This is a genomic window from Caballeronia sp. LZ003 (assembly GCF_031451465.1).
Classification (GTDB): Bacteria; Pseudomonadota; Gammaproteobacteria; order Burkholderiales; family Burkholderiaceae; genus Caballeronia.
In genome coordinates this window covers 1-56,281 of sequence record NZ_JARUXJ010000003.1, presented here as the reverse complement: position 1 = coordinate 56,281, position 56,281 = coordinate 1, and the positions used below count along the sequence as shown (strand labels likewise).

54 protein-coding genes and 1 pseudogene (1 of these 55 cut by a window edge) are annotated in these 56,281 nt (G+C 62.7%); 29 read left to right on the top strand and 26 right to left on the bottom strand.

Features of this window, described 5'->3' with window-relative positions; genetic code table 11:
- Positions 1-320, top strand: the 3' portion of a protein-coding gene (locus QCE79_RS18325; RefSeq protein ID WP_250469065.1) for an SET domain-containing protein. 124 nt of this gene lie to the left of the window's left edge; only the last 320 of its 444 coding nucleotides appear in the window; the start codon falls outside the window, past its left edge; its stop codon occupies positions 318-320.
- A gap of 23 nt (positions 321-343) precedes the next feature.
- On the opposite strand, the gene QCE79_RS18320 is transcribed toward QCE79_RS18325, so the two are convergent.
- The gene (locus tag QCE79_RS18320) at positions 344-1,105 is read right to left on the bottom strand and encodes an SDR family NAD(P)-dependent oxidoreductase (RefSeq protein WP_244829828.1); all 762 of its coding nucleotides are present in this window, start codon (positions 1,103-1,105) and stop codon (positions 344-346) included.
- A gap of 125 nt (positions 1,106-1,230) precedes the next feature.
- Between QCE79_RS18320 and QCE79_RS18315 the strand changes: the two genes are divergently transcribed.
- The 10 genes from QCE79_RS18315 to QCE79_RS18270 all read left to right on the top strand — a co-directional run bounded on the left by QCE79_RS18315 (position 1,231) and on the right by QCE79_RS18270 (position 11,004).
- Positions 1,231-2,139: a LysR family transcriptional regulator gene (locus QCE79_RS18315; protein WP_244829829.1), complete on the top strand. Its 909-nt coding sequence runs from the start codon at positions 1,231-1,233 to the stop codon at positions 2,137-2,139.
- A 188-nt stretch (positions 2,140-2,327) separates the two neighbouring features.
- Complete coding sequence (locus QCE79_RS18310; RefSeq protein WP_244829830.1) at positions 2,328-2,942, top strand: sigma-70 family RNA polymerase sigma factor; 615 nt, start codon at positions 2,328-2,330, stop codon at positions 2,940-2,942.
- On the top strand, positions 2,939-3,667 hold the full coding sequence (locus QCE79_RS18305) for an anti-sigma factor domain-containing protein (RefSeq protein ID WP_244829831.1): 729 nt from the start codon (positions 2,939-2,941) through the stop codon (positions 3,665-3,667). Before QCE79_RS18310 ends, QCE79_RS18305 begins: the two co-directional genes overlap by 4 nt.
- Before the next feature lie 234 nt (positions 3,668-3,901).
- Positions 3,902-4,690, top strand: a complete 789-nt coding sequence (locus tag QCE79_RS18300) for a DUF1295 domain-containing protein (RefSeq protein WP_309846681.1) — start codon at positions 3,902-3,904, stop codon at positions 4,688-4,690.
- 16 nt (positions 4,691-4,706) lie between these two features.
- Positions 4,707-5,849: a cyclopropane-fatty-acyl-phospholipid synthase family protein gene (locus QCE79_RS18295; RefSeq protein ID WP_250528065.1), complete on the top strand. Its 1,143-nt coding sequence runs from the start codon at positions 4,707-4,709 to the stop codon at positions 5,847-5,849.
- Positions 5,846-6,445 (top strand): lipocalin family protein, encoded by a 600-nt coding sequence (locus QCE79_RS18290; RefSeq protein ID WP_244829834.1) that lies wholly within the window; start codon positions 5,846-5,848, stop codon positions 6,443-6,445. The genes QCE79_RS18295 and QCE79_RS18290 overlap by 4 nt, the downstream gene beginning before the upstream one ends.
- Positions 6,446-6,557: 112 nt before the next feature.
- A complete protein-coding gene (locus QCE79_RS18285) occupies positions 6,558-7,859 on the top strand; it encodes an NAD(P)/FAD-dependent oxidoreductase (protein WP_250494407.1) in 1,302 nt (433 codons plus the stop codon).
- Positions 7,844-8,653 (top strand): DUF1365 domain-containing protein, encoded by an 810-nt coding sequence (locus QCE79_RS18280; RefSeq protein WP_309846675.1) that lies wholly within the window; start codon positions 7,844-7,846, stop codon positions 8,651-8,653. The genes QCE79_RS18285 and QCE79_RS18280 overlap by 16 nt, the downstream gene beginning before the upstream one ends.
- Before the next feature lie 18 nt (positions 8,654-8,671).
- Positions 8,672-9,874, top strand: a complete 1,203-nt coding sequence (locus QCE79_RS18275) for a cyclopropane-fatty-acyl-phospholipid synthase family protein (protein WP_309846673.1) — start codon at positions 8,672-8,674, stop codon at positions 9,872-9,874.
- Positions 9,875-9,960: 86 nt separating this feature from the next.
- Positions 9,961-11,004, top strand: coding sequence for a sensor domain-containing diguanylate cyclase (locus tag QCE79_RS18270; RefSeq protein WP_309846670.1), 1,044 nt, complete (start codon positions 9,961-9,963; stop codon positions 11,002-11,004).
- 54 nt (positions 11,005-11,058) lie between these two features.
- Here the strand turns inward: QCE79_RS18270 and QCE79_RS18265 are convergent, their stop codons facing one another.
- The 7 genes from QCE79_RS18265 to QCE79_RS18235 form a co-directional block, all read right to left on the bottom strand.
- On the bottom strand, positions 11,059-11,757 hold the full coding sequence (locus tag QCE79_RS18265; RefSeq protein WP_309846667.1) for an SDR family oxidoreductase: 699 nt from the start codon (positions 11,755-11,757) through the stop codon (positions 11,059-11,061).
- 48 nt (positions 11,758-11,805) lie between these two features.
- Positions 11,806-12,600, bottom strand: coding sequence for an amidohydrolase family protein (locus QCE79_RS18260; protein ID WP_309846664.1), 795 nt, complete (start codon positions 12,598-12,600; stop codon positions 11,806-11,808).
- Complete coding sequence (locus QCE79_RS18255) at positions 12,597-13,622, bottom strand: hydroxyacid dehydrogenase (protein ID WP_309846661.1); 1,026 nt, start codon at positions 13,620-13,622, stop codon at positions 12,597-12,599. The genes QCE79_RS18260 and QCE79_RS18255 overlap by 4 nt, the downstream gene beginning before the upstream one ends.
- Positions 13,623-13,642: 20 nt before the next feature.
- Entirely contained in the window at positions 13,643-14,695 is a 1,053-nt protein-coding gene (locus tag QCE79_RS18250; RefSeq protein ID WP_244829842.1) for a LacI family DNA-binding transcriptional regulator, read from the bottom strand.
- A gap of 32 nt (positions 14,696-14,727) precedes the next feature.
- A complete protein-coding gene (locus tag QCE79_RS18245; protein WP_309846657.1) occupies positions 14,728-16,626 on the bottom strand; it encodes a TRAP transporter large permease subunit in 1,899 nt (632 codons plus the stop codon).
- 5 nt (positions 16,627-16,631) lie between these two features.
- Positions 16,632-17,663, bottom strand: a complete 1,032-nt coding sequence (locus tag QCE79_RS18240; RefSeq protein WP_250469012.1) for a TRAP transporter substrate-binding protein — start codon at positions 17,661-17,663, stop codon at positions 16,632-16,634.
- Positions 17,664-17,801: 138 nt separating this feature from the next.
- Positions 17,802-19,346 (bottom strand): MFS transporter, encoded by a 1,545-nt coding sequence (locus QCE79_RS18235; protein ID WP_309846655.1) that lies wholly within the window; start codon positions 19,344-19,346, stop codon positions 17,802-17,804.
- Between the two features lie 113 nt (positions 19,347-19,459).
- On the opposite strand from QCE79_RS18235, the gene QCE79_RS18230 reads away from it, so the two are divergent.
- The 7 genes from QCE79_RS18230 (at position 19,460) to QCE79_RS18200 (ending at position 24,279) form a co-directional block, all read left to right on the top strand.
- Positions 19,460-20,332 (top strand): LysR substrate-binding domain-containing protein, encoded by an 873-nt coding sequence (locus QCE79_RS18230; protein ID WP_309846653.1) that lies wholly within the window; start codon positions 19,460-19,462, stop codon positions 20,330-20,332.
- A 232-nt stretch (positions 20,333-20,564) separates the two neighbouring features.
- Entirely contained in the window at positions 20,565-20,801 is a 237-nt protein-coding gene (gene vapB, locus QCE79_RS18225; RefSeq protein ID WP_244829847.1) for a type II toxin-antitoxin system VapB family antitoxin, read from the top strand.
- Positions 20,801-21,208, top strand: a complete 408-nt coding sequence (locus tag QCE79_RS18220; RefSeq protein ID WP_244829848.1) for a type II toxin-antitoxin system VapC family toxin — start codon at positions 20,801-20,803, stop codon at positions 21,206-21,208. The genes vapB and QCE79_RS18220 overlap by 1 nt, the downstream gene beginning before the upstream one ends.
- A gap of 95 nt (positions 21,209-21,303) precedes the next feature.
- Positions 21,304-21,474 carry a hypothetical protein gene (locus QCE79_RS18215; RefSeq protein WP_244829849.1) on the top strand — a complete coding sequence of 57 codons (171 nt, stop codon included), beginning with the start codon at positions 21,304-21,306 and terminating at the stop codon, positions 21,472-21,474.
- 221 nt (positions 21,475-21,695) lie between these two features.
- Complete coding sequence (locus QCE79_RS18210; protein ID WP_250469004.1) at positions 21,696-22,490, top strand: hypothetical protein; 795 nt, start codon at positions 21,696-21,698, stop codon at positions 22,488-22,490.
- A gap of 209 nt (positions 22,491-22,699) precedes the next feature.
- A complete protein-coding gene (locus QCE79_RS18205) occupies positions 22,700-23,965 on the top strand; it encodes a PQQ-dependent sugar dehydrogenase (protein ID WP_309846648.1) in 1,266 nt (421 codons plus the stop codon).
- Complete coding sequence (locus tag QCE79_RS18200) at positions 23,965-24,279, top strand: cytochrome c (RefSeq protein ID WP_250469002.1); 315 nt, start codon at positions 23,965-23,967, stop codon at positions 24,277-24,279. The genes QCE79_RS18205 and QCE79_RS18200 overlap by 1 nt, the downstream gene beginning before the upstream one ends.
- A 510-nt stretch (positions 24,280-24,789) precedes the next feature.
- Here QCE79_RS18200 and QCE79_RS18195 read toward each other — a convergent pair.
- The 3 genes from QCE79_RS18195 to QCE79_RS18185 all read right to left on the bottom strand — a co-directional run bounded on the left by QCE79_RS18195 (position 24,790) and on the right by QCE79_RS18185 (position 26,599).
- The gene (locus QCE79_RS18195) at positions 24,790-24,975 is read right to left on the bottom strand and encodes a hypothetical protein (protein WP_250510881.1); all 186 of its coding nucleotides are present in this window, start codon (positions 24,973-24,975) and stop codon (positions 24,790-24,792) included.
- A 153-nt stretch (positions 24,976-25,128) separates the two neighbouring features.
- Positions 25,129-25,809: a glutathione S-transferase family protein gene (locus QCE79_RS18190; RefSeq protein WP_309846644.1), complete on the bottom strand. Its 681-nt coding sequence runs from the start codon at positions 25,807-25,809 to the stop codon at positions 25,129-25,131.
- 4 nt (positions 25,810-25,813) lie between these two features.
- Complete coding sequence (locus QCE79_RS18185; protein WP_404989403.1) at positions 25,814-26,599, bottom strand: enoyl-CoA hydratase/isomerase family protein; 786 nt, start codon at positions 26,597-26,599, stop codon at positions 25,814-25,816.
- Positions 26,600-26,903: 304 nt separating this feature from the next.
- On the opposite strand from QCE79_RS18185, the gene modA reads away from it, so the two are divergent.
- The 3 genes from modA to modC are packed head-to-tail and all read left to right on the top strand — an operon-like array spanning position 26,904 to position 29,454.
- A complete protein-coding gene (gene modA / locus QCE79_RS18180; protein ID WP_250510878.1) occupies positions 26,904-27,659 on the top strand; it encodes a molybdate ABC transporter substrate-binding protein in 756 nt (251 codons plus the stop codon).
- A 9-nt stretch (positions 27,660-27,668) separates the two neighbouring features.
- Positions 27,669-28,349: a molybdate ABC transporter permease subunit gene (modB, locus tag QCE79_RS18175; RefSeq protein ID WP_250510877.1), complete on the top strand. Its 681-nt coding sequence runs from the start codon at positions 27,669-27,671 to the stop codon at positions 28,347-28,349.
- Positions 28,342-29,454, top strand: coding sequence for a molybdenum ABC transporter ATP-binding protein (gene modC / locus QCE79_RS18170; RefSeq protein ID WP_309846638.1), 1,113 nt, complete (start codon positions 28,342-28,344; stop codon positions 29,452-29,454). Before modB ends, modC begins: the two co-directional genes overlap by 8 nt.
- Here the strand turns inward: modC and QCE79_RS18165 are convergent.
- Positions 29,376-30,038, bottom strand: a complete 663-nt coding sequence (locus QCE79_RS18165; RefSeq protein ID WP_309846635.1) for an NUDIX domain-containing protein — start codon at positions 30,036-30,038, stop codon at positions 29,376-29,378. The two genes, modC and QCE79_RS18165, sit on opposite strands and share 79 nt — an antisense overlap.
- A gap of 80 nt (positions 30,039-30,118) precedes the next feature.
- Here QCE79_RS18165 and QCE79_RS18160 point away from each other — a divergent pair, with 80 nt between their 5' ends.
- The 3 genes from QCE79_RS18160 to QCE79_RS18150 all read left to right on the top strand — a co-directional run bounded on the left by QCE79_RS18160 (position 30,119) and on the right by QCE79_RS18150 (position 31,937).
- Positions 30,119-30,874 (top strand): DeoR/GlpR family DNA-binding transcription regulator, encoded by a 756-nt coding sequence (locus tag QCE79_RS18160; protein ID WP_244829860.1) that lies wholly within the window; start codon positions 30,119-30,121, stop codon positions 30,872-30,874.
- Between the two features lie 171 nt (positions 30,875-31,045).
- The gene (locus QCE79_RS18155; protein ID WP_244829861.1) at positions 31,046-31,396 is read left to right on the top strand and encodes a hypothetical protein; all 351 of its coding nucleotides are present in this window, start codon (positions 31,046-31,048) and stop codon (positions 31,394-31,396) included.
- Between the two features lie 16 nt (positions 31,397-31,412).
- The gene (locus QCE79_RS18150) at positions 31,413-31,937 is read left to right on the top strand and encodes a YMGG-like glycine zipper-containing protein (RefSeq protein ID WP_244829862.1); all 525 of its coding nucleotides are present in this window, start codon (positions 31,413-31,415) and stop codon (positions 31,935-31,937) included.
- A 60-nt stretch (positions 31,938-31,997) separates the two neighbouring features.
- Here the strand turns inward: QCE79_RS18150 and QCE79_RS18145 are convergent, their stop codons facing one another.
- The 7 genes from QCE79_RS18145 to QCE79_RS18115 form a co-directional block, all read right to left on the bottom strand.
- Complete coding sequence (locus QCE79_RS18145) at positions 31,998-32,828, bottom strand: hypothetical protein (RefSeq protein ID WP_309846632.1); 831 nt, start codon at positions 32,826-32,828, stop codon at positions 31,998-32,000.
- Between the two features lie 29 nt (positions 32,829-32,857).
- Entirely contained in the window at positions 32,858-33,607 is a 750-nt protein-coding gene (locus QCE79_RS18140; protein ID WP_250528051.1) for a lipoyl protein ligase domain-containing protein, read from the bottom strand.
- A gap of 114 nt (positions 33,608-33,721) precedes the next feature.
- Positions 33,722-34,849, bottom strand: a complete 1,128-nt coding sequence (locus QCE79_RS18135; protein WP_309846628.1) for an acetoin dehydrogenase dihydrolipoyllysine-residue acetyltransferase subunit — start codon at positions 34,847-34,849, stop codon at positions 33,722-33,724.
- Entirely contained in the window at positions 34,849-35,865 is a 1,017-nt protein-coding gene (locus QCE79_RS18130; protein ID WP_309846626.1) for an alpha-ketoacid dehydrogenase subunit beta, read from the bottom strand. Before QCE79_RS18130 ends, QCE79_RS18135 begins: the two co-directional genes overlap by 1 nt.
- Before the next feature lie 35 nt (positions 35,866-35,900).
- Positions 35,901-36,905: a thiamine pyrophosphate-dependent dehydrogenase E1 component subunit alpha gene (locus QCE79_RS18125; protein ID WP_244829867.1), complete on the bottom strand. Its 1,005-nt coding sequence runs from the start codon at positions 36,903-36,905 to the stop codon at positions 35,901-35,903.
- Positions 36,906-36,925: 20 nt separating this feature from the next.
- A complete protein-coding gene (locus QCE79_RS18120) occupies positions 36,926-37,990 on the bottom strand; it encodes an NAD(+)/NADH kinase (protein ID WP_309846623.1) in 1,065 nt (354 codons plus the stop codon).
- A gap of 226 nt (positions 37,991-38,216) precedes the next feature.
- Entirely contained in the window at positions 38,217-40,220 is a 2,004-nt protein-coding gene (locus tag QCE79_RS18115; protein WP_309846621.1) for a sigma-54-dependent Fis family transcriptional regulator, read from the bottom strand.
- A 198-nt stretch (positions 40,221-40,418) separates the two neighbouring features.
- Here QCE79_RS18115 and QCE79_RS18110 point away from each other — a divergent pair, with 198 nt between their 5' ends.
- Positions 40,419-40,649, top strand: coding sequence for a hypothetical protein (locus tag QCE79_RS18110; RefSeq protein WP_244829870.1), 231 nt, complete (start codon positions 40,419-40,421; stop codon positions 40,647-40,649).
- An 18-nt stretch (positions 40,650-40,667) separates the two neighbouring features.
- On the opposite strand, the gene QCE79_RS18105 is transcribed toward QCE79_RS18110, so the two are convergent.
- Together QCE79_RS18105 and QCE79_RS18100 are read right to left on the bottom strand one after the other, a co-directional pair.
- Positions 40,668-41,435 (bottom strand): SDR family oxidoreductase, encoded by a 768-nt coding sequence (locus tag QCE79_RS18105; protein ID WP_244829871.1) that lies wholly within the window; start codon positions 41,433-41,435, stop codon positions 40,668-40,670.
- Between the two features lie 122 nt (positions 41,436-41,557).
- On the bottom strand, positions 41,558-42,055 hold the full coding sequence (locus tag QCE79_RS18100; protein ID WP_250494383.1) for a hypothetical protein: 498 nt from the start codon (positions 42,053-42,055) through the stop codon (positions 41,558-41,560).
- Between the two features lie 401 nt (positions 42,056-42,456).
- Here QCE79_RS18100 and QCE79_RS18095 point away from each other — a divergent pair, with 401 nt between their 5' ends.
- Both QCE79_RS18095 and QCE79_RS18090 read left to right on the top strand, forming a co-directional pair.
- A complete protein-coding gene (locus tag QCE79_RS18095; RefSeq protein ID WP_309846614.1) occupies positions 42,457-43,161 on the top strand; it encodes a glutathione S-transferase N-terminal domain-containing protein in 705 nt (234 codons plus the stop codon).
- Positions 43,162-43,453: 292 nt separating this feature from the next.
- Positions 43,454-43,807, top strand: a complete 354-nt coding sequence (locus QCE79_RS18090) for a hypothetical protein (RefSeq protein WP_309846612.1) — start codon at positions 43,454-43,456, stop codon at positions 43,805-43,807.
- Positions 43,808-43,882: 75 nt separating this feature from the next.
- On the opposite strand, the gene rpoD is transcribed toward QCE79_RS18090, so the two are convergent.
- The 5 genes from rpoD to QCE79_RS18065 form a co-directional block, all read right to left on the bottom strand.
- Complete coding sequence (rpoD, locus tag QCE79_RS18085; protein WP_250510867.1) at positions 43,883-45,886, bottom strand: RNA polymerase sigma factor RpoD; 2,004 nt, start codon at positions 45,884-45,886, stop codon at positions 43,883-43,885.
- 229 nt (positions 45,887-46,115) lie between these two features.
- A complete protein-coding gene (locus QCE79_RS18080) occupies positions 46,116-47,462 on the bottom strand; it encodes a replication protein O (protein ID WP_309846609.1) in 1,347 nt (448 codons plus the stop codon).
- 316 nt (positions 47,463-47,778) lie between these two features.
- On the bottom strand, positions 47,779-48,750 hold the full coding sequence (locus tag QCE79_RS18075) for a ParB/RepB/Spo0J family partition protein (protein WP_309846605.1): 972 nt from the start codon (positions 48,748-48,750) through the stop codon (positions 47,779-47,781).
- Complete coding sequence (locus QCE79_RS18070; protein WP_309848244.1) at positions 48,751-49,929, bottom strand: AAA family ATPase; 1,179 nt, start codon at positions 49,927-49,929, stop codon at positions 48,751-48,753.
- A 155-nt stretch (positions 49,930-50,084) separates the two neighbouring features.
- Entirely contained in the window at positions 50,085-51,578 is a 1,494-nt protein-coding gene (locus QCE79_RS18065; protein WP_309848243.1) for a phage integrase family protein, read from the bottom strand.
- A gap of 694 nt (positions 51,579-52,272) precedes the next feature.
- On the opposite strand from QCE79_RS18065, the gene QCE79_RS18060 reads away from it, so the two are divergent.
- A complete protein-coding gene (locus QCE79_RS18060) occupies positions 52,273-53,616 on the top strand; it encodes an Nramp family divalent metal transporter (protein ID WP_244829879.1) in 1,344 nt (447 codons plus the stop codon).
- Positions 53,617-53,889: 273 nt separating this feature from the next.
- Positions 53,890-56,281, top strand: a pseudogene (locus QCE79_RS18055) (hypothetical protein); the annotation flags it as partial.

Genomic DNA, 56,281 nt, shown 5'->3' with positions numbered 1-56,281 from the left:
AACGCAGCCATGAACGCTCGACCGCCGAGGACGGTCACACCTTCTTCTTCGGTCTCGACGATGGCAGCGTGATCGACGGCGCACGCGGCGGCAACTCCGCACGCTGGCTCAATCACAGTTGCGCGCCGAACTGCGAAGCCGAGCAGGACGGCGAGCGCGTCTTCATCTTCGCCATCCAGCCCATTCGAAAGGGCGATGAGCTCTTCATCGATTACCGCCTGACGGTGGAAGGACGGCGCACGGCGGCAATGAAGCGGCTTTATGCATGCCGATGTCAGGCATCGGGCTGTCGGGGAACGATGTTGTCGGCGGGAAGGTAGTGCCTCGCCGACAACGTCGACGCTTAGATTTGCGCCATCCCTCCATCGACGAACAACTCGGCCCCGTTCACGAAGCTTGCGTCAGCGGATGCAAGAAACACCACCGCGCGTCCGATCTCACGCGGCTCGCCCAGTCGCGCGAGCGGCACCGACGAAGCCAGATGCGCATACAACCCTTCCTGCTGACCTTCAGGCACGATGCCCGCAAGCCCCGGCGTGCGCACCGGGCCCGGGCTCACCACGTTCACGCGAATGCCGCGATCCTTCAAATCCAGAATCCATGAGCGCGCGAAGTTACGCACCGCCGCCTTGCTCGCGCTGTAGACGCTGAAATTTTCCGTGCCTTGAATTCCAGTGGTCGAGGCCATCAGGACGACCGAGCCGCCATCCACGAGCAAGGGCAAGCTCTTCTGCACCGTGAACACGAGCCCCTTCACGTTGGTTCCGAAAATGCGGTCGAAGTGCTCCTCGTCGATCTGCGAAAGCGGCACCATGTCGCCACCGCCTGCATTCGCCACGACGATATCGAGCCGCCCCGCACGCTCGCGAATCTCGCTGAAGACGCGGTCGAGATCGTCGAGCTTCGATACATCCGCGCGAATGCCCGTCGCGCCCGCGCCAATGGCCGCGACCGCCGCATCTAGTTCCGCCTGACGACGGCCTGTGATGAACACCGTCGCACCTTCCGCCGCCAGTTCCTGCGCCGACGCAAGACCAATGCCGCTCGATCCGCCCGTCACCAGTGCAATCTTGTTTGCCAGCTTGCCTTGCGTTTCTTGAGTCATGATGTTCTCCGATTCGATCAGTTAAGCCGGCGTCGTCGCCAGCGCATGAACGTCACTGTACAAACAATGGATTGTTGAATAAAGTCGTCGAACGCGATTACTTTATCCACGTGCGTAGATAATCAATGGACCAGATTCTTGCCATCCGGGTGTTCGCGCGCGTCGTCGAAACCGGATCGTTCACGCGCGCCGCCGGCTCGCTCGACATGCCGCTTGCAACCGTGAGCAAGCTCGTCGGTTCGCTCGAAAAGCATCTCGGCATGAAGCTGCTGCAGCGCACGACGCGTCAAGTCTCCGTTACGCCGGAAGGCAATGCGTACTATGAACGCACCACGCGCCTTCTGCACGAACTCGAAGATATCGACGCGAGCTTCAGCGCCGCGCAGAAGCGGCCACGCGGACGGTTGCGGATCGACATCGGTTCGTCCACGGCGAGTTGCGTGCTCATTCCGGCGCTGCCCGAATTCACCGCGCAATATCCGGAGATCAACATCGGGCTCGGCGTGAGCGACCGTCAGGTCGACCTGATCGGCGACAACGTCGACTGCGTGATTCGCGGCGGCCGGGCAGACGAACCATCGCTCGTTGCCCGGCCGCTCGGACGCGCGCGCTTCGTCACGTGCGCCACGCCCGGCTACATCGAACGATACGGCAAGCCGCGGCATCCGTCCGATCTGGAGAAAGGGCATCGCGTGGTGAACTACATGTCGGCACGATCGGGCCGCGTCGTGCCCATGCGCTTCGAAAAGGGTGCGACGAAGGTCGTCGTGGACGGCGTGCAGAACCGCTACATGGGCGTGAACGAAAGTACGGCGCACTTCGCGGCGGGGCTGGCGGGACTCGGCGTCATTCAGACGTTCGCCTATGCGGCCAATGCCGCGATCGCGCGCGGCGAACTCGTGCCGCTGCTGCAAGGCTGGCAGCCGGCGCCTTATCCGTTCTTTCTCGTCTATCCGCCCGACCGGCATATGAGCCAGCGGTTGCGCGTGTTTATCGACTGGGCGATGGCGCGCTTTTCCGAGGCGTTCGAATAGCCGCGGCTTGCATCCCGTGCGCGTTGTGATCCGTATCTTCCCTGAGAATACGAACGGGATGCCGGAAGGACACGGACATGACGAGGCTTCTTTATAGCGCCCTGGCGACAGATTGCTTGCAGCGCGCCGGCACGGTGATATATTTCGGCAGGACCTCACCCCCGAGCGCGGCTCGACCCATTCTGCCCATGACGGACACTACCTCCGGCAGCACCGGCAATTACTCCGACCGAAACGACGGCAGCGACACCGACGCCGGCCTGTTGCGGCGCGAGCGCCTGAACGACATGCTCGTGCGCGTCGCGAAGGGAGACCAGAAAGCGTTCGCGGAGTTGTACCGCGTGACCTCGTCGCGCGTCTTCGGCGTGATCTTGCGGATGATGCACGACCGAGGCGAAGCCGAGGACATCCTGCAAGAGGTTTACGCCGCCGCCTGGCGTCGCGCCGATTCCTTCGATCCCGAACGCGGCAGCGCCATCACCTGGCTCATTACGCTCGGGCGCAATCGCACCATCGACCGCATGCGTCAGCGCCGCGAGGAATTGCTCGGCGACGACGAAACCCCCGAAATCGCCGACGATGCCCCGACGCCCGCCGCCGCGGCCGAATCGAGCGAAGAGCGGCGGCGGCTCGAACAATGTCTCGACCGTCTGGAGCCGCAGCAAGGCCGCGCGGTGCGCGAAGCGTTCTTCACGGGCGCGACGTATAACGAGCTGGCGCAACGTCTGGCAGTGCCGCTCGGCACCATGAAGAGCTGGATTCGCCGAAGCCTCATGCAACTCAGGACGTGCCTCGAACAATGAACACGCCCGCCCAAAACGAAGACGATCTGCGCTGCGCCGAGTACGCGCTCGGCGTGCTCGACCTGCAGGAGCGCCGCGCGCTGGAAACGGACGTGACGCGCAATCCCGGCCTGCAACGCACGCTGGATGACTGGCACGAGCGGCTCGCTCCGCTCGCGCAGGACATCGCGCCGGTGACGCCGCCCGCACGCATCTGGACGCGAATCCAGCGCGATCTCGGTTTCCTGCCGGAAGGCTCGGTGGCCAAGAAGAGCGGCTGGTGGAACAGCCTCGATCTGTGGCGCTGGCTGGCCGTCGGCGCGAGCGCCGTCGCGCTGGTGCTGGTCGCGGTGAATCTCACGCGCGCGCCGCAAGCGCCGCCGCAGCCAACCGTCGCTCAGGCGCCGCAATACATGGTGGCGACCATCGCGCAGAAGGACGGCGTCGCGCACTGGACCGCAACCGTCGATGTCTCGCGTTCGCGCATGGTGGTCGTACCGGCGGTGCAATCGGTCATCGCGGCGGATCGCGCGACCGAGCTCTGGCTGATCCCGCCGGACGCGAAGCCGATCGCGCTAGGCGTATTCCCGTCGAACACGCCTGCGACCATGAACCTTCCGCCCGAGATCATGGCGCTGCTGAGCAACAAGGCGGTGCTGGCGGTGTCGGTGGAACCGCCGGGCGGATCGCCGACCGGTGCGCCGACGGGTCCCGTGATCGGCACGGGCGAGATTCGCGGCACGTAAGGCGCTACGTTACATAGGCGGTGCGCTTGCATTCTTTGCACCGCACCGTTTGCGCTTCGCGATCGAAAGTAGTCGTCGCGCCGCCTAACAAGCCTGCTTCACCGGTGATCCGACGAACCAACGCCCACGCCGACGTCGAGTTTTCGTTCGCCGTCGACAAGACGCGCTCTAACTGCATCCATCTCAAACCGGCATCCGTATTGCTCTATCGAACGCATGTTCGTGGAGCTTCGCATGCCCGTTGTCGTCTCCTTCCTGATTGCCTTCGCCGGCCTCGTGCTGCTCTTCAGCGCCGTATGGCTCTGGCAATTGCGCTCGAAAAACGCCGGCATGATCGATCCGATCTGGGCGGCATCGCTCGCACTCGTCGCGCTGTTTATCGCGGTGGCCGGGACTGGCGCGTCCATCAATCGTCTATGCGTCGCGGCTGGCGGATGCGTCTGGGGCGCGCGCCTTGCCTTGCATCTGTGGCGGCGCAATCACGGCAAACCCGAAGACCCGCGTTATCACGCGTTTCGTGAACGCTGGGGCGCGGCAGCGGCGCGCAACATGTTCTGGTTCTTCCAGTTGCAGGTGCTCATCTCCATCTTGCTCGCGCTCGCGTTCTTCGTGCCCGCATATTCGGTCGAGCCCGCGCATCCGGTGGCTATCGCGGCGTCGGTCGTGGTGTGGATCATCGCCGTGGCAGGCGAAGCGCTGGCCGACCGCCAGTTGAAGCGCTTTGCCGCCGACTCATCGCATCACGGCAAGGTGTGCCGCGACGGCCTCTGGCGTTACTCGCGTCATCCCAACTATTTCTTCGAGTGCGTGCACTGGGTTGCCTACGCGGTGCTCTCGATCGGCCTGCCGTGGAGCTGGCTCACCGTCGCGCCGCCGCTGTTGATGGCGTGGCTCCTTATCAAGGTGTCGGGCATTCCGCTGCTCGAAGCGCGGCTTGCCGAAACGCGCGACGGTTATCGCGACTACATGCGCACGACCAGCGTGCTGGTGCCGTGGCCGCCGAAGCCGCCAGTGCATTCATAACCCGAGGATTTCGCCGATGAACGCATCGACCCGACAAGCGAGCCCGCTCGACAATTCGAATCCCCCGTTGGACGAAAGCTGGATAATTCGCCTCTGCGAACGCGGCTGGCTTCCCGATACGCTGGTGCGCGCCGGCATGCGCGCTTTCATCCGCCAGCGTCTGCGCGACGAACACGCGGGCGACGGCGAGCGCCGCACGCAAGCGCTCGATACGCTGCTGGCCGATTTGCGCACGAGCCCCATTGCCATCGAAACGCAAGCTGCCAACACACAGCATTACGAGTTGCCGGGCGCGTTCTTCGAAGCTCATCTCGGGCCGCGCCTCAAATATTCGTGTGGCTATTTTCCGAGCGGCCAGGAAACGCTCGCACAAAGCGAGATCGCGATGCTCGAAAGCTATGCCGAACGCGCGCAACTCGCCGATGGCCAGCGCATTCTCGATCTCGGCTGCGGCTGGGGCTCGCTCGCGTTGTGGCTTGCCGAGCGTTACCCGAATGCGCGCATCGTCGCGTTGTCGAATTCGCATGGGCAGCGCGCGTTCATCGAGGCTCGCGCGGCCCAGCGCGGTCTCACGAACCTGCTGGTCACGACCGGCAATATCGTCGATTTCGACTTCCCCGCCGATGGCGACGCCGTCGCGTTCGACCGCATCCTGTCGGTCGAAATGTTCGAGCACATGAAGAATTACGGCCTGCTGCTCGAAAAGATTGCGCGCTGGCTCGCCGACGACGGCAAGCTCTTCGTGCATATCTTCGCGCATCGCACGCTCGCTTATCACTTCTCCTCGCGCGACAGTTCGGACTGGATGTCGCGCTATTTCTTCACCGGCGGAACCATGCCGTCCGCCGCGCTGCTGCTCAACTTCCAGGACGATTTGTGCGTGACGCGCCAATGGTGGGTCAACGGCTCGCACTACGCGCGCACGGCCGATCTCTGGCTCGCCGCGCTCGACGCGGCGCGCGCTCGCGTCATGCCGATGCTTCAGAACACTTATGGCGACGACGCCGCACTCTGGCTGCAACGCTGGCGCATGTTTTATATGGCAGTGTCCGAACTGTTCGGCTATGCGTCCGGTAGTGAGTGGGGCGTCGCGCACTACCTGTTCGAGAAGCGGCTGAACACTCGGCCGAACACTCTTCAGTCAAAGGTCATCTCATGAAACGCGCACTCATTGCCGCGCTCGCTGGCGCGGGCATCATCCTGCTGGTTGCAAGCTGCTCGAATGGTCCGCCGAATCCGAACCCGCGCGCCGAACAGCCTTTGCAAAGCGTGCCTGTCGATCTGCCGCGCTATATGGGACGCTGGTTCGTGATCGCGAATATCCCCTACTTCGCCGAACGCGATTTCGTCGCGAGCCATGTCATGTGGACCTTGCGCGACGACGGCAAGATCGTCGACGAGTTCTTCGGCCGCAAGAAGGGCTTCGACGCGCCCGAAACGCATCATCAGTTTCTCGATTCGGTGAAGCCCGGCAGCGGCGGCGGCGAATGGAGCGTGCGCATCTTCTGGCCGATCCACGTGACGCAGATGACGCTTTATGTCGATCCGGATTATCGCTACACCATTCTCGGCTATCCCAACAAGAAGCTCGGCTGGATCTTCTCGCGCGAGCCGACCATGAACGACGAGACGTATCGCTCGCTCCTCGCGCGTCTGGACGCAATGGGATACGACACGACGCAGTTCCGGCGCGTGCCGCAAAGCCCCGAGCAGATCGGACAGCCAGGCTTTCAGAGTCCCGGACAGGGCGACTGAAAACCTTTGCATGCCATTTGCATCCGGCGGGCGCGCCGCATCGTATTGATTTGCGACGACACGTTTGACCGCTGCCCGCAATGGCCCACTCGGCGCGAGGAGACCTCTCGACATGAACCGAAGAGCACCAGGACAAGGTCAGCGCATCGCCGTGGTCGGCGCGGGAATCGCCGGACTGGCGAGCGCGTGGCTGCTCGCGCGCAAGCATCGCGTGACGTTGTTCGAATCCGCGGATTATCTCGGCGGCCATACCAACACCGTGGACGTGGAACTGGATGGTAAACGGCATCCCGTGGATACCGGCTTTCTCGTCTTCAACGAGCGCACGTATCCGAACCTGATCGCGATGCTCGCCGAACTCGGCGTGGCGACGCATCAAAGCGACATGTCGTTTTCCGTGTCGCTCGATGGCGGGCGGCTCGAATGGGCGGGCACGAGTCTGAACACGGTCTTCGCGCAGCGGCGCAATCTGTTTTCGCCCGCGTTCATCGGCATGTTGCGCGACATTCTGCGCTTCAATGCATCGGCGCAGCAGCATTTGGAGCGTGCAACGCTCAACCGGTGTTCGGTCGGCGAGTTGCTGCTCGAAGGCGGTTATGGCGCGCCGTTTCAGCGTCACTATCTTTTGCCGATGGCCGCCGCGATCTGGTCGAGCGCCGCCAGCGACATCTTGCGTTTTCCCGCCGCGACCTTTCTGCGCTTCTGTCTCAATCACGCGCTCTTGCAGGTCAACAATCGGCCGCGGTGGCGCACCGTGACGGGCGGCGGACGCGAGTATGTGCGGCGTATCGCGGCAACGCTCGACGATGTGCGCATCGGCACGCCCGTGCGCGGTATTCGTCGCGATGACGAAGGCGTCGTCGTCATGACCGATGACGCCGGACCCGAGCGTTTCGATGCTCTCGTCCTCGCCACCCACGCGCCAACGAGCCTGCATCTGCTCGACGACGCTTCGGCCAGCGAGCGCACATTGCTTTCTGCCGTGCGCTATCAGCGCAATCTTGCCGTGCTGCATACGGATCGCGCGTTGCTGCCGCGCCGCCGCCGCGTGTGGTCGGCGTGGAACTATCTCGGCGCGCGCGCGTGGGCGGGCCACGGTGAGGCCGAACCGGTGTGCGTGAGCTATCTGCTCAATCAGCTTCAGCCGCTGCCGTTCGAAACACCGGTGATCGTGACGCTCAATCCCGTCGATGAACCCGCGCCCGGCAGCGAACTCGGCCGCTACGAATACGAGCATCCGCTGCTCGATCTCGCCGCCGTGGATGCACAGCAGCGCCTGCCCGAGATTCAGGGCGTGCACAACACCTGGTTCGCGGGCGCGTGGACGGGATACGGCTTTCACGAGGACGGCCTGAAGTCGGCGTTGAGGATAGCGCGAGACTTCGGCGTGGAACCGGAATGGGCGCGCTTGTGAAGGTCGCGCGCGGCCACGGCGAGGCAGCACGTTTGCTCACGGGCCGCGTGATGCACGAGCGCCTGCGGCCGGTGCATCATCGCTTCGAGTATCCGGTTTGTTATGTCTCTTGCGACCTCGCGCGCCTTGGCGAAGTGAAGCGTGCGTGGTTCGGCATCGACCAGGTTCGGCCGTTCGCGTTTTTCCAGCGCGACTTCGGTCCGCGCGATGGCAGCGATCTGCAAACCTGGATGCGCGCCCGCCTCGCCGATGCCGCGATTCCCGCCGATGGCGAAATCCGGTTGCTCTCCATTCCGCGCGTCTTCGGCCATGCTTTCAATCCCGTGAGCTTCTGGTTCTGCCATGACCGCGCGGGCAACTTGCGCGCGCTGTACGCGGACGTGCGCAACACCTTCGGCGGGCATCGCGGCTATCTCTTGAGCGCGCCGGACCACGCGCCTATCGTCGATGACACCGAGCTCGCCTGCCGCAAGACGCTGCACGTATCCCCTTTCTGCGACGTCGATGGCGACTATGCCTTTCGCGTGCGGCGGCATGGCGACCGGCTGTCGGTCGCGATCGACTATCGCGACCGCGACGGGCTATTGATTCGCACGGCAATCGGCCTGAAGGCGCGGCCGCTAACCGGCCCGCTTGCCTTGCGCACGCTATTGAGCCAGCCGCTGCTGGCTGTCGCCGTCGTCGCGCGCATTTACTGGCAGGCGCTTCGGCTCTGGATCAAGCGCGTGCCGTTCCACGGCAGACATCCGCCATCGGCCGAGGACCCGAACGCGATGAAAGAACGGACCGAATAACAAAACACAAGGCTAGACATGAATCTTTTGCGGACGATTTCCGCGCAGGCGGGCATGCCGCTTTCGGCGCGGCTTTTCATGGGCCTCCTCAAACGCATACGCGTGGGTCATCTCGTGCTCGTCACGCCCGACGGCGACCGCTGTGTATTCGGCGATGCCCTGCAGCAGCCCGCGGCCACGCTGCACCTACACGACTGGCGCGCGTGCCGGGCCATTCTCCGTTCGGGCGATATCGGCTTTGCGCAGGCGTATCGCGATCACTGGCTCGATACGCCCGATCCCGCCGCGGTATTGCGGCTCGCGATGCGCAATCAGAAGGTCGTCGAGCGTACCGTGAACGGTGGCTGGATCGCGCAGTGCGTGCATAACGTCAGGCATCGGCTGCGGCCCAACACGCGCGCCGGCAGCCGTCGTAATATCCACGCGCATTACGACATCGGCAACGACTTTTACGCGCTCTGGCTCGACCCCACGTGGACCTATTCGAGCGCGTGGTTCGACGGCGACGCGAGCCTCTCGCTCGAAGCGGCGCAGGAACGCAAGTACCGGCGCATCGTCGAGACGCTCGGCTTGCGCGCGGGCATGCGCGTGCTCGAGATTGGCTGCGGCTGGGGCGGTTTCGCGCGGCATGCGGCGCGCGAGGGCATTCGCGTACATGGCGTGACGATATCGGCGGCGCAGCATGCGTTCGCGCGCGAACGCATGGAACGCGAGGGTTTGAGCGAACTCGTCGATATCGAGCTACGCGATTATCGCGATCTGCGTGAGCAATACGACGCCATCGTGTCGATCGAAATGTTCGAGGCGGTTGGCGAGCGCTTCTGGCCCACGTACTTCCGCACGCTGCGCCGCTGTCTCGCGCCGGGCGCGCAGGCGCTGGTGCAGTCGATCACGATCGAGGATGCGCGTTTTCTGGCGTATCGCGCGTCGAGCGATTTCATCCGCGAGCAGATTTTCCCTGGCGGCATGTTGCCGAGTCCCGAGCGCTTCGTGCAGGCGGCGCAGAAAGCGGGGATGAGCGCGGCGCCGTCGCTTGCGTTCGGCGCGGACTACGCGCGCACGCTGCATCACTGGCGCGCCGCTTTCGAAGCGCGGCTCGACGCAGTGCGTGCGCTTGGATTCGACGATGCGTTCATTCGCACGTGGCGGCTGTATCTGGCTTTTTGCGAGGCGGGCTTTGGTGAAGGGCGGATCGATGTGATGCATTTGGTGGTGCGGTAAGGCTTCGGGACAGGGCGGAACGAATGCGTTAAAGCCGTGCGCTTAACGGCCGTAAACACGCGCAACGAACCATTCCGACCGACACGATGAGCCAAGACCCATTTGAAAGCCCGCTCAAGGCTGAATTCCTGCGCCACGAAGACACGCTCGCGCCAGCCGAACGCGCGCTCGGCGAAGACGATCACGCGGTCTATCGAACGCTGCTCGAATCGACCAAGGCGATTCCGTGGAAGATCGATTGGGCCACCATGCAGTTCGCGTATATCGGACCGCAGATCGAGGCGTTGCTGGGCTGGGCGCCATCGTCGTGGAAGGACGTCAACGACTGGGCCGCGCGCATGCATCCCGACGATCGCGAGGCGGTCGTGAACTTCTGCGTGGCGCAGTCGCAGGCGGGCACGGATCACGAAGCGGACTATCGCGCGTTGACCAAGGATGGCGGCTATGTCTGGCTGCGCGATGTCGTGCATGTGGTGCGCAACGAGGCAGGCGGCGTGGACTCGCTGATCGGCTTCATGTTCGACATCAGCGAACGCAAGCGCACCGAGGAAGAACTCGCGCGCCTGCATAAGGAACTGGAACATCTGTCGCTGAGCGACGGCCTCACGGGCGTCGGCAATCGCCGCATGTTCGACAACGTGATGCAGCGCGAATGGCAGGCCGCGAAGGAGTCGGGCAAACCGTTGTCGCTCGTGATGGTGGATATCGACTTCTTCAAGTCCTTCAACGATTACTACGGCCATCTGCAAGGCGACGAATGCCTGAAGCGCGTTGCCCGCGTGCTCGCCAAGGCCGCCGGGCCAAAGCATTTTCTCGGCCGTTTCGGCGGTGAGGAGTTCGTGCTCGTGCTCGCGGATACCGACGCCGAAGCGGTCATGCGTATTGCCGAGCGCTGCCGGGAATTGATCGCGGATGAAGACATCGCGCATCTGCGCTCGCCGCATAATCAGCGCGTGACGGCGAGTTTCGGCGTGGGCACCGTCGTGCCGACCGATGGCATCGATCCGACGACGTTCATCAATCTGACCGATGCGCAGCTTTATCAGGCGAAGGAACACGGGCGCAATCGCATCGCGTCCGTGGATCGGGCGGGGATTCGTGGGGAGGCGTTCAGGTTGCAGTCGCGATGAGGTGAATCAGCCGCGCGGGGTTTCCGGCCCCGATGAACCACGCCAAGCCAACACTCAAACCCGCCCCGCCACCGGAATCGCCGCGCCCGTGATCGAGCGTGCATCGTCCGACAAGAGAAACGCGATCACCGCGCCGAGTTCCTCCGGCTGCACCCAGCGCGAGAAATCCGCTGATGGCATATCGGCGCGATTCTGTGCGGTATCGATAATCGAAGGCAGGATCGCGTTCACGGTAATGGCTCGATCCTTGAGCTCTTCGGCAAGCGCTTCGGTCAGACGCAGAAGCGCCGCCTTCGAAGCCGCATAAGCGCCCATCCCCGCTCCCGCTTTCAACGCCGCCAGCGCGCCCACGTTGACGATTCGCCCGCCGCCCTCGCGCATGAGCCCGAGGGCCGCCTTCGATGCGTTGAGCGCCGTCTTCACGTTCACATCGAACATGAGGTTCCATGTGTCCACGCTGCCATCCGCGATGGTTTCGCAGCGAAACGCGCCCGCCACGTTCACCAGCGCCTGCACGCCGCCAAGCTTTTGCGCGATCGCGTCGAACGCGGCTTGCGCGGCTTTTGCATCCGACAAATCGGCGCCCGTGACGATGAACGCATCCGCAAGCGGCGCGGGCAACGGGTCGTGCCGCGCGTCCCTGCCGATGAGCGCGATGCGTGCCCCGCGCTCGGCCAGCACGCGCGCGGTCGCAAGCCCCAGACTGCCGAAGCCGCCAGTGATGACAACGGTCTTTCCTTCGAGTGTGTTCATCGCGTGCTCCTTGAGCCGTGGCTGTTCAAGCATAGGATGGAACAGGCTTCAGAATTCGTAAAGCTCGGCGGGGTTATCGACGAGGATTTTGCCGCGCGTGGCTTCATCGGGCATGCAATGAGAAAACCAGTCGAGCAGGCTCGCGTTATCCGGAACCGGCTGCACGTTCGGATGCGGCCAGTTCGACGCCCACACGCCGCGCTGCGGATAGCGCGCGGCCAGTGTGCGCACGATCGGTGCGATGTCGTCGTATTCCGGCGCACCGCTGCGTGAACTCTCGTAAGGCGCCGAGAGCTTGATCCAGCAGCGCGGTCCGTCGAGCAGGCGGCATAGGGACGCGAAGCCATCGCTTGCAGGCGTGACCGGCCCCTGAAACTTGCCGATATGATCGATCACGAGCTTCGACGGCAAACGCGCGAGCAGCGCCTCAAATTGCGGCAGCGTGTGTCCGTCGAGCTGAAGATCGATGTTCCAGCCAAGCGGCGCGATACGTGCCGACATCGCCTCGATGCTGTCCCACGCAAGCAGCCCGCCAGGAAACATCATGTAGCGCACGCCGCGTATGCCGGCTTCGTGCAGACGTTGCAATTCGGCATCGTCGACGTCGGGCGGAACGACCGCGATGCCGCGTGCGCCCTCGCCCAGTTGTTCGATGGCCGCGAGCGTGCAGCGATTGTCGAAGCCGTAGCCGGTCGGCTGCACGACGATCGCACGCGACAAGCCCAACGCGCGCTGTACTTCGCGATAAGCCGATGCAGGCGCCGATGGCGGCCGGAACGTCGCGCTCGGTGCAAGCGGGTAAGCGTCGTCGTAGACGTGGAGGTGGCAATCGCAGGCGTTCATCGCGCGTCGCTCGAAATGGCGTCGACTTTCGGCGCTTCACGCTGCGCGAGCCTGAACGCATGCCGTGGATTGACCGCGCCCATCGGCATGCGCCCTTGAAACAGCGCTTCGGTTTGCGCGACGGTTTCCATCGACTGATGCTCGATCGCAGCCGGCGTGAGGCCGCCGACATGCGGCGTCGCGATCACACGTTCGTGCGCGCACAGCGCCGGCGAAGGCATCTGGTCCGGCGCACGCCCCACGTCGAGCGCCGCGCCCGCAAGACGGCCGCTTTGCAGCGCGGCCAGCAAGGCATTGTCGTCGACGAGTTCGCCGCGCGCCGCATTGATGAAATACGCGTCCGGCTTCATCGTCGCGAAGGCTTGCGCGTTCATCAGATTGCGCGTCGCATCGTTCGCGGGCGCGAGGCACACCACGAAGTCGGCGGCGGCGAGCAAGGCCGGAAGATCGCTCTGACTCAGGCGATCATCGTCGATCTTCGCGTGCGGATCGGACACGTCCACGCGCATGCCGAACGCCAGCGCAAGTTCGCACAGATAGCGCGAGATCTGCCCGTAGCCGATCACGCCGAGCACGCTGCCGCGCAACTCGCGACCCATCTTCGGCGCCAGCATCTCTCCGCGACGGTATGCCGACGCATAAGCCGTGGTGGCGCGGCCCAGATCGATCATCGCGCCGATCACCCATTCCGATACCGCCGGCACGAAGCCCGCGCTCGCCTGCGTGACGAGCACGCCATGATCGCTGGCGGCATCGACATCGACGGTACGGATATCCACCGCGCAGCGCACGAACGCGGCAAGCCGCGGCAAGGCTGCGAACAGTTCGCGTGGCGCGGGGGTCTGCCGGTAGCCGATGATCACGTCGGCATCGCGCGCGGCCGCGATGAGTTCGGCGGTCGTGAGTTCGCGGTCTTCCGTGTTGTAGGTCGCATCGGCGATGGCGTCGAGCGCCGCGCTTGCGCGTGCGCCGAAATAGTGTTCCAGCATGTGCCGGGGATGACTCACGAAAACCTTGTTCATGTCTCGGTCCTGAAGGGCTTCTACGTTGCTTTTGCGGCAGGCGGCGCCACGGATTCGCGCTCGACGAGCGTGATGTCGGTGAATAGCGCCTGCGCGGAATCGATTACAGCGTCGTCTTGCTGACGCATCACGCGCTCGACCATGGCTGCGGCCATCGCAGGAACGGGCAGTTGCACGGTCGTGAGCGCGGGGTTCGAGATAGCGGCGAGAAAGTGCCCGTCCATGCCGACCACGGACATATCGTCCGGTACGCGCAAGCCCGATTCGCGCAGACCCGCCATCAGACCGAGCGCCATCAGGTCGTTGACCGCGACGATTCCGGTCGGCCGCGCGGCGTCTTCCGAGAGTTGGCGTGCGAGCGCGCGACCGTTCTCCGCGATCATCGAGTCGCCGTATTCGTTCACCGGGCCGCTGTCGAGCACGCGCGCGCCGTGGCCGAGGCCCGCTTCCTCGGCGGCGGCGAGAAAGCCGCGAATCTTGTCGCGCCGGCTCAGCGTCATGCCGGCGAGCGTCGCATAACCGAGCCGTGTGTGACCATGCGCGATGAGATGCCGCGTCGCGAGCCGCGCCGCCTCGAAATTATCCGGCGTGACGTGATCGATGCGCGTGGTCTCGCCTTCGGTCGCGCGCCGGTCGTAGCTCACGACGACCATGCCGCGCTCGGCCGCGGTTTCCAGATGGCGCTCATCCGCGAGCGATGAGATCACGATTACGCGCCGCACGCCGTGCGAGAGCAAATCTTCGAAGAACGACGCTTCCTTCGCCGGGTCGCGATACGTATTGCCGATCAGCACGCGATAACCGTAGCGCTCTTGCGCGTAAGTCTCGACCTCGCGAGCGATATAGCCGTACATCGGATTGGCGATGGACGGCACGAGCAAGCCGACGAGCGGCGTCTGACCGGTCTTCAGCTGGCGCGCGAGCGTGCTCGGACGGTATTGCAGCGCGGTCATCGCGGCCTGCACCCGCGCGAGCGTTTCCTGACGCATCTGGTCGGTGCGGCCGTTGAGCACGTTGGAAACCGTGCTTACGGATACACCAGCGTGGCGGGCCACGTCCTGAATGGTGCTCATGAAAGTTCTTGTTTCGGACTTCGGACAACAGGCTACAGGCCGAGCCGGGTCGGCAGCCACAGAGAAAACGATGGCACCAGAATGAGTACCACGAGCGCGGCGCACAGCACCACCAGATATTTGACCATCGGTTTCGCGACGGCCTTCATTTCCGTGCCGGTGATCGCGCAGGTCGCGAAAAGCCCCAAGCCGACGGGCGGCGCGAACAGACCGAGCCCCATCGCCACGACGATCACCGTGCCGAAGTGCAGCGGGTTGATGCCGAGCTGCGTGGCGATCGGCGTGAGAAGCGGTCCAAAGATGATAAGCGCGGGTGCGCCTTCCAGCACCGCGCCGAAGACGATCATGATGAGCACGGACAGCAGCAGGAACATCGTCGGCCCGTATTGATGCGCGAAGTTGATCATGGCATCGGAGACGAGCGCGGGAATCTGCTCGATGGTGAGCGCGAACGACACGCTCGACGCCGCCGCCACGATGAACAGGATGCTGCTCGCCATCGACGCCGAACGCACGAACACGCGCGCCACCTTGCGCGGCGTAAGTTCGCGAAACGCGAGCCAGCCGACCACGAGCGCATAGACCACGGCGAACGCCGACACTTCCGTCGATGTCGCGATACCCGAGGTCACGCCCTTGCCGATCATCGCGATCATCACGAGCGCGACGAACGCGCCGCCCATCAGCGGCAGAAACGCACGCCGGTTCTTGAGCGCATCGGCCACGTTGATACGACGCCCGAAGATCACCGCGACGACGGCAAGCGCGAGCGCCAGCACCGCCGCCGGGACCACGCCCGCGAGAAACAGCCCCGCGATGGAAATGTTCGCGACGAAGCCCATGATGATCATGTTCACGCACGGCGGAATGGTCTCGGCCATCACCGCGCTGCACGCGAGGAGCGCCGCCGCTTCGTTCGGGTCCTGCTTGCTCTGACGCACGGCCGGCATGACCACGCCGCCGACCGCCGCGATATCCGCAAGCTTCGAGCCGGACACGCCTGAGAAGAACGCCGTCGCCATGATGGTGATGAGTCCGAGCCCGCCGCGCACGCGACCGAAAATACGCAGCAGGAGTTCGATCAGCCGCGACGACATGCCGTTGGTTTCCATCAGCAAGCCCGCAAGCACGAAGAACGGAATGGCGAGCAGCACGAAGTGGTCGGCGCCGGCCATCACCTGTTGCGAGTAGACGAGGATCGGCAGGGTCGGCTCGGCGAGAAAATACAGCAACGCGGAAAACGCGAGCACGAAGCCGATGGGCACGCCGAGCACGAGTCCGCCGACGAAACCGGCCGCGAGCAGAATGCCCGGCTTGATCGCGTGATCGGGCATGAGCGCGTTCCAGCCGAACAGCGCCGCCGCGACCACGACGCAACCGATGAGCGCGCCGAACACCGTCTTGCGCGGCCCGTTCAATGCATTGGCGAGCGCGAACACCGCCATGAACACACTGCCCGCGACGAGCGGATACACGTTGATCCACGCGGGCAGGCCGCTTGGCGTCATCTGGCCGTAGGAATCGACGAGCAAGAGGCACGACGAGAAGCACAGATTGGCCGCCACGCCCGCGATGATCCAGTGCCCGGCCTGAATCAGCGCCGGTTGCCAGCGTGCGGGCAGCGCCGCGCGAAACAGATCGACGCCGACATGCTGACTGCGCGCAAGCACGGTCGCGGCGCCGAAGAAGACCAGCACGATCATCAACGCGCGCGCGATCTCCTCGGCCCAATCGACTGGATCGTGCAGAAAGTAGCGATAGATGACGGAGACGAACACCACGATCACATCGGCCGCGAGCACGGCGGCGCAAAGGTATTCGATCCAGCGCATGACGACGGCGAGCGCGCGCGTGAGCGCGGTCTTCTGGCCGAAGCCGGGCGCGGCCGCAAGCTGCGCTTCGGGGCCGGGCGTCGCGGAGAAAGAGGTCATGGCGTTTAGCCTCGTGCGGCGGCGATGGCCGGAAAAAGCGGCGCGGTCGCGGGATACTGTTTCGCGAAATTCGCGTACAACTGCGTCTGCATTTCGTGACGCGCGGTCTCGCGGTCCGCGGGCGACATCGGGAAGAAAGTCATGCCGCGCTGCTTCAGTTCCTGCTCGGCGCGCGCCGCCGTCTGTACGGCTACCGTGCGCTGCTTCGCCGTCGCATCCTGCGCGGCCTTCTGGAAGGCCGGCCGAAGATTCGCGGGAATCTTGTCGAGCGAGCGGCGGCCCATCACGACGACGAGCGGGCTGAACACGTGCTGCGTCTGCCAGCACGACTTCACCACTTCGTCGTATTTGCTCGCGAGCACGGTCGCGCAGTCGTGCTCGAAGCCGTCGACGACACCGGTTTGCGCCGCCATGTACAACTCGCCGATGGGAATGGGCGTCGGCACCGCGCCCATCAGCTTGAACGTGTCCATGAAAGCGGGCGTGGGCAGCACGCGCAGTTTCACGCCCTTGATTTCCGCGAGCGAGTGCGCGGGCTTCTTCGTGAACACGTTGCGGCCGCCGAACGAATAGCCCCACGTGATGACCGAGCAACCCGCGCGCTTTTGCAGCAGGCTGTCGAAGCTCTGGCCGACGCTGCCGTCCATCGCGCGGCCGACGTGATCGAAGTTATCGAAGACGTAACCCAGATCGAGCATGCCGAGTTCGGGCAGAACCGTTGCCCAGATGGACGAGCCCGTCACCATCATGTCGACCGCGCCGACCTTCACTTGCTGAACGACGTCGCTTTCCTTGCCGAGCTGATTGTTCGGAAAATAGTCGATGCGAATCTGCTCGCCCACGCTCGCCTTCAGGTTTTCAGCCAGGTACTGATACCAGACGTAGTGCGCGGCGTTTTGATTCGCGGGCATCGACGACGAAAGCCGCAGCGCGACCGGCGCCTGCGCGCGTGCGAGCGACGGCAACGCGCCGCCCGCCACCGCGAGCGAGGCCGCCGAGGCGGTTTGAAGGAAGCGTCGCCGGGATGTCGATTGCATGTCTTGTCTCCTGAGAGCCGCGGATCGCAGTGCGCCGGTTGCGGCTGTATCGATTTAGTGTATCGATACAGTAAACGGCGGGCGGATCTTCACCCATAGGGGTTATCCCGCTGATTCTGCCGCGCGCCGGATGGTTCTCTACGCGTCGACTCGCACAGCGCTAGCCCGCTCGCTGCGTCCGGCAAGCACCCACACCGCCGACGCCACGAGCAACGCACTCACGCCCGCCACACCTAACGCAGCCGCGAAGCCGCTCGCGAAACTCGCACGTGCGATCGCGACGACAGCCGCGTTGCCGCCCGCGCCCGCGTGTGCCAGATCGCCCGCAAGCACGCGCGAGAGGAAGGTTTCATCGAGCGCGTGCATGAGGGCAGGGAAACCGCTTGCATGCAGATCGAGCGCGCTTTTCGTGCGCGCCGCGAGCACCGCGCCGAGCACGCCCACCGACGTGACGATGGCCGTAAAGCGCGTCGTCGTGCTGATACCCGACGCCATGCCCGTGCGATGCGCCGGCACACACGCCATGATCGCCTTCTGCGTGTCGCCGTTGAGGATGCCCGCGCCGAGTCCGGTGACGATCATCGAGACCGCGATGAGCCCGTAATACGACATCGACGCGAACCACGCCGTCAGCAGATTGCCCACGCCGATGGTCGCAAGCCCGAACGTGAGCAGCGCCATTGCAGGCACGCGCTTGCCGAGCGCCGCGCCGAGATGCGGCCCGGCGATCATCGCGAGCGCGAACGGCAACATGCCGACGCCCGCGCGCACCGCGGTCAAGCCGAACGCGTTTTGCAGATAAAGCGGCAGGAACGTCATCATGACTTGCGCGCAGGCCGCGTAGCCGAACATGGCGAGCACGGCGGCGACGAAGCGCGGTTCGCGAAACAGCGAGAGATCGATCATCGGATGCGCGCGCGAGCGTTGCACGCGCACGAACACGACCAGGAGCGCCGCGCACGCGGCAAGGCGCGCTTCGGTACGCCAGCTCGTCCAGCCATCGGCCTGACCGCCGATCAGCGCCCAGATGCCGAGCGAAAGCGACGCGGCAAAGATCGCGCTGCCGAGCAGGTCGAGCGATCCCGCATGCGGATTACGCGACTCGCGCATGCCGCGCCACGCGCACCACGCGAGCAGCGCGCAGATCGGCAGGTTCATGAGGAAGATCCAACGCCAGCCGAACCATTGCGTGATCGCGCCGCCGACGAGTGGCGCGACGGTCGTCGAAATCCCCATGCAGGTGCCCCAGATCGCCCATGCACGAGCGCGCGCCGCGCCTTCGTGGAAGGTGTTGGCGATGATCGCGAGCGCGGACGTGAGCAGCATTGCCGCGCCGACGCCCTTCGCCGCGCGCGCCAGATTCAGCGCGAACGCGGAAGGCGCGAGGCCGCAGCCGAGCGAGGCCAGCGCGAACGCCGCGAGCCCGGCGATCAGCATCTTCTTTCTGCCGATGCGGTCGGCGAGCGCGCCCGCCGGCAGCAGACACGCGGCGAACGCGACCATGTAGGCGCTCACGACCCATTCGACATCGGCGAAACCGGCGTGGAAATCGCGCGCGATGGATGGCAGCGCCACGGCGACGACGTTGGTATCGAGCGTGATCAGCGCGCAAGTCGCCGATGCGGTGAGAAGCACGAAGCGCGCGGCGGACTGGTTCGGCGAGACATCGGCGGTGTCGGACATGGCGGGCGAATGTTGACGATGAAACTATCGATGCTAGTGAGATCACTCTTGTCTGTCATTGACATAGAATCTCCAAATAATTGATGCATTCGACAATATGAAGCGAGGCTCTCATGCCAGTGGAATTGCGCCATGTGCGCTGCTTTTTGAGCGTCGCGCGGCATCTGCATTTCACGCGTGCCGCCGATGAACTCGGCATTGCGCCGCCCGCGCTCACGCGACAAATTCAGGAAGCGGAGCGGCTCCTTGGCGTGCGGCTTTTTCAGCGTACGAAGCGCTCGGTGGCGCTGACCGCGGCGGGCGAGGCGTATCTCGTCGAGGCATCGAGCGCGCTCGATCATCTCGCGCGCGGGGCCGAGCGCGCGGCGCTGGCGGAGCGCGGCGAGCTGGGCAGGATCGTGATCGGCTACGTCGGTTCGGCGGTTTATTCGGGCGTGCTGCAGACACACGTGCGCGGCTTTCGTGCGCGCTATCCGCAGGTTGCCATCGGTATCCGCGAGATCGTCATGCGCGAGGCGGGCGCGCTGCTCATCGACGGTCATATCGATATCGCTTACGTGCGGCCGCCCGTGCCGTATCCGGATGGCGTCGAGGTGCGCACGGTGCGTCGCGATGCGTTCATCGTCGCGCTACCGGCCGATTCTCCGCTGACGCAATTGGAAACCATCACGCCCGCGCAGCTGCGTGGTCAGTCGTTCGTGTTGCCGGAGCAGGAGTCCGGCACGCTCGAGGTTGGAAGACGCGGGCGCTTCGAGCCGCACATCGCCGGACATCCGGGCACGCTGTCGGATGTGCTCGCGCATGTGTCGCTCGGCGGCGATGTGGCGGTCGTGCCACGATCGCTCGCGCAATGCGTGACGGTGCCGGGCGTTGAGTATCGCGAGATCGCGGGAAAGCCGGTGCCTTCGGAAGTCGCGGTGGTGTATCGGCGGTTCGAGAAAGGGGCGGCGGTGAAGGGGTTTTTGGAAATGGCTTCGAAGGCGTGAAGCGAATTTCCGGTTGCATTGTTGGCTTTGCTTGGATGATCGATACATAAATGGGATTGGCCGATCGGGGTAGTTTTCTGATTGCGTCGGTTGGTGCACGATAAGACGCATGAGCAAAAACCTTTCCGCGCTTTGTTCGATTTCCTTTGACTTCAAGAACGCCGCCATGCAATCAACCGTTCCTTCGATCCGTCTGGTACAGTACACACATATGTACACACACGGTGTCAACGTGGCTATTACCCGAATCTTTCGCAATGGCAACTCGCAGGCCATTCGCATTCCCGCCGATATCGCGTTTCCCGAAACGGAAACGGAAGTCGAGATTGAACGCGTGGGCGACGAATTGCGGATTCGCCGCCTGCGCCGCCCGCTTGCCGGCGCGCTCGACTGTTTCGGGCGTTTTGGCGCCGACTTCATGTCGGAGGGGCGTGGCGATCAGACGCAAGACAAACGGGACGCGCTCTGATGCCCAAGTACTTGTTCGATACGAATATGTGTATCTACCTAATGAAGAATCAGCCCGAACAGGTGGCGCGGCGTTTCGCGCAGCTCTTTGTCGGCGACGTCGTCATGTCATCGATTACGTTCGCGGAGCTGGCATACGGCGCAAGCACGAGTGCGCGGCCCAGGCGCGAGCGGAACAATCTCGCTGCGCTCGTGAAACTGATCGAAGTCGCGCCTTTCGACGAGGCAGCGGCAAGCGCTTATGGCCCGATCCGCGCGGCCACGCGAGAGCGCAAGCACGACGCACTCGACAAGCTGATCGCGGCCCATGCGGTTGCGCTCGGCGTACCGGTCGTGACCAACAACGTGAGGGATTTCACTCACTATCCAGGCGTCAAGATCGAAAACTGGCTCGACGGTCCCGCTTGAGACGCGCGTCCTGACGCAAGAGCCTTGCGGCCTCACACTGTCCTAACTCTTCGCGCCCAGACTTCCCCTCATACGCTGCATGACAGGAGGGGAAAATGAAGATCGAACCGACACCCATCGCAGGCGCATCGCTCGTCGACATCGACATCGGGCGCGACGCACCCGTGATCGATACCGCGCCCACCTTGCCCGACACGCAAGCGACGGCCATGTCTTACGAGGCGCTGCTGCCCTATCTGCTGTTGCCGATCGCAGGCGCTTACTAAGCGAACAAGCCATGTTCGAACGAGACGGCGTCACTTACGAGTTTCACCACGTCTGCATTCTGATCGCATCGCCATGAAGCCGTCGTAAAGACGCTGAACGAGGAAGACTCGGCGCGCCGCACGGTCGTGCATCGCGCTTGACCTGTGCTTTTTCAGCGCCTATACAGGACGTTCACCGCGCGCATCGCACGATGCCGCCTCGATCGAGACCGGAGTCCAGAGTGACGATAACCACAAGATTCAAGCCGCCAGTCCCGCTGACTTTCACATTGCCGCTCGCCCTGAGTCTCGCGCTCGCGGCCTGCGCAACCGACTCTTCCGCTCCGCCACCGCCCGGCACCGTCACGACGACGCTGCCATCGGGCGGCGTCTACAAAGGGACAATCGACAACGGTCAGGCCGATGCCACGCTGCTCGTGCTCTTCGATGGCTCGGCGTATCTCTTCTACGGCACTCCGAACGACACGCGCGGCACGAACCTGTCGGGCGTCGCCATCGCCACGGGCGGCACGCAGACGAGCGACGGCAAGTTCGCGAGCACCTCGGCGTTCGACTATCGCGTGGGCCGGGCGCCCGCCACCGCCGCCAACTTCAGCGCAAACTTCGCGCAAGCGCCGGCCGTAAGCGGCACGGTCGCAAGCAAAAACGGCGGCGCGGGCCTCGCCTTCAACGTGAACGCCGCGCCGATGCTCGACACCGGACCGAGCCTCGCCAACGCTGGCGGCCTCTACAGCGGCCGCGGAATGTCGCTCGGAGGCGCGACGACCACGCGCATCACCGTCGCCGCCGATGGCTACGCCGCCGGCACGACGAGCGCCGGTTGCATCTTCAAGGGAACGGTGGCGCCGCGTCCCGGCGCGAACGCCTACGACGTCTCGGTGACGTTCGGCCCCGCGCCCTGCCCGCTGCCCGACGCGACCGTCAAGGGCGCCGCCGTGCTCGACGGCCCGCGCCTGCTGGTCGCGCTGCCGAGCCCCGACCGTGCCAACGTCTTTCTCTTCGATGGCAGGAAATAGCTGCCGACGCTTTTTATCAGCGCGTGAAAAAAACCGGCTCGCTGCTTGCAGCGGGCGATTCGTATTCTAAGATTGTTGCTACCGTAGGCAGCGGCGTCGTGATGCGCGTGCTTGGTCGAGGTTCGCGTGACGCCGTCTCCTTCGGCGAGAGTCATCAGTCGTGTTGTTCAGTGAGGTTCAATAAGCCGTAACAACAAGGAGACAACCAGATGAACGCAACGCTCAAGCTTTTGCCGTTGGCGGTCGGCGCCATGCTCGCCTGCCTGCCGTATGCGAACGCCGCGCAAGACAATCTCAATTCGCTGTCCAACTTCAAGCAGACCGGCACGAGTCAGGCCGAAAAGGTGCCGCAAGGCGGTCAGACCGCCGACGCGCTGCGCGAAAATCTCAAGCAGATCAAACTGCCGCCAGGCTTCAAGATCGACCTGTATGCAATCGTGCCGGAAGCGCGGCACATGGCTATCGAGCCTTCGACGGGCGTGGTGTTCGTCGGCACGCGCAAGAATCGCGTATGGCAGGTGACGGATCGAACCAAAAGGCGCGTCGCGGATGACGTCGTTCAATTCGCCTCGTCGGTCACGTTCAAGGTGCCGAACGGCGTCTGCTTCTCGCCGGATGGCGTGCTTTACGTGGTCGAGCAGAATCGCGTGCTCGGGTTCCCGGCGGCACAGTTCTTCGGCGACGGCGGGCCGGACGTGGCCGCGGCGGTCGTCGTGCCGCAAGGCAAGCTGATCCCGGCGACGTTCGAGAGCTTCAATCACGGCGCGCGCGCGTGCCGTATCGGGCCTGACAAGAAGCTATACATCGCGCTCGGCCAGCCGTGGAACGTGCCGCCGAAAGACAAACTCGCCGATATCGATAAGAACGGGCTCGCGGGCATCATCCGTCTGGATCAAGACGGCAAGAACCGCGAAACCTACGCGCACGGCGTGCGTAATTCGGTCGGCCTCGACTTCAATCCGAAGGACAAGACGCTCTGGTTCACCGACAACCAGGTCGACGGCATGGGCGACGAAATTCCTCCGGGCGAACTGAACCGCGCGACCAAGGCGGGCGAGAACTTCGGCTTCCCGTGGTACGGCGGCGGCAAGGTGCGAACCGTCGACTACAAGGATCAGAATCCGCCGGCGAACCTGGTGTATCCGCAAGTCGAATTCGCGGCGCACGCGGCCGACCTCGGCATGTCGTTCTATAACGCGAAGACGTTCCCGGACAAGTACCAGGGCGGCATCTTCGTCGCGGAACACGGTTCGTGGAATCGCACGAAGCCCATCGGCGCACGCATCATGTACGTGCCCGTCAAGGACGACGGCACGGCAGGCGAACCGGAAGTCTTCGCGGATGGCTGGCTCACTTCGAGCGGCGAGTACATGGGACGCCCGGTCGATGTCCAGGTATTGCAGGACGGCTCGCTGCTGGTATCCGACGACTATGCTGGCGCCATCTATCGTATTTCGTATTCGGGGTCGAAGTGATGCGGCCGGCGCAGACAGCCGTGGTGGCGAGCCTGATGCTGGCGGTATCCAGCGTCGCGCTCGCAGCGGGCGATATCAAGGCGGGGCGCGCGAAGGCGGCGCAGTGTCAGGCGTGCCACGGGCTCGACGGCATGTCGAAGCTGCCGGAAGCGCCCAACCTCGCGGGGCAGACGGAGGAGTACCTCGTGAAGGCGCTGACCGACTTTCACACGGGCGCGCGCCAGAACGAAATGATGTCGATGGTCGCGAAACCCTTGTCCGAGGCGGATATCGCCAATCTCGCGGCGTACTACCACAGTCTCGGCAAGCAATGACCGAAGCAGACTTGCTTGACGATGCCCTTCCCCAGCGCAAATTTTTTGGTTTGATGCTTGACTTGGGTGGGTAAGGGTTTATACTAAGCCTTGTCTCCTCCATGTCTCAACCGATATGGATTCAAGCCCGCTCAATGCAGCGGGCTTTTTTTTCGCCCGCTTGCGGCGCTTACGCACGTCTCACCGCCGAAGCGCACCCCCGCGCGCCTCGTTCCCCGCATTGACTGTTGGTCTCCCCTGCGCTTTTCCGCGCGGTGAATTTTCGTTCGCATCGAACCTCGAACCTATTGGGCCCGCTCGCCTGGACGCCTTCACGTCTCATCGTATGTGGTCTCCCCAGCGCTCCCCGTGCGCCGGTTGGGGTTTTCGTTTCCAGGCGCCCCCGGCCCTGGTTGTCCACAGATCTTCTGCACAAGCCTGTGGATATCGTTATGGAAATCAGTGCAACGTGTTGATTCCAAACCGCTAACCGTGAGCGCCTTTGCATCGTGCGGCGCGCCTCGATTAGTGTCAGTCTGCGTCTGTCACGCACGACGCCAGCATCGTCGTCATGCGATTCAATTCGCTGCTGAAGAAAGTGTGCGGCGCGGTCGCTACGCTGAGTTCGTCGGCGGCCGAGCGCGGCATCGCGAATACGATCGTGCCCGTTGCCACGAGCGCGACGATCATCGATAAGAGCCAGGAGAAGACGTACATCGCCAGTTACCTCGTCTGTCTGATTTGCGCTCGCAAACGTGAGCGCCTGATGAGCAGATTAAGGTTCGATGGCGTTCTGCACAGCCCCGCGGATGGGGGGACGTGAAGGAGGGACGACGTGCGCCCGCCTTCACGCGTCGAGCCGGAAGGCTGTTAGCGCGAGCCGAACGGCCGCATATCCGGCGATGGATCGGGCGACACGCCCTGCGCGACAGCCGCGTCGCCTTGCGCGCGCATGGCTCGCTGGAAACCATCGCGTTCGCGCAATCGGGACCAATAGCGGGCGATCGGCTCCGCGAAGCGTTCGTGCAAACCGATATGCTCCGCGAGCATCAACGCATAACCAACCGAGATATCCGCGGCCGTGAACCGCCCCGCGCACAAAAAAGCCTCGCGCTCCAGCAGCGGCACGAGCGTGCGCAGACGCGCATGAAACCACTTCGCGTAATCCTCGGCGACTTGCGGCTGCCGGCGCTCGGGCGGCTCCAGATGCGTGTAACGCAAGACGAGCGTCTGTGGAAACGTGAGCGTCGCCTCGCCGAAGTGCAGGAAGTTGAGATAGCGGCCGAAGTCCGCTTCGTGCGAAGCGACATCCAGCGCGCCGGGCGAATAACACGCCGCAAGATACTGACAAATCGCGGCCGATTCGGTCATAAAGAGCGCGTCGTCATTGAACGCCGGAATCGTACCGAGCGGGTTCACTTGCATGAACTCGCGCGCCACCACACGTGGCGGAAACGGCAGCATCTTCAGTTGGTACGGCACGCCGATTTCCTCGAGCGCCCAAAGCGGCCGGAACGACCGCGCGCTCACGCAATGATGCAGTGTGATCATCGCGTCACCCGAGCCATGACGGCTTGCGCTTTTCGAGGAAGCTCTGCACGCCCTCGCGCCCTTCGTCCGATGCCCGAATGCGCGCGACGCGTTCGGCCGTATCGGAGATCAACGAATCGTCGATGACCTTGCCCGCGAGTTCCGACACCAGCCGCTTGCACTCGCCCACGGCGTTCGGGCTGTTGGACGCGATGTTGTTCGCCATTGCATCGACGGTTCGGTCGAGCTCGCCGCTCGTCGTCAGTTGATGCACGAAGCCGATACGCAGCGCTTCCGTCGCATCGAAACGCTCGGCCGTCACGAAGTAGCGATGCGCGGCGCGCGCGCCCATCGCGCGAATGACGTAAGGCGCGATGGTCGCGGGCATGAGCCCGAGCTTCGCCTCCGATAGGCAAAAGTTCGCGCTGTCCACGCTCACCGCAATATCGCACGCGGCGACGAGGCCCATGCCGCCCGCGTAGGCATCGCCCTGCACGCTGGCGATCACCGGCTTCGCGCTCGTGTAGATGGTGTTGAGCATGGTCGCAAGCCCGAGCGCGTCCGCGCGGTTTTCCGCCTCCGAATAACCGGCCATGCGCTTCATATAGTTGAGGTCGGCGCCCGCGCAAAAGGCCGGGCCGTTCGCCGCGAGCACGATGACGCGCACGCTCGTGTCGTCGTTGAGCGCGCGAAAGGCGGCAGTCAGTTCGACGATGGTCGCGTCGTCGAAGGCGTTGCGTACATCGGCGCGATCCAGCGTCACGCGGGCGACGTGTCCCGTCACCGAGAGCTTGATGCGTTGCAGATTCATGGCGTCGGACATGTCCTTGTCTCCTTATGCTTGCCACCGAAAGTTGAGCCGTGCTCAGTTCCAGGCGGATGATTTGCAAAGTTTCGGCGAACATCGCGGCGGCGGTCAATCGATTTTCATGAGTCTCACTCACACGAAATCATCCGAGGAGACCCATACTCGTCATGTGATGCAGCGAGCATGCCCGAACGCAATATAGTCGTATATATTACGGTGCTCGCCGGATTCCATGACCGCGCGAAGATCCAAGACCAGCAGCGCGCAATCCGGTGCAGCCAATAAAACAGAACCCAAGGAGCTTTACGTGAAGACTCGTTTGTTGCGCACTTTGCTTTCGTTGGCGGTGGGCTTCGCCGCTTCGTCGGCGTTTGCAGGCGAAGTGCAGATTGCCGTGGCGGCCAATTTCACGGCGCCCGTGCAGGCCATTGCAGCGGACTTCGAAAAGGATACCGGCAACAAGGTCGTCGCTTCGTTCGGCGCGACGGGTCAGTTCTATGCGCAGATCAAGAACGGCGCGCCCTTCGAAGTATTCCTCGCCGCCGACGACACCACGCCCGCCAAGCTCGAAAGCGAAGGCATGACGGTGCCGGGAAGCCGCTTCACTTACGCGACCGGGGCGCTCGCGTTGTGGTCGGCGAAGGAAGGTTACGTCGACGACAAAGGCGAAGTGCTGAAGAAGAACCAGTTCACGCATCTGGCGATCGCCAATCCGAAAGCCGCGCCGTACGGACTTGCCGCCACGCAGACGCTCGACAAGCTCGGGCTCACGCAGGCGGTGGCATCGAAGATCGTCGAAGGGCAGAGCATCTCGCAAGCGCAGCAGTTCATCGCGACGGGCAATGCCGAACTCGGCTTCGTCGCACTCTCGCAGATCTACAAGAACGGCAAGATCACGAGCGGTTCGGCGTGGATCGTGCCGGAATCGCTGCACGAGCCGATCAAGCAAGACGCGGTCATTCTCAACAAGGGCAAGGACAATCCGGTCGCGAAGCAGTTCGAGGATTACCTCAAGGGACCGAAGGCCGCCGAGGTGATCCGCTCGTTCGGCTATCAGCTCTGATTGTTCGCGATGCCGCTCGATAGCGCCGATCTCCAGGCCATCACGCTGACGCTCGAACTGGCGTCGCTGGCGACGGCGCTTCTGCTCGTCATCGGCACGCCTGTCGCGTGGTGGCTATCGCGCACGCGCTCGCGAGCAAAGGGTGTCGTCGGCGCGGTGGTGGCGTTGCCGCTCGTGCTGCCGCCTACCGTCATCGGCTTTTATCTGCTCGTGCTGATGGGGCCGAACGGTTACGTCGGCAAGCTCACTCAGGCGTCGGGCATCGGCCTCTTGCCCTTCACGTTCGCGGGGCTCGTAATCGGCTCGGTCATCTATTCGATGCCGTTCGTCGTGCAGCCACTGCAGAACGCGTTCGAAGCCATCGGCAGCCGTCCGCTCGAAGCCGCCGCGACCTTGCGCGCGGGACCGTGGGACACGTTTTTCACTGTCGTGTTGCCGCTTGCGCGGCCGGGCATCATCACCGCGACGATCCTCGGTTTTGCGCACACGGTCGGCGAATTCGGCGTCGTGCTGATGATAGGCGGCAATATTCCCGGGCGCACGCGCGTGGTCTCCGTGCAGATCTTCGATCACGTCGAAGCGCTCGAATACGCGCAGGCGCACTGGCTCGCGGGCGGCATGGTGCTGTTCTCGTTCATCGTGCTGTTGCTGCTCTATTCGAGCCGTCGATCGGCGGCGGTGCATGCCTGAAATCTCATCGACCGGTCAAGCCATCGAGGCGCGCTTTCTCGTCGAACAAGGCCGCTTCACGCTCGATGTCGATCTGCGCTTGCCGGGACGCGGCGTGACCGCGCTCTTCGGCCATTCGGGTTCCGGCAAGACCACGCTGCTGCGCTGTCTCGCGGGACTCGCACGGCCGCGCGCGGGAAGGCTCGTCGTCAATGGCGAAGTGTGGCTCGATACCGACCGCAACGTTTTTCTGCCGACGCACAAGCGTCCGCTCGGCTACGTTTTTCAGGAAGCCAGTCTCTTTGCGCATTTGAGCGTGCGCAAGAATCTTCGCTATGGGCTCGATCGCGTGGCGGCACGCGAGCGACGCGTCGACCTGGAACAGGCGGCGGAACTGCTTGGCATCGGGCATCTGCTGGAGCGCGATCCGGGCGGATTGTCGGGCGGCGAACGCCAGCGCGTGGGCATTGCTCGGGCGCTGTTGACGAGTCCGCGTCTCTTGCTTCTCGACGAACCGCTCGCCGCGCTCGATCAAAAGCGCAAGCTCGAAATCCTGCCGTATCTCGAACGTCTGCACGACGAACTCGATATCCCCGTGCTGTACGTGACCCACGCGCCCGAGGAAGTCGCGCGCCTCGCGGATCACCTCGTTCTGCTCGAAGCCGGTCGCGCGCTGGCAAGCGGCGCAATTGCCGATACGCTCGCGCGGCTCGATCTGCCGCTCGCGCTCGCCGACGATGCATCGGTGGTGCTGGAAGGCATCGTCGCCGATCACGATGCGCGTTATGGTTTGCTGTCGCTCGCGCTGCCGGGCGGCCGCGCCTCGCTCACCGTCGTGCATGCGCCAGTCGAACGAGGCCGCGCGATGCGTGTCGCCGTGAAAGCGCGCGACGTAAGCCTGATCGCCGGCAATGAACCGCACACGTCGAGCAGCGTTCTCAATCTGCTGCCCGCAGTCGTGTTCGACATCGCCGACGATGCGGACCCCGCGCAAGTCGTCGTGCGCCTCGACGTGGACGGCTCGCCGCTCCTCGCGCGCATCACGCGTTATTCGCTGGACCGGCTGGAGATTGTCGCGGGCGTGCGGGTCTGGGCGCAGGTAAAGGCCGTCTCGCTGCTCGCCTGATCGCGGCGCTCTTTCAGCGCGGCGTATTGCAGCAGCATGATGGTCTTGCCGTCCGCGATTTCTCCGCTGTCGATCATGGCCAGCGCTTTCTCCAACGGCACCTCGATCACTTCGATTTCCTCGCCTTCGTCCTCCACGCCGCCGCCGTCACTGACGCGCATGGAGCCGTCGTATTCGCCGAGATAAAAGTAGAGTTTCTCCGTCACCGATCCGGGGCTCATGAACGCCTCGAAGATCTTTTCGACGTGCTGCACGCGATACCCGGTTTCCTCCTCGACTTCGGCGCGAATGCGTTCTTCCGGCGTCGAGTTGTCGAGCAGGCCACCAGGCGCTTCGATCAACATGCCGTCGTGGCCGTTGACGAAAGCCGGCATGCGAAATTGGCGCGTCAGGAGCACGTGGCCGTTATGCCGGTTACGCAGCAAGATGGTCGCGCCGTTGCCGCGATCGTAGGTCTCACGGCTCTGGCGCTGCCACGTGCCGTCGCGGCGCAGAAAGTCGAAAGTCACCTTTCTCAGCACGTACCAGTCGTCGGATAAAACAGCGGTATCGAGCACGCGTACTCGTTCCTTGGTCTCAGTCATTGCAGTCTTCCATGGCGTGGTGGTGCCTTCCATGGTAACGTGCAGTTTCGTGCAATTACAAGCAAATTCGTGCAACGATCATGCTCACGAGTCAACGCAAGAAAACAATCCTCGACGCCCTCGCGCGCGACGGTCAGGTGCTCGCCAGCGAGTTGAGCGCGAGCTTCGGCGTGTCGGAAGACACGGTGCGCCGCGATCTACGCGAGTTGGCTGCGGAAGGTCTGCTGCAACGCGTGCACGGCGGCGCCCTGCCCGCTTCTCCGGCCGTGGCGCCGTTTGCGCGTCGGCAGGAAATGGAATCGGAGGCGAAGCGCCGTATCGCGCGGCGCGCCGTTGAGATGATCGAACCGGGGCAAATCGTGATCGTCGATGGCGGCACGACTTCGGCCTTGCTCGTGCAGCAACTTCCCGCAAGCCTCGCGGTTACGATAGTCACGCATAGTCCGAGCGTGGCCGTCGCGCTCGCCGAACACGCGACGGTGGAAGTCGTGCTGATCGGCGGCAAGCTTTTCAAGCATTCCATCGTCACGGTCGGCGCGGCGGCCGTCGAAGCGATGTCGCATATCCACGCCGATCTGTATTTCATGGGCGTCACGGGCGTTCATCCCACTGCCGGGCTGACCACGGGCGATTTCGAGGAAGCGCATATCAAGCGCGCGCTCGCGGCGCGCGCGGCGGAGACCGTCGTGCTCGCGTCTGCCGCCAAGCTCAACGCGGCATCGCCATACCGTATCGGCGATATCGAGCTTGCGCAGACGGTCATCGTCGAAAGTGCGACGGATGCACGTCTCACCGATCCCATCGAACAAGCAGGCGTGACCATCCTTCGCGCCTGATCGATGCCGCAACTTGTTACGGGGTAACGCGCCGAAAGATTCATCGGGAGAGCCGTAATTGAATTTCCTCCGCAACTGGAATAGCGTAGAAAAATACGCCAAACGCGGTCCGGGCAGGAATTCTCCATGCTGTACGGTAACGGGTCAGGCGAAATTTTTTGGAGAAATGTCGTGAATCGCGTGAAGGCTCTCATCGCGTTGTCGGCGCTTGCCGCGGCGGGTTTCGCCGCCACGGCGCACGCGGGCGGTCACGTCGGCGTGTTTATCGGCGGGCCGCTGTACTACCCGTATCCGGTGGCGCCCGTGCCGTACTACTATGCGCCGCCGCAGGTCATCGTTCCGGCGCCCGCCGCGCCGACCACTTATGTCGAGCAAGGCCAGCCCGACCAATCACAGGCTCAGGCTCAGTCGGGCGGCACCTGGTATTACTGCGAGGGATCGCGCACGTACTACCCGTATGTCAAGCAGTGTCCCGGTGGATGGCGCGAAGTTCCGGCGCAACCCCCGCCGCCATCGAATTGAATCGAAGCTGGCTTTTATGAATACTCGCAGGCTCGTTATTTTTCTCGCGCTCTCAGGCTTGGGTCTGTCCGCGTGCACGGTCATGCCGACCGGACCCAGCGTGATGGCGCTGCCCGGCACCGGCAAGACCTTCGACCAGTTCCGCGCGGACGACGCATCGTGCCGTCAGTTCGCGTTTCAGCAAACGGGCGGCGTCACCGCAGATCAGGCTGCGACGAACAGCGCGGTGGGGAGCGCCGTGGTTGGGACCGCCATCGGCGCGGCAGCGGGCGCGGCGTTCGGCGGCGGCACGGGTGCGGCTATCGGCGCGGGCGCGGGATTGTTGACCGGCAGCGCGGTCGGCATGGGCGCGGCGCAAACGTCGGGCTACGGCGTGCAGCGCCGCTACGACTACGCGTATCTGCAGTGCATGTACGCAGCGGGCGATCGTGTTCCGGTCGCAGGTCCGTTGCGCACGGCGCCACCGAACGGCGCGGCGTATTACGCGCCGCCACCGCCACCTCCGCCGGGCATGCCACCGCCTCCTCCGCCTTCGAGCTGACATCGACACGCGCCGCTTGAGCCTTCCTCAGCGGCGCTTTTTTTACGAAGGCATCGCAGCTCAGAGACGCGGTTTCCATTGATCATCGTCGGGGCGCGCCAGTGCCGGCGCCACGATTCCCGGCGCCACGAGCAGTCCGGTCACCCAGCCGATATAAAACCGCAGATCGCTGAGGAACTCGGCTGTGTCGTAAAGGCGAAACGACTGCACGTGCGCGAGCCATAGCACGCATTGCACCGCGCCCGAGAGCACGAGCCACGCAAGCGCGATCACCGCGAGTGCCCGTGCGCAGCGGCGAAACGTGTCCGCATCCCACTGTTCGCGCACGATGATGCATCCCGAGATCAGCACGAGAATCGCCGGAATCACGCTCGTGACCAGCACGTGCGTCTGCCATTCGAAGAGCACGCCGGTCAGGTAGCTGAAGATCACGGCGAGCCCGGCTGCGGTCCACATCATCCAGACTGCCCCGCGCGCCGACATCCACGCAATCGTGATGACGAACGGGATCGCCGCCCATTGCAGCGCCTGTCCCACCGCCTTCGCGAGGTTCTCGCTGGCCTGTTCGTTCGAATGGCTCGCCGCTACATACACGGTGATCGCTTCGTGCACGCACACCGCGACGACCGCGAAGCTCAACGCTTCGCACGCGGCGAAGGCGGGCGATTTCTCCGCGCGATGCACGTGTCCCTGCAACCCGCGCAAGCGCTCCAGCAGCGGCTCGACGAAGAACGCGAGAATCGCGCCGATGAGCAACGCGGCGGCGGCATCCCTGAAGGAGAAATGTCCGAAGAGCGAGAACAGCCCTTGCCAGAGAAACTCGGGCGCGGCGGCGCACACCGCCACCCACAGCGCAAAAAAGAAACCGTTCGAAGCGAGTCTGAACGGCATGATGACCTCGATGGTCGATGAGCGCTGCGTTAAAGAGGAGCTTGCGGCAAATCGGCGGCCACGACGCGCGCCGCGATGGCATTTCGCACGCGCTCGCGCAGCCCGGGCGGCATGCCGAAACCTTCGTAGGCGAGCGCTTGCGCCACGGTCACGACCTTCATCTCTTCATAGCGCCGCCCGCTGCCGATGAGCGCCTCGAACGCATTGGCGCGCTCGTTGATCTCGATGGGATCGGCATCCACGAGCAGAACGGCGTGAGCCAGCACGGCATGGCGCGGTTGCTCGTCGAGGGACGACGACACGCGCCGCCAGTATTGCGCCGTGCCGGCGATCTTGCGCGCATCGTGGCCGGGACCCCAGGCGAGATTGAAGCGGCCATCGCAGAACGAACCTTCTACCGCTTGCCAGTGCGTGAGCACGCCGAGGGTGTTGAGCGCATCCGCGATGATGCCGCACAGATGCAGATAGACCGGCTCGGCAAGCGCGCCCATCGGCGCGTGCACGGGATACGCGAGACTCAGATTGAGAATGCCGGGACCTTGTGGAACCAGCCCGCCGCCCGACAAACGCAGCCAGACGGGACAGCCGCGTCGCGCGAATTCATCGCGAGCATCGGCCAAAGGCGCATAACGCTGATAACTGCGCGGCACGATCAGCGAGCGCGGCGCTTCCCACAGATGCGCCACCGCATCGCCCGCTTTCGCGCGGTCGAGCAGCGCTTCCTCGGCTTGCAGCGGATTCCCGGGCAGCGTTTCGAAATCGAGCAATTCGAAGGGCATGGAGTGGATGTCAGGACGCGCGGTGACAGCGACATCGCACATAGTAGCGAAGAAGCGGGCGCGCGGCTGAGAACGCGCCGCCTCGACGGCGCGTTGCCTCGAACCTGCGCGCGATCAGACGCCCTTGCCCACATGCTCCTTCAACAACGCGTTGACCTCGTTGGCTTTCTCCATCTGGCTCATGTGCCCGGCATCGTCGAATATGCGCACGGTCGCATGCTTCGGCGCGTTTTCGGCATGCGCGGCCGGGATGATCTGGTCTTTCGCGCCCCAGATCACGAGCACCGGCTTGCCGCTTTCCTCGAGCTTTCTTCCGGGCTGACCGCTCTGGCGGCCACCGCCGAAGAGCGCGCCACCGAGCGCAGTCAGTGCTTCGCTCACGCCATCCAGACGCTTGTACTTGAGCAAGTCGTCGAGCATTTGGCGGCTGACGAGCTCCGGATTGGCGAACAGCAGCTCGACCACTGGCTTCAGCTCGCGACGCGATTGCGCGCTCACGAAACCCTCGGTGTACGCGTTGTTCACTTCATCGCCGAAACCGGAGGGCGACACGAGCGCGACCGATTGCACACGCGCGGGCGCATCGACGGCGAGTTGCGCGGCGATGCCGCCGCCCATGGAGTGCCCGACGAGATGCGCCTTTTCGATATTCACCGCGTCCATGAAGTTCGCGATGAAGCGCGCGAGATCGGCGAGCGTCGTGCCCGGCACCTTGGGCGTCGATTGCCCGTGGCCCGGCAAATCGAGCGCGAACACGCGATTGTGTTCGGCGAGCGCGTCGAGATTGAAGAGCCAGTTGTCGAGATCGCCGCCAAAACCGTGGATGAACAGCACCGCGGACTTGCCCGCATCGTCGCCGCCGCGCGCGGCATAGCGCACGCGAATGCCGTCGACATCGACGAAGTGATATGCCGACGCCGCTTCGTCGCCCTCGCCTTCCTCGTCCGGCGGCGTTTCGTAGGACGACACGTAGGCGTCGATATCGGCGTCGCTAACCTCGGCCGGCGCGAGCACGCCGAGGAGCGCTTTCACCGGCAGCGTGTCGCCCGCCGACGCAACCCTGCGGCGCAACGTACCCGCGTCGGGCGCTTCCACCGCGTTGGCGATCTTGTCGGTTTCGACATCGAGAATCGGCATGCCGACGGCGATCTGCGCGCCCTCTTCCACTAGCCACTCGTTTACCGTGCCTTCCTTCATCGACAAGCCCCATTTGGGCATGACGATCGGTGTGATTGCGGGCATCAGTGCTTTCCTCCTTTCATCGTTTTACGCGCGGCGTCGGCGATTTGCGCGGCGCTCGGAATGTACAGATCTTCGAGCGTCGGCGAGAACGGCACGGGGGTGTGCGGCGGCGCGACCATTTCGATGGCCGCTTTCAGCGCGCCGAACGCTCGCTGCGCGACTTGCGCCGAAATATCCGTGGCGATGTTGCAGCGCGGACTCGCTTCATCGACGACGACGAGTCTTCCCGTGTTCTCGACCGTTTCGAGCACGGTGTTCATATCGAGCGGCGACAGCGAGCGCAGATCGACGATCTCGGCTTCGATGCCTTCCTTCGCGAGCGTCGCGGCCGCCTCCAGCGCGCGGTGCACCATCAACCCGTAAGTGACGATGGACACATCCTTGCCGTCGCGCACGATGTTGGCCTCGCCGAACGGAATGGCATATGAGTTCTCGGGCACTTCGCCTTCGAAACCGTAAAGGTTCTTGTGCTCGCAGAAGATGACCGGGTCGTTGTCGCGAATCGCCTGAATCAAGAGACCCTTGGTGTCGTAAGGCGTGGACGGACAGACGACCTTGAGACCGGGAATATGCGTGAAAAGCGGCGTCAGCATCTGACTATGCTGCGCGGCCGCGCGAAAGCCCGCGCCGACCATCGCGCGAATCACGACGGGCGTTTCGGCCTTGCCGCCAAACATGTAGCGGAACTTGGCGGCCTGATTGAAGATCTGGTCGAAACACACGCCCATGAAGTCGATGAACATCAATTCCGCGATCGGCCGCATGCCGCACGCCGCCGCGCCGATTGCCGCGCCCACGTACGCCGATTCGGAGAGCGGCGTGTCGAGCAGCCGGTCGCCGTGCTTGGCGTACAGTCCTTTCGTGACGCCCAGCACGCCGCCCCACGCGTCTTTCTCGCCGTCCGCGCCGGCGCCGCCGACGATATCCTCGCCAAGCAGAATCACGCTCGGATCGCGGGTCATTTCCTGGTCGATGGCTTCGTTGATCGCCATCTTCATGCTCAGTTTTCGGGCCATGATGATTTGTCTCGCTAAGTGTTTTGAATGGGCGATCAATACTTCACGTACACGTCGGTGAGCAGGTCGGCCGCGGCCGGCAGTGGCGCGTCCTTCGCTTCCTGCACGGCGCGGTCGATCAGCGCGGCGACTTCGCGGTCGATGGCATCGAGTTCGCCGGGAGAGATCACGTCGGCTTGCGTCACGGCATGCGCGAACTTCTTCAGGCAATCCTTGTTCGAGCGGATATCGTCGAGTTCGCCGGGCGCGCGGTACGTCTGCGCATCGCCTTCGAAGTGGCCGTAGAAGCGGATCATCTTGCATTCGAGCAGCGCCGGGCCGCCGCCTTCACGCGCTCGGCGGATCACTTCGCCCGCTGCTTCGTGCACCGCGAAAAAGTCGGTGCCATCCACCGTCACGCCGGGAATGCCGAAGCCCGCCGCGCGATCCACGTAGCTATCCACCGCCGTGCCGTAATCGCGCGCGGTCGATTCCGCGTAGCCGTTGTTCTCGATCACGAAGATCACCGGCAGATTCCACACCGCCGCGAGATTCAGGCTTTCGAGAAAGGTGCCCTGGTTCGACGCGCCATCGCCCGCGAAGGTGATGCCCACTTCGCCCTTGCCGCGAAACTTCGCCGCGAGCGCCGCGCCGCAGATCAACGGCGCGCCCGCACCGAGAATGCCGTTCGCGCCCATCATCCCTTTGGACAGGTCGGCGATATGCATGGAGCCGCCCTTGCCGTTGCACGAGCCGCCCTTTCTGCCGTAGATCTCTTTCATCATGGCGACGGGATCGACGCCTTTCGCGATGCAGTGCCCATGTCCGCGATGCGTGCTCGCAATGCGGTCGCCGTCGTTCAGGTGATGCATGATGCCGACGCCCGCCGCCTCTTCGCCCGCATAGAGATGGACGAAACCGGGGATGTCGCCGCGACCGAAATCGACGTGCAGACGCTCTTCGAAATCGCGGATCGTGCGCATCTTGCGGTAGACACTCAGCAGTTCTTCCTTCGATAACGGCAAGCCTCCCGCATGCTGCGGGGTTTGCGACGATGTCATGTCTGTCTCCTTCGATCGGGTTAAACGACGGTGCTGGCAGTGTTGCCGGATAAGCGCATGAGTCCGGCGCGCGCGGCATAGCGCATGCACGCGGCGACATCGATGCTGCGAAACGCGTTCTCACGCAAGGTGATGGTCACTTCGTCGCCGGGGCCGAAAGCAAGCTCGCGCTCGCCGTCCAGCGCGACGATGCCCGCGCGCTGCTTGACGCGTTGCGGCACGCCATCGGCCAGGCGCTGCCAGCTTGCGATCGGCACGCGCTCCATCAAGCCCGGCGCAATGGGCGCGCAAAGTTCGAATTCGCCCTTGCCGGATGCGGCCAATTCGACGGCGAGGCCGCCCGGCTCGTGACGGCCGATTGGTTCGAGCAAGCCCGCGATGGCCGACATGCCGATGGCCTGCGGATCGGCATAAGACACGTAGACGGCCGCGAGCGTGTCGATCTTCCAGAGCGCGCGTGCGCCGACGAATTTTTCGTGCGAGATGACGGCATCGACGAGCGCGATGTCATGGCGCACGGCGCCGTTCTGATCGCGTATGTCGATGTCGAGGCGCTTGTTCGACATGAGCGCCTGCGCAGTCGGAATGCGGCCGGTGGCGTAAAGACCCGTGGCGAGCCCGGAGATGGTCGGCTCGCGCATTTCCGGGTAGGCGTTGTTCGTGCCCGTCGATAAACCCGCGAGCGGCACCGCGCCGCACTCGCGCACCACCGCGCGATGCGTGCCGTCGCCGCCCAGCACGATGAGCGCCGCCGCGCCCGCGTCCTGCATCATGCGCGCCGCGCGAAAGGTGTCGTCGACCCGCGCGGTCACGGGCATATCGAGGAATTCGACGCTCGCGAGATCCGCGTCGTGCCCGTGCTTGCGCGCGAGATGACGTGCGAGCATGACCTTGAGCCCTTCGCGATCCGGCATCATCAGGACGCGCTCGACGCCGCACGCCGCAAGCGACGACAAGAGCCGCAGCACGATATTCACGCGATCCGCGAGTTGCAGGCTGTTCGCGTTGGCGATCACGCGCCGGATGTCGCGCGCCGAAACCGGATTGGCGATGATGCCGACGAGCGGCTCGACGCTGTCACGCATACTGGTGTCTCCGTTGGCCCTGGCCGAAAGAAAGACGCTTCGTCGGGCGTTGGAATGGTTGTGAGGCGAGTAAAGGCAAGCGCTATGCCAATTGGAATAGCGAGGGATTACCCGGAAATAACGGGTGTTTTACGAGAGGAAGGGCACGTTGCACGCGTGCCGCCGTGACAGGTGTCACAGCGGCAGGTGTCTCATGGAGTACAGGTGTATCGCGAAATGCGGATGCTCAACGTCCGCCCGCGTCACGCTGATTCGGCGAACGAATGCCATAGCGCGCCATGCGCCGATACAGCGTCATGCGGCTCACGCCGATCTGCCGCGCCACGGCGCTCAGGTTCCAGCTCGCCGCGCGCAGATACTGCATCAGCAACATGCCCTCGGGCGGCAGGCGATGTGTATCGAACGCTTCGTCGGCCACATGTGCATGCGGCGGTTGCGGCGCGGCGTCGTGCGCGGTCGATTCGACGAATCCATCCGGAAGATCGTCGACCTCGATCACGCCATCCGCGCACACCGCTCGCGCGTAGCGCAGCACGTTGTTGAGCTCGCGCAAATTTCCCGGCCACTCATGCCGATGCAAACAAACCCGCGCCGCCGGCGACAACGCGACGGGACCATGCGCGGTATCGGCATCGAGGAACTTGCGGATCAGCCAGTCGAGATCGGATCGTTCGCGCAGCGGCGGCAACGCGAAGCGCGCGCCGTTCAGACGGTAGTACAGGTCTTCGCGAAAGCGGCCGTCCTGCATCAGCGCGTCGAGCGAATGATGCGTCGCGGAAATCACGCGCACATCCACGGAAACCGGACGCGACGCGCCTATCGCCAAAACTTCGCCTTCAGCCAGCACGCGCAAGAGACGGGATTGCAACTCACGCGGCATGTCGCCGATTTCATCGAGGAAAAGCGTGCCGCCATCGGCTTCCTGAATCAGGCCGCGCTTTGCTTTTGGACCCGCGCCGGAAAAACTGTTCGGCAGATGCCCGAACAATTCGCTTTCGATGAGCGTCTCCGGTATCGCCGCGCAGTTCACCGCGACGAATGGACCCGCGCGCCGCGCACTCGCGCGATGCAGCGCCTTCGCGAAGAATTCCTTGCCGCTGCCGGTTTCGCCGTTCACGAGCAGATTGATCGGCGAATCGACGAGTTTGGCGGCGCGTTCGAGTTGCCGCGCAAGCGCGGCATCGCCGCCGCCGAGGGCGGCCAGCGGCGCGGGAATGCCGGGCGCACTTGCGGATTTTTCTTGCGTCGATGGCGCGAAACATGGCGCGGGCGGCATCACGCTCAGATAAAGCAGTGCGCCGCTGCGCGCAAGCGGCAGCGCGCGCAGTTCGCTCGGCCGCGAATAGACAAAACGGCTCAAATCTTCCAGACGCGCTTCGAAGAGCGCATCGAAACGCATGCCGATAAGCGACGCCGCCGTTTCTCCCGGCGCGATAGGCTTCCCGATCTCGGCCGCCAGCATTTCGTGCGCGCGCCGGTTATGTCCGACGATGCGCCCGCCCTCATCGAGCGCGATCAGATATTCAGGATCGACATCGACGAATTCGGGCGATGTGTTGAGCTTGAGAATCCAGTCCTGCCGATGCGTGCGCAGAAAAATCGCGTTCTCAATATGCCGCACGTAGATGCGCACGAGTTGCAGCGCGAGGTTCTGGCTGTCGCGCGCTTGCGGTGAAGTCAGCGCGGAGATGTCGAGGATCGCGGTGAGCGCGCCGCGCGAATCGAAGAGCGGCGCGGCCGTGCAAGTCAGCGGAATATGCGTGGCGTCGAAGTGATCGATCTGATGCACGGTCAGCGCCTGCCCCGTCGCGAGCGCAGTGCCGACCGCACACGTGCCCGCGCCGTCCTCGCTCCATTCCGCGCCGAGATAAAGCCCGGCGCGACGCAAGGCCGTATCGGTGTTGGCGTCGCCAATGTAATCGACCGTCACGCCGAGCGCGTCCGTCAGCAGCACGACGTAACCCATCCCCGCGACCTGCTCGTAAAGTGTTTCCAGTCCATGTCGAGCGATGCGTGCGAAATCGTCGATCCGTTGCTGATGCTCGCGCAAGCGCGTCTGCGTCAGGATGCGCGCTTCCTGCATGCGCGACGGATCGAGCCCGTATTGATGAACGCAACGACGCCATGAAGTCTGAATGATGCTTTCTTGCGTGCGCGCAGGGGCCAGAATCTGCGCGCGCGTCGTCGCCGCGACGACTGCCTCGATGTGCTCGCGTTGCCGCATGTCCATGCGTGCTCTCCTGGGTGTCTCGTGCCCGGACGCTCGTTGGCTGGCGTCTTTTGTCGCTCGCGCACGGTCGTGCGACCGCGGGTAAACCGCTCCGCGCGCGGCGTCGTTCAGGCCATATGATGCTCGAATCGGCAGGACGCGTCATGCGGCGCACTGGTTGCGCCGCAGCAATCAACGTGGAAAAACAGGAGACGAGCGATGGCAAAAATCGCCTACGAAGACTTCGAGCGGCAAGTCGTGCAGCATCACCTGATCAAAGGCAACGTGTATGAGAACGGTGCGACGCTGGTCGAGCGCGCGAACCGGTGGATCGAGGAAAACGGTGTGGATGTACTGAACGTCGAGAGCCTCTCGACGTTCGGCGCGGGCGACGATACCAGCGTCAGCCATTGGTACTCGGGCATTCGCGTCTGGTATCGCACCACATGAAAGGCGCGTTCGACTGAATCAGCCGCGACCGACGAACGGCATCTTGGTCGCCATCACGGTATGGAACAGTACGTTGGCTTCGAGCGGCAGATTCGCCATGTAAAGCACCGACTGGCCGACGATCTTCACGTCCATCATCGGTTCGATGGCGGTCTCGCCGTTCGCCTGCGGCACGCCGCGCGACATGCGCTCGGACAGATCCGTCAGTGCGTTGCCGACGTCCACTTGACCGACCGCGATGTCGTACTTGCGGCCATCGAGCGATGCGGATTTCGTCAGTCCGCCGACCGCGTGCTTGGTCGCCGTATAGGCGGCCGAATTCGGACGCGGCGCGCTCGCCGAAATGGAACCGTTGTTGATGATGCGGCCGCCTCGCGGTGTTTGTGCGCGCATCGTCCGGAACGCCTGTTGCAGGCAATAGAACATGCCGTTCAGATTGACGTTCACCACGCCTTGCCATTGCTCGGGCGTCCATTCCTCGAACGGTCCCGGCGGATTGCTCACGCCCGCGTTGTTGAACAGCAAATCGACGCGTCCGAAGCGCTCGACTGCCGCCGCAAAGAGCTTTTCGACCGATTGCGGATCGGAGACGTCCGTCGGAACGGCAAGCGCGCGTTCGCTTGCGTCGGCTTCGCCGATGACCGCTTCGAGCGGCGCCGCGCGTCGGCCCGCGAGCACGACCGACCAGCCGTCGCCGAGTAGAGCAAGCGCCGCCGCACGGCCGATGCCGCTCCCTGCTCCGGTGACGATGGCAATGCGCTTCTGCTGATTCACTGCGTCGGACATGTCGGCGTTCTCCTGTTGTGGTGCGCGCGCACCCTTGTGAGTGCATCACGCGATTGGAAGAACATTATCGACGAATGCGGAGACAAGCGCGGCGCTTTTCAGCGAGCGCTTTCAAAGACGTTTCAACGATTACTCGATGCTTCCGTCGCCACCGTGCGCGCGGTGTTGCGCATGTTGCTGCCATCGCAGAAGACGACGGTCATCATCATCGGCACGACTTCATGGACGATTGCGTTGCTACCGGACTCGCGCACGCGATCCTCGACCGTATCTTTCGCGCCGAGCACGACGACGCCGTAAGCCGAGTCGTTGATCGGACGGCCGTTGCCCTGCTTGAACATGGCATCGCCCTGTTCGTAGCCGAGCACGGCATATACGCGAAACCCGTAGGCCGTGAGTTCGCTGCCTTGAGTCGGCTTGAACGCGTTGACCGAGTTGGCTTCGACGCGCATCGGCGCGGCGTCGATCGAGCGGTCGTCGCGCAGTGGTGCGATGAAGCGATGCGCGCTGGATTGGCAGTCGAGCTGGCTTTCGAGCGGACGGGCAGTCGAGAGGCCGGGTATCAGCGCGCCGGCGAGAGCGGCAAGGACGGTAAGCGTCGCGAAAGGGACGGTTTTCATGGCAGCAGCAATTCAACGGTTGAGTTGATCGACACGACATGGACTACGTTTTGTGTAACGCAATAAGCAAGCCAATTTTTTAGTTCGTCTTTGTTTGCGGTTGCCTGGGCGGTGAGTCGTGACGGTGGTGTGCGCTAACTGCTTGTCTTCGCTGTGGTTTTTACAATTGCGCGTGTAGTTGATTCGTGCGGTTTTGTAAGCGCGATTGAATTGCTTCGATACCCGATGTGTTTGGGTTTGGACGACAAAGTTGCATGTGCAACGACAGTCGGCCCGAGTGCGCGTCGGCGAAACAACGGGACCTTTGGATAGAAGTAATTGCAAGCGCCCAGGCCCGCTAATGATGCGAGCTGTTGATTACCATCGGCTATATTGAGCAATTCTTTTCTTCTGGAACCAGCATGACTTCTTTAGTTGATTTTCCGATCACCCAGAAGTGGCCAGCACAACACCCCGAACGCATTCAGCTTTACTCGCTACCGACGCCCAATGGCGTGAAGGTGTCGATCATGCTGGAAGAGACAGGGCTGCCTTACGAGCCGCATCTCGTGCGATTCGATACCAACGATCAAATGTCGCCCGAATTCCTGTCGTTGAATCCGAACAATAAGATTCCCGCGATCATCGATCCGAACGGTCCGAACGGTCAACCGCTGCCGCTTTTCGAATCCGGGGCGATTCTGATTTATCTCGCCGATAAAAGCGGCCAATTCGTTCCGGCAGACCCGGCGCAACGCTACGAAGCCATTCAATGGCTGATGTTCCAGATGGGCGGTGTCGGCCCGATGTTCGGCCAGGTCGGATTCTTCAATAAATTTGCCGGCAAGGAATACGAGGACAAGCGTCCGCGCGATCGCTACGTCGCCGAAGCGAAACGCCTGCTCGCAGTCCTCGACAAACACCTCGCCGGCCGCGACTGGATTTCGGGGAATGATTACAGCATCGCCGATATCGCGACGTTCCCGTGGATTCGCAATCTAGTCGGATTTTATGAAGCGCGCGATCTCGTCGGTTTCGACGATTTCGCGAACGTAAAGCGCGTGCTCGATGTGTTCCTCGCGCGCCCGGCGGTTCAACGTGGACTAGAGATTCCGAAGCGCGTGTGATCGTTGGATTTTTGCTTGATCAACCGTCGCTGACGATATTGCCGAAATCGTGCGGAAACGGTTAAGGGCGAACGCGCGTGCCAGTCGCAGCTTTTTGACACGTTAGACGCGTTCGCTGGGACAGGTCCACAATGTGGGGCATCGCGCGAAAATCAGACGTCGGGTTAAAAGCGTTTTGCATCAACAGTTTGCACCGACGTTGCTCAGGTTATCCACAAGCTTGTCCAGTGCGGATGTGGATAAAAAGCGAAGCGCGCCTTTTCAATGCGACCGTTTCGGGAGCCGGCAACCCATGAATGTTATTTTCTGTTCCCAAACCGCGACGCGGCCCGGCCGCCGATTCGCCGTTGCCGTGCTTGCGTTGATTTGCGTGGTCGCTCATGCGGAAACGCAGTGTCCGGGTTACGTCGAAACCGGCGCCGGCAGCGCGTTCGATCTGGCTGGCATCATCAAGGACACCGGGTCGCCGCAACTTGCGCTGGATCGGGTGCGCAAAGCGGTATCAAAAATCGATGCGGGCGGCGGCTGCTCGATATTCGCCAACACTCATGCGTGTGAGGAAACGCTCAACCTTGCGCATAAGGCAATCGACGCGTTGCAGACGTGTTCATCGACGTCGGCGCCGAAAGGCACATCGCACGGTTGAGAAAATCGCGGACGAAAAAAAACGCGCCGCCAAAACTGGCGGCGCGTTTCGATGCCTCAACAGCCCTTAAAACGATCAGCGATCCAAGAAAGGACGCAGCTTGTCCGCGCGGCTCGGATGCATGAGCTTGCGCATTGCCTTGCTTTCAATCTGGCGAATACGCTCGCGCGTCACATCGAACTGCTTGCCCAATTCTTCGAGCGTGTAGTCGGACGCCGTATCGATACCAAAGCGCATGCGCAGAACTTTCGCTTCACGCGGCGAAAGCGCATTGAGCGCATCGTCGATTGCGGCGCGCATATTCGCGTGCACGGCCGCATCCGCCGGCGATGCCGCGCCTTGGTCCTCGATCATGTCACCGAGCGTCGCGTCGGCATCTTCACCGACCGGCGTTTCGAGCGACACAGGTTGCTTCGCAATCTTCAGGATGCCGCGAATCTTCTCTTCCGGCATTTCCATGCGTTCCGCGAGCACCGACGGATGCGCTTCCTGTCCCGTCTGCTGCAGGATTTCACGCGAAATGCGGTTCAGCTTGTTGATCGTTTCGATCATGTGAACCGGCACGCGAATCGTGCGCGCCTGATCGGCAAGCGAACGCGTCACAGCCTGACGAACCCACCAGGTTGCGTACGTCGAAAACTTCCAGCCACGACGATATTCGAACTTGTCCACTGCCTTCATCAAGCCGATATTGCCTTCCTGAATCAAGTCGAGAAACTGCATGCCGCGGTTGACGTACTTCTTCGCAATCGAAATCACGAGACGCAGATTTGCCTCGATCATTTCACGCTTAGCCTGACGCATTTTCAACTCGGCAGCCGTCATCTGACGATTGATCTGCTTGAGCTGCTTGAGCGGCAATGCAACACGCGCTTCGATGTCGATGAGCTTTTGCTGTTCAGCCTGAATGGCCGGCAAACTGCGCTCGAGCGACGCGCCGTATTGACGCGAAGCCGCCGCCGTGCGCGCCGTCCATTCGAGATCGGTCTCGTTGCCCGGGAACGATTCGACGAACTTGTCGCGCGGCATGCCGCAACGATCTACCGCGATTTGCAGCACGCGACGCTCGATCTCGCGAACTTGCGCAACCTGCTGCTGGACGTCCGCGCACAAACGGTCGATGGTCTTCGCCGTGAAGCGAATGGAACCGAGCTCGCGTTGAATCTCCGCGCGTGCCCGTTCGACGGCCTTCGAAGCCGCGGCGCCTGAACTCTTCGGACTGCTTGCTTGCTCGGCAAGGTCGCTCACGCGCGCGAAAACTTCCAGGCAATCCGCTTTGAGTTGCTTCAAACGCGCTTCATTCGATGCAGCGGAATCGCCGCCTTCGAGGTCGTCTTCGGAATCTTCATCGTCGCCGGATTCTTCGGTGTCCGTATCAATCTCGGACGTGTCCGATGTATCGGATGCCGAAATATCTTCTTCTACCGTATCGTCTTCCTTCAGACCGTCGACGAGTTCGTCGATCTTGATCTCGCCCGATTCGACCTGAGCCGCGTCCGCCAGAATGGTGGCGACCGTGGACGGGCACGCAGCGATGGCCTGAATCATTTCATGCAAGCCATCTTCAATGCGCTTCGCAATGGCGATTTCGCCAGCGCGCGTCAACAGTTCGGTTGCGCCCATTTCACGCATATACATGCGAACGGGGTCCGTCGTGCGGCCGAACTCGGAATCGACGGTTTGCAGCGCGTTCTCGGCTTCTTCTTCCGACTGTTCATCGGCGACGACAGCAGGCGCGTTATCGCTCAAGAGCAGCGTTTCAGCATCGGGCGCTTGCTCATACACCGCGACGCCCATGTCGTTGAACGTGCTGACAATGGTTTCCATCGCCGCCGTTTGCGCGAAGTTGTCCGGCAAGTGGTCATTGATTTCGGCGTGGGTCAAATACCCCCGCTCCTTGCCCAACTGAATGAGCGCGCGCATTTGGCGCTGACGCTCCTCTTCCTGCTCCGCCGTCGTGGGGACATCGGGCTGCATCGTGCCGGTCTGGCCCTTACCCTTCCCTGCCCGTCGACCCGCGGACCTGCGCGCCGGCGCGACAATATCCAGCTCCGAATCTTCCCGATCAAAACTTGCCATACTTTCTCCTCGACAGGTTTGCTCGACGATGACAGGTCCGTGCGCGAGCGAAAAGGCTCGCTGACTTTGGTAGGCATTCGGCGCACGCTTTTCGCTGCCGAGACTGCTGACTCTATATGGACGGGTGGCTGAAAATCGCTTCGAGCAAAATGCACAGTCCCGTCTAGTTCGACGTACTGCACCTTCCATTCGCCCTAGCGGGCGCAACCTTAGACTATATCAGCATTCGTTACGATGTGGGCTGTTTTTTCAATATGCCAGCTTGGGCCCTAACATAGCCAGTGTCGGCGACAAGACTCGAGATTCGCGTATGCGCTGGCACTTGTTCGATGCTCGCCTTTTCGATGACGGACGCACTGTTCAACGCTCTTGGCAGTCCATTTGGCCCTCCGGCCTGTTTAGCAAGTATGAGCAACTTCAGCGCTTTCAAGCGCGACTGCGCCGCGTGCGAGCAAGTCGACGTCTTTAGGTCATGCGTGTCATCGATTTGAGATTTAGAGCGCGAACCTTGCGCTGGCGGCGCATCAGATCTGTGCGGAACGATCTTCCCGGCTTTGATGGCCGCGAGGAAGTCGGTCGCCCAGGCGCCTGCCCTAGTGCGGGGGTGTCGCTCGTTGCGATGATGCGTGGTGACGGATTTTGCGTCCTCAGAAACGAGGAATGTTCTTGCTCCGTCATGGCTCACAAAAGATTGACCGGCAAGTTCGGCAGAAGCTCTTTGCAGTTCGATGTCGCGAGCGATTCGAGTTTTCTTCTCAACGTTTCCTTCGTGAATGGTCCGCACGCGGTAAGTAAAGTCGACGGGGGCACGAAGGAGTGCCCGAAGATAGCTGATCGGATGCTTCGCCCGTTGGAGGTGTTTCCAGGAGGCTTCGACCACATCGGACAGACGCTTGGCGTGTTCGGACGCTTCGCGCATGAGCCGGAAGATCAGGAAATGACGAAAGCCCAGACCGCGCAGGCGTTCGAGGTCCGCGGGGAGCTTTCCTGGTTGTCTCTTTTGACTAGTAGGGTATAGATCCTTATATATAGCGCCGTCTGCCACGGTGGCAGACGGCGAAACCAAAGAAGAAGGTTGCTCGCGGTTTGATTTCCGTTCGTTTGGATTTTGAGCATTAGTTGTCGTATCGCTACCTGACTCAACAAGACCTAGAAGGGTAACGACCTTTGGTGTGAGATGTAGGTAGGCACGTCCGAACAGCCCAGCGGCGCCGTAGCGAGTCTGCGGAGGACGTGTAATTAAGGCCTCCTTCTCCAAATCCTCAAGGCTTCGATAGAACGTACGCATGGACTGCATTGCGCGGCCGGTTAGCAATTCACGGCGAGCGAAGATTGCCGCGTAGGGACGACGTGCGTCGACAGTGCGAGCCAGAGCGGCGAGTAAGGCTCGAGCGCGGGCAGGCAGTGCGGCGAGATGATTCGCTCGGTGAGCGGCTCGAAAGATGACCCAGGGAAGATTGGACCGATCGCAAGCGTAATCATCGAGCGCTTGTTGGTCCGCAAAGTTCTCGGATGGTTCGTGTTTTTCGAGGCGAGAAAAGTCCTCGCCTGCAACGGAAAGTTGCGCGATATGCATGTCAAGTACATCCATTTTTGGAAATGGAGGACAAACGCTTGACTGCCGATCGCGATCCGCTAAACTTCGATCTGTGTACTTCGTGACCCGATTGGCGTCGGGAAGCGGACCGGGCGAGCAGCAGTTGAGCCCGAATTCAAAAGCCTTCGGTTGGCGCCGAAGGCTTTTGTCTTTCTAACGCAAATTACTTACATCGTTGCCTCGCGTTTATATTTTTCAAGTGATTGATTATTAACGAGTTTCTAGTAGGCTCATCGGTTGGCGCCATCTGAGCTACAAGTAACTCGTTGATTTAAAAATAAAATCTAGTAGAGCCTCAGCTTCTTTCGGTTTCGGTCAACGTCTTGTTGATGAAATCTGCAATTCGTTGCCCCCATTGCTCGGCGTCACCTGCGTCGTTCTCGAAGAATCGAACTCCGACTACGCCGTTCCTCGTTGAGACCTCGCAGACCTTTCTCCGTCCCGCACGAACGACAGTAGTACTAGGTGCGATCGCCTTAGGCTTCTCCGCCGCCAGCGCCACTGCTTTGTCTTGCGTAAAATTTTCGTCATCAATCAATCGGCGAATTGCTTCAACGACTTTTTCCGCTTTGCCTGCCTCAGTTAAAGCGGCGAGCTTTTGCGCAGCATTGCTGCCGAGTCTTTCCGGCTTTTCCGCAAGCGCCGCTTTCGCAGCCTCTGGCAGAGCGTCGAACGAAAAAATGCGGGTAACGTGGCTTTTGCTAAGTCCCGCGCTCTCCGAAATTTCGGTGCGCGAAAGCCCGCTCAGCTCCTGCAGGCGTTTGAAATTCCAATACTTCTCGAAGTCGGTCAGAGAAGGTGAAAGCAGGTTCGAGAAGAACGCCGCAAATTCAATTTCACCTTCTTCGATCGACGCCACGTTAGCGCGGATAGTGTTGCGACCAAGCTCGCGATATGCGGCCACACGATTGTGACCGGCCACGATCTCATAACGCCCATCGGTCAGCGTGCGCACCAAAATTGGCGTCGCTAGAGCGTGCTGGGAAAGGTTGCTCTTCAATTCCTGGAACTGTTCGCTGGTCAGCTTCCGCCGACGCCCGCTAACCTCGATCAGCGCGTCGAGCGGTACTTCCAAAGCGGCCCGCTCTTCGAGTTGCGTTTCCAATTCCTTGATACGCGCCTGCGCCGTGTTGATGCGATGCTGCGCGTCCATCAACCTTCCGGGTGACGTCCGCGCCTCCGTGCTCGTGACACGCGGCTGATTTGGCTCGGCCGGCTTGGTTCCAATGTTTGCGGTCTTTGCCAGCAGTCTGTCGCCGATACCCATTTAAGCCTCCGATTGATTCCAGGCGCGGACGAACTGCGCGTCGAGATGTTCGGCGAGCCGATCGAGCGGCTCTTTGAACCGGTTGTACGCGGCAGTGCTTCCGTCGGGCTTCGACAAGTCATAGACCGTGGACAGCTGAGCAGAAGCGCCCTTCGGTACCGTCGACTCGGGAATCTCAAACGGAAGGACGCGATCGCCATAAGCTTTCTGAAGCCAGCCGCGCACGACGCGCGACACATCGTCGGACTTTGCCTTGGTCAGAATCACATTGACGAAGTCGAAGCGCTTCTGTTCGAGCACGCCGGGCAGTTTCTTCGCGATGTCCGCGAACAGATGCCAGAATTGTGTAGAGCTCGCAAAGTCGAGTGCTTCGGGCGGGCAGGGCAGCAAGATTGCGTCGGAGGCGAGCAGGGCGTTGATCGTGAGGTAACTAAGCGCAGGCGGCGTGTCGATGACAACGGCGTCATACTCCGCCGTCAGCGGCAACAGGCCTTTGCGCAAAATCTCCCAAAACTCGAACGTGCTGTCGTTGAGAACCTTGGCCGGAATCTCGAACTCGGCGTCAAACAAGGACGATGACGCCGGGACGAGATCCAGGTTGTGCCAATAGGTTTCCTGCACCGCGTAGTGCAGCGTTTGCTGATCGCCGTATATAAGTGGAAGAAGCGTCTGATCGTCGGAGATCTCCGCATCCGGTGCCCAGCCGCAAAGCTGCGTAGTCGTGCCTTGCGGGTCGCAATCGATTACCAGCACGCGCCGCCCGAGCAAAGTGAGCGCTTGGGCGGCGGATACTGCAGTGGTGGTTTTCGCAACACCACCTTTGAAGTTCGCGACAGTAACGATACGTCCGCGTTTACCCTCGGGTCTTCGCGCTCGCTCCTTGGTCGCCCGAATCCACGTCAACGTTTCTTCAAGCGTGAACTCCTTGCTCCGGCCGGCGCCTTTCGACGTTCCAGCGGGAAGTTCACCCTTGGTCGTGAGGTACTGAAACCGCTGCTTATCGACTCCGCAAAGCGAGGCCACCTGAGCACTCGTGAAAGTCGGCGCGCTTTTGCGGGGATACGGCTCCAGCATTGCGTCGCGGATCTGATTAAGAATGTCAGTGGCTTGGGCGGCCACTCCCAAGAGCGTCTCGATTGAGACGGATTGATCGACTTCGGGAAGCCGAGCGCTTAGCATTGAATTCGCGGTCACTGGCGGGCCTGAGTAGGCTATAGATTCTTCGGTTTGTGGAAAACATGCTGCAAACCGAAGAATAAACGGCCAACCGGTAAACCTCAAGTAAACTCTGAAGTTGTTTTATCCCGAAATCGGGCGTTTTTACAACACGACGTTTACTTGACGGGCAGCGAATCAGTCGACAAGGGCCCTTGAGCGGCGAATGTTGCCCTCCGAATCAATCGTTCGACGCCTAGTAGTTTGGACGAATCCTGATTTTCCAGGTAAACCTTCGTCGTCGAAAGTTTCGAATGACCCAAGTTAGCGCTAACCTCCGGTAACGCTGCGCCGTGTACGAGCGCATGAACGGAGTGCGTGTGTCGAATCCAATGAGTGCTGGCCTGTGCGAGGCGCTTCCCGGAGCCGGGAACATGACCGTCGGCGAGAGCGGCCGCATTTGCGAACACCCGCTTGAACAGTTTGCCGATGCCATCCGGCCCAAGCGCACTGCCGCCGCGAATCTGCGCGAGAATTGGCGTGCCTTCTGGACAGGCCAAGGGATCAGACAAACCGCGAAGCGCCAGATTTTCAATCAGCGCTTCCGCAACGGCCGGCGGCAAAAACACAGTTCTTGGTTCGCCGCGCTGACGCGCGACGCTTACTCGCCAGATCGGACCGGCAACGCCGGAAAGCCGTCCGACCGACAGCGCGTCCGTGGTCGCTGCGGCTAGTTCTCCCCGACGCATGCCGGTGGCATACGCCAAAAGCAGCGCCAGGCGGTCACGATGCTCGGCGAAACCATAGACATCGCGCGATACCGACTGCAGCACAATCTGCCACTGATCCGTATCGAGTGAGCGGTCCACGGCGTCGAAGACCGGCGGCTCGGCCACACGCGTCTGTCCAATAAACGGGTTTGTCGCCAGATACCCCTGCGCCTCTAGCCACGCGCCCATCGCGCTTAAAATTGCGCGCGCGGATTCCCGGCTTCGATCAGAAAGTGGCCCGGCAAAAGGCCGCCAGCTCGAAAGGCATCGATCGACGCGACCTTTTGCCACCCAGCGCGCGGAAGGCTGCGGATTCGGTAAAAAAGCCGTGATGTACTCGTTCCAGTCGGCCTCGTCTAAAGACGACATCGGCTTGTGTTTTTCCACCAAGGCCCAGAGCAGCAACCGTTCTGCTTCCCGGCGATAAGCCCTTTGCGTGTGCGCGCTGGCCGTTCGCGCGGCGAGCCACGCGTGGATTGCCTGCAGATCCGTGCCAAATTCTGACGGCCGCCGATTCGTCCCCTTCGATCCATCGAGCGCCGCAGGAACTCGCAGCGCTTCGAGCGGGACAATCCGAAGCGTCTCGTCCCGCGACCCAGTCCATTCCGAACCTCGTGCCAATGCGTCACTCGGCCAATCGCGCCGCGGCACGAGAGCCAACGGTGAAAAAGTATGACGAAGCGCGTGCGCGTGAAGCTGCAACCAGTCCACGATTCGCTGCGCGCCTTTCGGCCCGAGTCGCGGAACCACCGTGTACCAGCGCTGGCGCCGGGTTTCGATTAGCGAAACGACATCGCCGACGGTAGAAAGCCCAGCCGCTGCGAGCCGCGCGGTCACAGCCGGTTCGAACCAGCCATCCAGTGGATGATCCTGCCGTGGCTCTTGCGCGAGACTTGCCTCCATTCGCGATAGCGCGTCGGTCTGCCGCCGTCGCAGCCGGAGATTGCGAGAAGCCCGCCGATCCAGCGCCGGTGTGGCTCCGGGCGGATATTCTTCCTCGTAGAGCGCTAGTAATTCGGCTTCGCTATAGACGCCGTCGGGGTCGATCCGCTCACGGTATTCATCGAGCGATGGCGTGTCCTGCGTTTGTGGCGGCTCGAAAAGCGGGATACTGCCCGGCCGCAACCGTAAAAGGTAAGCGGCGTCGGTGTCGTGCGCGCGTCGGGCCAGCACGGAAAGCGTGTCGCGCAACGTGACGATAAGCCGACGCGTGGTACGGACATCCGTACCGGCATCGCCATAAGACGCGTGAAGTTTCGCCTCGGAGACGCCATCTAAATAGCCGCGATACAGCGCAAAGTGTTGGCGAGTCAGGCGGCGCGTGGGCGAAAAGCGGGGCGTGTCCGCAGCCGGATTGGTTATACTCGCCGGGTTAGCTGTTGCCATCCTGCTTGATTTCCCTTTGTATTCAACAATTTGCGGGAAGGTTATCAACCAGCTTCGAATTTGACAAGGAAAGTCGCACAGTCTGATAAGTAGATTTATCAGACTGTGCGATTCGAAGACCAGCGTCGAGTGTACCGTCAGCTTGAATGTTCAATTCGCAAAGCGCATATTTCCAGCACGTTCATATCGGACTTTCAGGAGAGACGTGCCGATGCGCGAACCCAGACGCCCCGAGTTGAAGCAATCGGGAGAGGACGACGCTCCCCGCCCGAGTCTTCCGGAGGTCTTCGCGTCGGTGCGCGTGCCGGTGGGCGGATGGTGGTTCAGGCGCTTTCTCGCTTTTGCCGGGCCGGGCTACATGATCTCCGTCGGCTATATGGATCCGGGCAACTGGGCGACGGACATCGCGGGGGGATCGCGCTTCGGCTATACACTGCTCGCCGTCATCCTTCTTTCCAATCTGATGGCGATTCTTCTGCAATCGCTTGCCGTGCGCCTCGGCGTGGCGACCGGCCGCGATCTGGCGCAGGCGTGCCGCGATCATTATTCGAAACCGGTGAATCTCGCACTTTGGCTCGCCTGCGAGGCGGCGATCATCGCGTGCGACCTGGCCGAAGTCATCGGCACGGCCATCGCGCTGAAGTTGCTGTTCGGTATTCCGTTGATCGCCGGCGCGCTCGTCACCGCGCTCGATGCTTTCCTGCTGCTCTTCCTGATCAACAAGGGTTTTCGCCTGCTCGAAGCGTTCGTCATCGTGTTGCTCGTCGTGATAGCAGGCTGCTTTGCCTTGCAGATCGCCGCAGCCGCGCCACCTTGGGGCGAGGTCATGCGCGGCTTCGTGCCATCGACGGAAATCGTGACGAATCGCGAAATGCTGTACGTGGCCATTGGCATCCTCGGCGCGACGGTCATGCCGCACAACCTGTATCTGCATTCTTCGGTGGTGCAGACGCGCGCGTTCGGCGATTCGATTCCCGCCCGCCGCGAGGCGATCCGTTTCGCGACCATCGACAGCACGATCGCGCTGACCCTCGCGCTCTTCGTCAACGCGGCGATCCTGATCGTGGCCGCCGCCGTGTTCCACGCGAAGGGCCATTTCGAAGTCGTCGAGATCGAGGAAGCGTTCCGGCTTTTGTCGCCGCTTTTGGGTTTCGGCATTGCATCGACCTTGTTCGCGGTCGCGCTGCTCGCGTCGGGCCTGAACTCGACCGTCACCGCGACGCTCGCCGGCCAAATCGTCATGGAAGGTTTTCTGCGACTGCGCATTCCGAACTGGGCGCGACGGCTCATCACGCGAGGTCTTGCTATCGTGCCGGTCATTGTCGTTACCGCGCTGTATGGAGAGAAGGGCACGACGCATCTGCTCGTCCTGAGTCAGGTGATCCTGTCGATGCAATTGCCTTTTGCCGTCATCCCGCTCGTCCGATTCGTTTCGGACCGACGCAAATTGGGTGTCTTCGTCGTTTCGCGCTGGACCGCCGCGCTGGCGTGGCTGGTTGCGGCGGTGATCGTCGTGCTCAACGTGAAACTGCTCGTCGATACCTTCTTCGTTTGAACGCGCCACGTCCTCTATATAGATAGAACGGCCGAGTAGTCGAAATGGCTTAAGGACGGAGTGATGGCACAAAGCCTTCCAACGACCATCTATCAAAGACGAAGTCCCTGAAAACGCCGACGCGATAGATTCTTCAGCATGCTTTGCTTAAATGAAACCCGTGCACTAACCTGACCTTTGCACCGTGGTAGCAGGTGAGTCGGTCGTTGGCGTGCGTGCAACTCTCCGCATCCACGCCAGGAAAAACGAAACAGTCGGGGCGTCGGAAAAAACATGAACTGCTTGAGGCCCGCTGTTCACCTGACGCCGCTCGTTCGAGGGTTATCGCTCGCGTTCGGTGTCTTTTGTCTTTCGCGCGCGCTGCCGGCTCTGGGCGCATGTGATAACAACGCACCGCAATCCGGCGAGACGGCTACGTGCGATACCCGCGTGCCCAATCCCTCGACCTCGCCGGTCATGGCGGTTTCAGGCAGCGTCAACGTGACGATCGAAGTGTTGCCCGGCGCCGAACTCGATGTCGGTAGCAACAGCGGCATCCTCATCCGCGACACGAGCCTCGCAAGCAACAGCGGCACGCTGCTGATCAACGCTGGCGGCGCCAATGCCATGACCAGTCAAGGCATTGGCGCTGGACGCAATACGCTGCTGAACCGCGGCGCCGTCTTTACCGCCGGCTCGGGCGCAGCGGGCATCTTCAACTCCGCTGCCGCGGTCACGATCCACAACGAATCGACGGGCGTCATCCGCACGAACGGTGCGAACGCCGCAGCGATGATCGACTCTCAAAGTTCGGGCAGCGGCACGCTGATCAATGACGGAGGCGTCGCGACGAGCGGCGCGAACTCGTACGGCATGGCCGCCGTGACGCATGGCGATTCCCTCGTGAACAACGGCACGATCACGACGACCGGTGCATTGGCGCACGGCGTCTTTGTCAACGCCAGTGCGGGCGGCAACGTCATCACGAACAATGGCGCGATCGACGTGTCGGGCGATGGCGCGCATGGCATCGCTTCGCTCGATGCCTCGCCAGGCGCAATCACCATCACCGGCTCGATCACCGCGCGCGGCGCTGGCGGAACGGGCGCCTCCGTCACCGGGCGCGTGTCCTTCGTGAATGCGGCGGGCGCGAGCATCGTGAGTCAGCAGGCAAGCGGGATCGCAGCGAACGGCGGCGGCACGCTCGACAACGCCGGCTCGATTCAAGGCGCGACCGGCGTGACGATTGCCAACGGAGCCGAGACGATCAGCAACTCCGGGACGATTCGCGGCGACACCGGTGAGGCCGTCGTGGCGAACGGGCGCATCAACGTGTCGATCAGCAATACGGGCGTGATTGCCGGAAGCGCGGGCGTTGCCGTGCGCACCGATACCGGAAGCGACACGTTCAACATGAATGGCGGAACGGTCACGGGACAGGTTCGCCAGGGCGATGGCATCGACGCCTTCACGATGACGGCGGGCCAGGTCGATTCGCTCGATCAAGGCGATGGACGCGACACGCTCACGATGTCCGGAGGACGCATCGTCGGCGTGTTCGCGAATGGCGATGTTGCGCAAATCACGGGCGGGCGCATCGGCACAGCGGACCTGAACATCGGCAACAACGTCTTCACGATGTCCGGCGGACAAATCGATGGCAACGTCACCGCCGCCCAGAACGACGACACTTTCTCGCTTTCGGGCGGGACGATTGGCGGACGGGTCGATCTCGGCAGCGGCACGAACAAGCTGACCATCACGGGCGGCACGATCGGTCAGGGCGTGACGACGACAAGCGGAGCGGACACGCTCGCCTGGAGCGGCGGCGCGATCAGCGGGCCGGTGTCGCTCGGCGCGGGCAACGACACTGCCACGATTCGCAATCTGACCGATGCGACATTCGCCGCGACGACGCGCATCGACGGCGGCGCGGGCATCGACGCTTTGACATTCGACAATTCGCAAGTGAGCGGGCTGAACCGCTTCGTCGGTTGGGAGACGATTACTGCATCGAATGCAACGCAACTCACGTTCGATGCAAACGGCCTGACGCTCGGCGATACCACGACCGGCGCCGGATTACTCGATCTCGATGCGACGAGCACGATTTTGGCGGGCGGGATCGGGCGCGTGGCGATCCAGCCCGCCGTCGCCGGACAACTCGTTACGCTGAACAACGCGGGAACGATCGACCTGACGAACGGCGGGCCGAGTATGAGCGATGCGTTCGTCGTGAATGGCAACTACACGGGCAACAACGGCCGGCTGCTGGTGCAGAGCGTCGTAGGCGCGGACGGCGCGCCGAGCGACAGACTCGTGATTGCGCAAGGCGTGGGCGCCGGGACGACTTCGATTGGCGTAACTAACGTCGGCGGCGCTGGCGGGCTCACGGCGAACGACGGGATCCAGGTCGTGCAGGCAACCAACGGCGCGACGACATCGGCGGGCGCGTTCACGTTGGCGCATCCGGTAGCGGCGGGCGCTTTCCAGTATTACCTGTTCAAGGGCGGTGTCAGTGACGGAACGGCTGACAACTGGTATCTGCGGTCGAGCGTGCCTCCGGCTCCGGTTACGCCCACGACACCGACACCGACACCGACACCGACACCGACACCGACACCGACACCGACACCGACACCGACACCGACACCGACACCGACACCGACACCGACACCGACACCGA

Bases quoted from the DNA above. Each gene is read 5' to 3' on its own strand.
- QCE79_RS18320 (WP_244829828.1), bottom strand. From the start codon at position 1,105: ATGACTCAAGAAACGCAAGGCAAGCTGGCAAACAAGATTGCACTGGTG.
- QCE79_RS18315 (WP_244829829.1), top strand. From the start codon at position 1,231: ATGGACCAGATTCTTGCCATCCGGGTGTTCGCGCGCGTCGTCGAAACC.
- QCE79_RS18310 (WP_244829830.1), top strand. From the start codon at position 2,328: ATGACGGACACTACCTCCGGCAGCACCGGCAATTACTCCGACCGAAAC.
- QCE79_RS18305 (WP_244829831.1), top strand. From the start codon at position 2,939: ATGAACACGCCCGCCCAAAACGAAGACGATCTGCGCTGCGCCGAGTAC.
- QCE79_RS18300 (WP_309846681.1), top strand. From the start codon at position 3,902: ATGCCCGTTGTCGTCTCCTTCCTGATTGCCTTCGCCGGCCTCGTGCTG.
- QCE79_RS18295 (WP_250528065.1), top strand. From the start codon at position 4,707: ATGAACGCATCGACCCGACAAGCGAGCCCGCTCGACAATTCGAATCCC.
- QCE79_RS18290 (WP_244829834.1), top strand. From the start codon at position 5,846: ATGAAACGCGCACTCATTGCCGCGCTCGCTGGCGCGGGCATCATCCTG.
- QCE79_RS18285 (WP_250494407.1), top strand. From the start codon at position 6,558: ATGAACCGAAGAGCACCAGGACAAGGTCAGCGCATCGCCGTGGTCGGC.
- QCE79_RS18280 (WP_309846675.1), top strand. From the start codon at position 7,844: ATGGGCGCGCTTGTGAAGGTCGCGCGCGGCCACGGCGAGGCAGCACGT.
- QCE79_RS18275 (WP_309846673.1), top strand. From the start codon at position 8,672: ATGAATCTTTTGCGGACGATTTCCGCGCAGGCGGGCATGCCGCTTTCG.
- QCE79_RS18270 (WP_309846670.1), top strand. From the start codon at position 9,961: ATGAGCCAAGACCCATTTGAAAGCCCGCTCAAGGCTGAATTCCTGCGC.
- QCE79_RS18265 (WP_309846667.1), bottom strand. From the start codon at position 11,757: ATGAACACACTCGAAGGAAAGACCGTTGTCATCACTGGCGGCTTCGGC.
- QCE79_RS18260 (WP_309846664.1), bottom strand. From the start codon at position 12,600: ATGAACGCCTGCGATTGCCACCTCCACGTCTACGACGACGCTTACCCG.
- QCE79_RS18255 (WP_309846661.1), bottom strand. From the start codon at position 13,622: ATGAACAAGGTTTTCGTGAGTCATCCCCGGCACATGCTGGAACACTAT.
- QCE79_RS18250 (WP_244829842.1), bottom strand. From the start codon at position 14,695: ATGAGCACCATTCAGGACGTGGCCCGCCACGCTGGTGTATCCGTAAGC.
- QCE79_RS18245 (WP_309846657.1), bottom strand. From the start codon at position 16,626: ATGACCTCTTTCTCCGCGACGCCCGGCCCCGAAGCGCAGCTTGCGGCC.
- QCE79_RS18240 (WP_250469012.1), bottom strand. From the start codon at position 17,663: ATGCAATCGACATCCCGGCGACGCTTCCTTCAAACCGCCTCGGCGGCC.
- QCE79_RS18235 (WP_309846655.1), bottom strand. From the start codon at position 19,346: ATGTCCGACACCGCCGATGTCTCGCCGAACCAGTCCGCCGCGCGCTTC.
- QCE79_RS18230 (WP_309846653.1), top strand. From the start codon at position 19,460: ATGCCAGTGGAATTGCGCCATGTGCGCTGCTTTTTGAGCGTCGCGCGG.
- QCE79_RS18220 (WP_244829848.1), top strand. From the start codon at position 20,801: ATGCCCAAGTACTTGTTCGATACGAATATGTGTATCTACCTAATGAAG.
- QCE79_RS18215 (WP_244829849.1), top strand. From the start codon at position 21,304: ATGAAGATCGAACCGACACCCATCGCAGGCGCATCGCTCGTCGACATC.
- QCE79_RS18205 (WP_309846648.1), top strand. From the start codon at position 22,700: ATGAACGCAACGCTCAAGCTTTTGCCGTTGGCGGTCGGCGCCATGCTC.
- QCE79_RS18200 (WP_250469002.1), top strand. From the start codon at position 23,965: ATGCGGCCGGCGCAGACAGCCGTGGTGGCGAGCCTGATGCTGGCGGTA.
- QCE79_RS18195 (WP_250510881.1), bottom strand. From the start codon at position 24,975: ATGTACGTCTTCTCCTGGCTCTTATCGATGATCGTCGCGCTCGTGGCA.
- QCE79_RS18190 (WP_309846644.1), bottom strand. From the start codon at position 25,809: ATGATCACACTGCATCATTGCGTGAGCGCGCGGTCGTTCCGGCCGCTT.
- QCE79_RS18185 (WP_404989403.1), bottom strand. From the start codon at position 26,599: ATGAATCTGCAACGCATCAAGCTCTCGGTGACGGGACACGTCGCCCGC.
- modB (WP_250510877.1), top strand. From the start codon at position 27,669: ATGCCGCTCGATAGCGCCGATCTCCAGGCCATCACGCTGACGCTCGAA.
- modC (WP_309846638.1), top strand. From the start codon at position 28,342: ATGCCTGAAATCTCATCGACCGGTCAAGCCATCGAGGCGCGCTTTCTC.
- QCE79_RS18165 (WP_309846635.1), bottom strand. From the start codon at position 30,038: ATGACTGAGACCAAGGAACGAGTACGCGTGCTCGATACCGCTGTTTTA.
- QCE79_RS18160 (WP_244829860.1), top strand. From the start codon at position 30,119: ATGCTCACGAGTCAACGCAAGAAAACAATCCTCGACGCCCTCGCGCGC.
- QCE79_RS18150 (WP_244829862.1), top strand. From the start codon at position 31,413: ATGAATACTCGCAGGCTCGTTATTTTTCTCGCGCTCTCAGGCTTGGGT.
- QCE79_RS18145 (WP_309846632.1), bottom strand. From the start codon at position 32,828: ATGCCGTTCAGACTCGCTTCGAACGGTTTCTTTTTTGCGCTGTGGGTG.
- QCE79_RS18140 (WP_250528051.1), bottom strand. From the start codon at position 33,607: ATGCCCTTCGAATTGCTCGATTTCGAAACGCTGCCCGGGAATCCGCTG.
- QCE79_RS18135 (WP_309846628.1), bottom strand. From the start codon at position 34,849: ATGCCCGCAATCACACCGATCGTCATGCCCAAATGGGGCTTGTCGATG.
- QCE79_RS18130 (WP_309846626.1), bottom strand. From the start codon at position 35,865: ATGGCCCGAAAACTGAGCATGAAGATGGCGATCAACGAAGCCATCGAC.
- QCE79_RS18125 (WP_244829867.1), bottom strand. From the start codon at position 36,905: ATGACATCGTCGCAAACCCCGCAGCATGCGGGAGGCTTGCCGTTATCG.
- QCE79_RS18120 (WP_309846623.1), bottom strand. From the start codon at position 37,990: ATGCGTGACAGCGTCGAGCCGCTCGTCGGCATCATCGCCAATCCGGTT.
- QCE79_RS18115 (WP_309846621.1), bottom strand. From the start codon at position 40,220: ATGGACATGCGGCAACGCGAGCACATCGAGGCAGTCGTCGCGGCGACG.
- QCE79_RS18110 (WP_244829870.1), top strand. From the start codon at position 40,419: ATGGCAAAAATCGCCTACGAAGACTTCGAGCGGCAAGTCGTGCAGCAT.
- QCE79_RS18105 (WP_244829871.1), bottom strand. From the start codon at position 41,435: ATGTCCGACGCAGTGAATCAGCAGAAGCGCATTGCCATCGTCACCGGA.
- QCE79_RS18100 (WP_250494383.1), bottom strand. From the start codon at position 42,055: ATGAAAACCGTCCCTTTCGCGACGCTTACCGTCCTTGCCGCTCTCGCC.
- QCE79_RS18095 (WP_309846614.1), top strand. From the start codon at position 42,457: ATGACTTCTTTAGTTGATTTTCCGATCACCCAGAAGTGGCCAGCACAA.
- QCE79_RS18090 (WP_309846612.1), top strand. From the start codon at position 43,454: ATGAATGTTATTTTCTGTTCCCAAACCGCGACGCGGCCCGGCCGCCGA.
- rpoD (WP_250510867.1), bottom strand. From the start codon at position 45,886: ATGGCAAGTTTTGATCGGGAAGATTCGGAGCTGGATATTGTCGCGCCG.
- QCE79_RS18080 (WP_309846609.1), bottom strand. From the start codon at position 47,462: ATGCATATCGCGCAACTTTCCGTTGCAGGCGAGGACTTTTCTCGCCTC.
- QCE79_RS18075 (WP_309846605.1), bottom strand. From the start codon at position 48,750: ATGGGTATCGGCGACAGACTGCTGGCAAAGACCGCAAACATTGGAACC.
- QCE79_RS18070 (WP_309848244.1), bottom strand. From the start codon at position 49,929: ATGCTAAGCGCTCGGCTTCCCGAAGTCGATCAATCCGTCTCAATCGAG.
- QCE79_RS18065 (WP_309848243.1), bottom strand. From the start codon at position 51,578: ATGGAGGCAAGTCTCGCGCAAGAGCCACGGCAGGATCATCCACTGGAT.
- QCE79_RS18060 (WP_244829879.1), top strand. From the start codon at position 52,273: ATGCGCGAACCCAGACGCCCCGAGTTGAAGCAATCGGGAGAGGACGAC.